This is a genomic window from Hymenobacter aerophilus DSM 13606, assembly GCF_000382225.1.
GTDB classification, from domain to species: Bacteria; Bacteroidota; Bacteroidia; order Cytophagales; family Hymenobacteraceae; genus Hymenobacter; species Hymenobacter aerophilus.
In genome coordinates, this window is record NZ_KB907811.1 from 56,399 (window position 1) to 112,998 (window position 56,600).

Annotated in this window: 49 protein-coding genes and 3 tRNA genes (1 of these 52 cut by a window edge); 25 read left to right on the forward strand and 27 right to left on the reverse strand. The window is 64.1% G+C overall.

The annotated features are described in order from the left end of the window. Together greA and H145_RS24950 are read left to right on the forward strand one after the other, a co-directional pair. Positions 1–425: the 3' portion of a transcription elongation factor GreA gene (gene greA, locus H145_RS0110530; RefSeq protein WP_019948114.1), read on the forward strand. Its footprint begins 49 nt before the window's first position; only the last 425 of its 474 coding nucleotides appear in the window; its start codon lies off the left edge, out of view; the stop codon is at positions 423–425. Between the two features lie 235 nt (positions 426–660). Further along, positions 661–1,572 carry a nuclease A inhibitor family protein gene (locus H145_RS24950; protein WP_019948115.1) on the forward strand — a complete coding sequence of 304 codons (912 nt, stop codon included), beginning with the start codon at positions 661–663 and terminating at the stop codon, positions 1,570–1,572. Positions 1,573–1,668: 96 nt separating this feature from the next. On the opposite strand, the gene H145_RS0110540 is transcribed toward H145_RS24950, so the two are convergent. Further along, the gene (locus H145_RS0110540) at positions 1,669–2,766 is read right to left on the reverse strand and encodes an AI-2E family transporter (RefSeq protein WP_019948116.1); all 1,098 of its coding nucleotides are present in this window, start codon (positions 2,764–2,766) and stop codon (positions 1,669–1,671) included. Positions 2,767–2,941: 175 nt separating this feature from the next. Further along, a complete protein-coding gene (locus H145_RS20870; RefSeq protein WP_019948117.1) occupies positions 2,942–4,399 on the reverse strand; it encodes a DNA/RNA non-specific endonuclease in 1,458 nt (485 codons plus the stop codon). Between the two features lie 148 nt (positions 4,400–4,547). On the opposite strand from H145_RS20870, the gene H145_RS20875 reads away from it, so the two are divergent. From H145_RS20875 to H145_RS0110560, 3 genes are all read left to right on the forward strand, one after another. Further along, positions 4,548–5,561, forward strand: a complete 1,014-nt coding sequence (locus tag H145_RS20875) for an endonuclease/exonuclease/phosphatase family protein (protein ID WP_019948118.1) — start codon at positions 4,548–4,550, stop codon at positions 5,559–5,561. A gap of 105 nt (positions 5,562–5,666) precedes the next feature. Further along, entirely contained in the window at positions 5,667–6,122 is a 456-nt protein-coding gene (locus H145_RS0110555) for a hypothetical protein (protein WP_019948119.1), read from the forward strand. Positions 6,123–6,179: 57 nt separating this feature from the next. After that, positions 6,180–6,626, forward strand: a complete 447-nt coding sequence (locus H145_RS0110560) for a hypothetical protein (protein WP_019948120.1) — start codon at positions 6,180–6,182, stop codon at positions 6,624–6,626. Between the two features lie 492 nt (positions 6,627–7,118). On the opposite strand, the gene H145_RS0110565 is transcribed toward H145_RS0110560, so the two are convergent. Beyond that, on the reverse strand, positions 7,119–7,595 hold the full coding sequence (locus H145_RS0110565; protein WP_019948121.1) for a hypothetical protein: 477 nt from the start codon (positions 7,593–7,595) through the stop codon (positions 7,119–7,121). Between the two features lie 346 nt (positions 7,596–7,941). Here H145_RS0110565 and H145_RS0110570 point away from each other — a divergent pair, with 346 nt between their 5' ends. Beyond that, complete coding sequence (locus tag H145_RS0110570; protein ID WP_019948122.1) at positions 7,942–9,723, forward strand: DUF885 domain-containing protein; 1,782 nt, start codon at positions 7,942–7,944, stop codon at positions 9,721–9,723. A gap of 161 nt (positions 9,724–9,884) precedes the next feature. Here the strand turns inward: H145_RS0110570 and H145_RS20880 are convergent, their stop codons facing one another. The 4 genes from H145_RS20880 to H145_RS0110590 all read right to left on the reverse strand — a co-directional run bounded on the left by H145_RS20880 (position 9,885) and on the right by H145_RS0110590 (position 14,772). Next, on the reverse strand, positions 9,885–11,306 hold the full coding sequence (locus tag H145_RS20880) for a toxin-antitoxin system YwqK family antitoxin (protein ID WP_019948123.1): 1,422 nt from the start codon (positions 11,304–11,306) through the stop codon (positions 9,885–9,887). 141 nt (positions 11,307–11,447) lie between these two features. Then, positions 11,448–12,629: an acetyl-CoA C-acyltransferase gene (locus tag H145_RS0110580; RefSeq protein ID WP_019948124.1), complete on the reverse strand. Its 1,182-nt coding sequence runs from the start codon at positions 12,627–12,629 to the stop codon at positions 11,448–11,450. A 164-nt stretch (positions 12,630–12,793) separates the two neighbouring features. Next, complete coding sequence (locus H145_RS0110585; protein WP_019948125.1) at positions 12,794–13,765, reverse strand: tetratricopeptide repeat protein; 972 nt, start codon at positions 13,763–13,765, stop codon at positions 12,794–12,796. Beyond that, positions 13,762–14,772: a VWA domain-containing protein gene (locus H145_RS0110590; RefSeq protein WP_157541451.1), complete on the reverse strand. Its 1,011-nt coding sequence runs from the start codon at positions 14,770–14,772 to the stop codon at positions 13,762–13,764. Before H145_RS0110590 ends, H145_RS0110585 begins: the two co-directional genes overlap by 4 nt. A 191-nt stretch (positions 14,773–14,963) precedes the next feature. Here H145_RS0110590 and H145_RS0110595 point away from each other — a divergent pair. From H145_RS0110595 to H145_RS0110615, 5 genes are all read left to right on the forward strand, one after another. Next, a tRNA-Ser gene (locus H145_RS0110595) sits at positions 14,964–15,051 on the forward strand. Positions 15,052–15,160: 109 nt separating this feature from the next. Next, positions 15,161–15,237: transfer RNA gene (locus H145_RS0110600), tRNA-Pro, on the forward strand. 99 nt (positions 15,238–15,336) lie between these two features. Then, a tRNA-Arg gene (locus H145_RS0110605) sits at positions 15,337–15,410 on the forward strand. A gap of 119 nt (positions 15,411–15,529) precedes the next feature. Continuing rightward, positions 15,530–15,823 carry a hypothetical protein gene (locus tag H145_RS20885; protein ID WP_019948127.1) on the forward strand — a complete coding sequence of 98 codons (294 nt, stop codon included), beginning with the start codon at positions 15,530–15,532 and terminating at the stop codon, positions 15,821–15,823. Positions 15,824–15,912: 89 nt separating this feature from the next. After that, a complete protein-coding gene (locus H145_RS0110615; protein WP_019948128.1) occupies positions 15,913–16,401 on the forward strand; it encodes a molybdopterin-dependent oxidoreductase in 489 nt (162 codons plus the stop codon). 69 nt (positions 16,402–16,470) lie between these two features. On the opposite strand, the gene H145_RS0110620 is transcribed toward H145_RS0110615, so the two are convergent. Next, positions 16,471–17,718, reverse strand: coding sequence for a gluzincin family metallopeptidase (locus H145_RS0110620; RefSeq protein WP_019948129.1), 1,248 nt, complete (start codon positions 17,716–17,718; stop codon positions 16,471–16,473). A 122-nt stretch (positions 17,719–17,840) separates the two neighbouring features. Between H145_RS0110620 and H145_RS0110625 the strand changes: the two genes are divergently transcribed. The 4 genes from H145_RS0110625 to H145_RS0110640 all read left to right on the forward strand — a co-directional run bounded on the left by H145_RS0110625 (position 17,841) and on the right by H145_RS0110640 (position 22,459). Beyond that, entirely contained in the window at positions 17,841–18,140 is a 300-nt protein-coding gene (locus tag H145_RS0110625; RefSeq protein WP_026351421.1) for a putative quinol monooxygenase, read from the forward strand. 264 nt (positions 18,141–18,404) lie between these two features. Beyond that, the gene (locus tag H145_RS0110630; protein WP_019948131.1) at positions 18,405–18,923 is read left to right on the forward strand and encodes a (2Fe-2S)-binding protein; all 519 of its coding nucleotides are present in this window, start codon (positions 18,405–18,407) and stop codon (positions 18,921–18,923) included. Positions 18,924–19,015: 92 nt separating this feature from the next. Next, positions 19,016–20,038, forward strand: coding sequence for an FAD binding domain-containing protein (locus tag H145_RS0110635; RefSeq protein ID WP_019948132.1), 1,023 nt, complete (start codon positions 19,016–19,018; stop codon positions 20,036–20,038). A gap of 189 nt (positions 20,039–20,227) precedes the next feature. Next, the gene (locus H145_RS0110640; RefSeq protein ID WP_019948133.1) at positions 20,228–22,459 is read left to right on the forward strand and encodes a xanthine dehydrogenase family protein molybdopterin-binding subunit; all 2,232 of its coding nucleotides are present in this window, start codon (positions 20,228–20,230) and stop codon (positions 22,457–22,459) included. Positions 22,460–22,601: 142 nt separating this feature from the next. Here the strand turns inward: H145_RS0110640 and H145_RS24145 are convergent, their stop codons facing one another. After that, positions 22,602–22,901, reverse strand: a complete 300-nt coding sequence (locus H145_RS24145) for a hypothetical protein (protein ID WP_157541453.1) — start codon at positions 22,899–22,901, stop codon at positions 22,602–22,604. Positions 22,902–22,922: 21 nt separating this feature from the next. After that, on the reverse strand, positions 22,923–23,060 hold the full coding sequence (locus H145_RS24725; protein ID WP_316929476.1) for a DUF433 domain-containing protein: 138 nt from the start codon (positions 23,058–23,060) through the stop codon (positions 22,923–22,925). Between the two features lie 238 nt (positions 23,061–23,298). Between H145_RS24725 and H145_RS0110655 the strand changes: the two genes are divergently transcribed. Then, positions 23,299–23,640 carry a hypothetical protein gene (locus tag H145_RS0110655; RefSeq protein WP_019948135.1) on the forward strand — a complete coding sequence of 114 codons (342 nt, stop codon included), beginning with the start codon at positions 23,299–23,301 and terminating at the stop codon, positions 23,638–23,640. A gap of 169 nt (positions 23,641–23,809) precedes the next feature. Here H145_RS0110655 and H145_RS24150 read toward each other — a convergent pair whose 3' ends face one another. The 5 genes from H145_RS24150 to H145_RS0110675 form a co-directional block, all read right to left on the reverse strand. After that, entirely contained in the window at positions 23,810–24,766 is a 957-nt protein-coding gene (locus H145_RS24150) for a hypothetical protein (protein WP_157541455.1), read from the reverse strand. 132 nt (positions 24,767–24,898) lie between these two features. After that, the gene (locus H145_RS0110660; RefSeq protein ID WP_019948136.1) at positions 24,899–26,116 is read right to left on the reverse strand and encodes an MFS transporter; all 1,218 of its coding nucleotides are present in this window, start codon (positions 26,114–26,116) and stop codon (positions 24,899–24,901) included. Between the two features lie 125 nt (positions 26,117–26,241). Then, on the reverse strand, positions 26,242–26,757 hold the full coding sequence (locus H145_RS24155) for a hypothetical protein (RefSeq protein WP_157541457.1): 516 nt from the start codon (positions 26,755–26,757) through the stop codon (positions 26,242–26,244). A gap of 185 nt (positions 26,758–26,942) precedes the next feature. Then, positions 26,943–27,548, reverse strand: a complete 606-nt coding sequence (locus tag H145_RS0110670; RefSeq protein WP_019948138.1) for a DUF6134 family protein — start codon at positions 27,546–27,548, stop codon at positions 26,943–26,945. Positions 27,549–27,670: 122 nt separating this feature from the next. Further along, positions 27,671–28,480 carry a DUF547 domain-containing protein gene (locus H145_RS0110675; protein ID WP_019948139.1) on the reverse strand — a complete coding sequence of 270 codons (810 nt, stop codon included), beginning with the start codon at positions 28,478–28,480 and terminating at the stop codon, positions 27,671–27,673. A gap of 230 nt (positions 28,481–28,710) precedes the next feature. Between H145_RS0110675 and H145_RS0110680 the strand changes: the two genes are divergently transcribed. From H145_RS0110680 to H145_RS0110690, 3 genes are all read left to right on the forward strand, one after another. Continuing rightward, complete coding sequence (locus H145_RS0110680) at positions 28,711–29,412, forward strand: TIGR04283 family arsenosugar biosynthesis glycosyltransferase (RefSeq protein ID WP_019948140.1); 702 nt, start codon at positions 28,711–28,713, stop codon at positions 29,410–29,412. 139 nt (positions 29,413–29,551) lie between these two features. Continuing rightward, positions 29,552–30,571: an NAD-dependent epimerase/dehydratase family protein gene (locus tag H145_RS0110685; protein WP_019948141.1), complete on the forward strand. Its 1,020-nt coding sequence runs from the start codon at positions 29,552–29,554 to the stop codon at positions 30,569–30,571. A 3-nt stretch (positions 30,572–30,574) separates the two neighbouring features. Beyond that, complete coding sequence (locus H145_RS0110690; RefSeq protein WP_019948142.1) at positions 30,575–31,564, forward strand: SDR family oxidoreductase; 990 nt, start codon at positions 30,575–30,577, stop codon at positions 31,562–31,564. Between the two features lie 117 nt (positions 31,565–31,681). Here H145_RS0110690 and H145_RS0110695 read toward each other — a convergent pair whose 3' ends face one another. Continuing rightward, positions 31,682–33,226: a SulP family inorganic anion transporter gene (locus H145_RS0110695; RefSeq protein ID WP_019948143.1), complete on the reverse strand. Its 1,545-nt coding sequence runs from the start codon at positions 33,224–33,226 to the stop codon at positions 31,682–31,684. 354 nt (positions 33,227–33,580) lie between these two features. Here H145_RS0110695 and H145_RS24625 point away from each other — a divergent pair, with 354 nt between their 5' ends. The 4 genes from H145_RS24625 to H145_RS0110710 all read left to right on the forward strand — a co-directional run bounded on the left by H145_RS24625 (position 33,581) and on the right by H145_RS0110710 (position 39,661). Then, positions 33,581–34,921 (forward strand): family 1 glycosylhydrolase, encoded by a 1,341-nt coding sequence (locus H145_RS24625; RefSeq protein ID WP_205619311.1) that lies wholly within the window; start codon positions 33,581–33,583, stop codon positions 34,919–34,921. Then, positions 34,921–35,850: an SDR family oxidoreductase gene (locus H145_RS24630; protein WP_033426123.1), complete on the forward strand. Its 930-nt coding sequence runs from the start codon at positions 34,921–34,923 to the stop codon at positions 35,848–35,850. The genes H145_RS24625 and H145_RS24630 overlap by 1 nt, the downstream gene beginning before the upstream one ends. Positions 35,851–35,988: 138 nt before the next feature. Then, the gene (locus H145_RS20900; RefSeq protein WP_071595167.1) at positions 35,989–36,864 is read left to right on the forward strand and encodes a sterol desaturase family protein; all 876 of its coding nucleotides are present in this window, start codon (positions 35,989–35,991) and stop codon (positions 36,862–36,864) included. A gap of 133 nt (positions 36,865–36,997) precedes the next feature. Then, complete coding sequence (locus H145_RS0110710; protein ID WP_019948145.1) at positions 36,998–39,661, forward strand: MGH1-like glycoside hydrolase domain-containing protein; 2,664 nt, start codon at positions 36,998–37,000, stop codon at positions 39,659–39,661. A 131-nt stretch (positions 39,662–39,792) separates the two neighbouring features. Here the strand turns inward: H145_RS0110710 and H145_RS20905 are convergent, their stop codons facing one another. The 6 genes from H145_RS20905 to H145_RS0110740 form a co-directional block, all read right to left on the reverse strand. Then, complete coding sequence (locus H145_RS20905; RefSeq protein ID WP_019948146.1) at positions 39,793–40,245, reverse strand: ankyrin repeat domain-containing protein; 453 nt, start codon at positions 40,243–40,245, stop codon at positions 39,793–39,795. Positions 40,246–40,372: 127 nt separating this feature from the next. Then, the gene (locus tag H145_RS0110720; protein ID WP_019948147.1) at positions 40,373–41,443 is read right to left on the reverse strand and encodes a bile acid:sodium symporter family protein; all 1,071 of its coding nucleotides are present in this window, start codon (positions 41,441–41,443) and stop codon (positions 40,373–40,375) included. Positions 41,444–41,533: 90 nt separating this feature from the next. Beyond that, the gene (locus tag H145_RS0110725; RefSeq protein WP_019948148.1) at positions 41,534–42,790 is read right to left on the reverse strand and encodes a PepSY-associated TM helix domain-containing protein; all 1,257 of its coding nucleotides are present in this window, start codon (positions 42,788–42,790) and stop codon (positions 41,534–41,536) included. Between the two features lie 145 nt (positions 42,791–42,935). After that, a complete protein-coding gene (locus tag H145_RS0110730; protein ID WP_019948149.1) occupies positions 42,936–45,431 on the reverse strand; it encodes a TonB-dependent receptor in 2,496 nt (831 codons plus the stop codon). Positions 45,432–45,705: 274 nt separating this feature from the next. Next, positions 45,706–46,761: an LLM class flavin-dependent oxidoreductase gene (locus tag H145_RS0110735; RefSeq protein ID WP_019948150.1), complete on the reverse strand. Its 1,056-nt coding sequence runs from the start codon at positions 46,759–46,761 to the stop codon at positions 45,706–45,708. 216 nt (positions 46,762–46,977) lie between these two features. Then, a complete protein-coding gene (locus H145_RS0110740; RefSeq protein ID WP_033426124.1) occupies positions 46,978–48,564 on the reverse strand; it encodes an MDR family MFS transporter in 1,587 nt (528 codons plus the stop codon). A gap of 234 nt (positions 48,565–48,798) precedes the next feature. On the opposite strand from H145_RS0110740, the gene H145_RS0110745 reads away from it, so the two are divergent. Beyond that, positions 48,799–49,572, forward strand: a complete 774-nt coding sequence (locus H145_RS0110745; protein WP_019948152.1) for a sulfite exporter TauE/SafE family protein — start codon at positions 48,799–48,801, stop codon at positions 49,570–49,572. Between the two features lie 144 nt (positions 49,573–49,716). On the opposite strand, the gene H145_RS20910 is transcribed toward H145_RS0110745, so the two are convergent. Continuing rightward, positions 49,717–50,193, reverse strand: a complete 477-nt coding sequence (locus H145_RS20910) for a hypothetical protein (RefSeq protein ID WP_019948153.1) — start codon at positions 50,191–50,193, stop codon at positions 49,717–49,719. A gap of 238 nt (positions 50,194–50,431) precedes the next feature. On the opposite strand from H145_RS20910, the gene H145_RS0110755 reads away from it, so the two are divergent. Beyond that, positions 50,432–51,466 (forward strand): SDR family NAD(P)-dependent oxidoreductase, encoded by a 1,035-nt coding sequence (locus tag H145_RS0110755; RefSeq protein WP_019948154.1) that lies wholly within the window; start codon positions 50,432–50,434, stop codon positions 51,464–51,466. 116 nt (positions 51,467–51,582) lie between these two features. On the opposite strand, the gene mutM is transcribed toward H145_RS0110755, so the two are convergent. The 4 genes from mutM to H145_RS0110775 form a co-directional block, all read right to left on the reverse strand. Continuing rightward, positions 51,583–52,407: a DNA-formamidopyrimidine glycosylase gene (gene mutM, locus H145_RS0110760; protein WP_019948155.1), complete on the reverse strand. Its 825-nt coding sequence runs from the start codon at positions 52,405–52,407 to the stop codon at positions 51,583–51,585. A 93-nt stretch (positions 52,408–52,500) separates the two neighbouring features. Beyond that, entirely contained in the window at positions 52,501–53,403 is a 903-nt protein-coding gene (locus tag H145_RS0110765; RefSeq protein ID WP_019948156.1) for a PhzF family phenazine biosynthesis protein, read from the reverse strand. 292 nt (positions 53,404–53,695) lie between these two features. Next, positions 53,696–54,583 carry a M48 family metalloprotease gene (locus H145_RS0110770; RefSeq protein WP_026351426.1) on the reverse strand — a complete coding sequence of 296 codons (888 nt, stop codon included), beginning with the start codon at positions 54,581–54,583 and terminating at the stop codon, positions 53,696–53,698. Between the two features lie 175 nt (positions 54,584–54,758). Further along, complete coding sequence (locus tag H145_RS0110775; protein ID WP_157541459.1) at positions 54,759–56,420, reverse strand: MFS transporter; 1,662 nt, start codon at positions 56,418–56,420, stop codon at positions 54,759–54,761. Between the last annotated feature and the right edge of the window lie 180 nt (positions 56,421–56,600).

Here is a 56,600-nt window from a genome sequence, read left to right on the forward strand (position 1 = left end):
CCGAGCTCCAGGACCTCAAAATCCGGGGTCGGGCCAAGGCCGCCGACGACCTGCGCGAAGCCCGCGACAAGGGCGACCTGAGCGAAAACGCCGAGTACGACGCCGCCAAGGACGCGCAGGGCCTGCTGGAGCTCAAAATTGCCAAGCTGGAAGAGGTGCTGGGCAACGCCCGCCTGCTCGACGAAACCAACCTCGACCTGAGCAAAGTGCTCATTATGAGCAAAGTGAAGCTCAAAAACCTCAAGAACAACATGGTGCTCGACTACACGCTGGTAGCCGAGGAGGAGGCCAACCTGGCCGCCGGCAAAATCTCCGTGAAGTCGCCCATCGGCAAAGGCCTGCTGGGTAAGTCGGTGGGCGAAACGGCCGAAATAACGGTGCCCGCCGGCAAGCTGCAGTTCCAGGTACTCGAAATCAGCCGTTAAAGTGAAATGGCGAGGTGGTGAAATGGTGAGTAACCGTTTCGGCACTTTGATTTATTTGAAAAGGGCGGGGCTGCGGCTTCGCCCTTTTGCGTTTGGGCCCGTACTTTGGAGCGGCTACCGGGGCTGCCCGGCGTTGGGCGCGGCGGCAGCGCATCGTTGTTTTGCCCGCCTCCAGCCGTGCCGTCAGGCCTTTTGAGCGTCAACTCACCATTTCACCACCTCACCATTTCACCTCATGGCTTCCATTTTCTCGCGCATTGTGGCCGGCGAGCTGCCCGCTTACAAGGTGGCCGAAGACGAGCACCACCTGGCTTTTCTTGACATTACGCCGCTCGTGGAGGGGCACACGCTGGTTATTCCGAAGCGCGAAGTCGATTATATTTTCGATTTGCCGCCCGCCGAGCTGGCGGCGCTGCACCTGTTTGCCCAGCGCGTGGCGGCCGGCGTGCGGGCCGCGGTGCCTTGCAAGCGCGTGGGCGTGGCCGTTATCGGGCTCGAAGTGCCGCACGCCCACATCCACCTGATTCCGATGACCAAGGTGGCCGACATGAACTTCGCCAACCCCAAAATCAAGGTGGATGAGCGGCGCATGAACGAGCTGGCCGCCGCCATCGGGGCCCAGGTGCCGGCCGTGGTAACCGGCACGCCCGAGCTGCCCGCCGACCCGCGCGACACCAAAGGCGGCCGCGAAACCGTGGAAGCCTCCGAGCCCGACGCCTTCCAGGCCCCCGCCCCCGATGGCGCTGCCGCCCCCGACGACGCCACCCTGGAGCCCCTGCGCGAGATGACCAAAGGCCTGAGCTACGTCAGCGAAGCCGATGCGCCGCTGGAGGCCGTGAGCTTCGCGGCCCCGGCCGGCGGCCTCACCGATGAGGCCCTAGCCAAGCTGGCCGGCGTACCGGCCGGCACGCCCGTCGAGCGGCAGGAGCTGACCTATTTCCTGCGTAACCACACCGCCGACCAGGGCGTGACCGGCAGTGCCGAAAGCGCCAACCGCTTCAAGCAGCTGCAACTATTTATGAAGCAGGAGCTAAGCGGCACCCAGGTGTACCGCTTCGGCCAGGGCCCGCAGGTGCCGGTGCTGGTGCTCGGCGAGGGCGAAGGCGGCCGGCTGCAGGGCTTCAAAACGGTGCTCACCGAAACCTAATCGGCAGACTGGCAAGAACTACAAACGGCCTGTGGGCCTGAGTTACGCTCAGGCTCACAGGCCGTTTGTATACAACACAAGCCTTGAGCGCCGACGTTATTGGGGTAGCGGCGGCAGCGGCCCGGCGGGGGGCACGAGGGGCGCGGTGGCGGGCAGCTGCGGCTCAGTCTGGAACCGCTTGAGCAGGCCGTTTTCGCGCTCGAACACTCCCACCAGCACAATCAGGTAGGAGAGCAGCAGCGGCCCCATCACCAGGCCCAGGATGCCGAACAGCTCGACGCCCAGCACCACGCCGGCCAGCGTGATGAGCGGGTGAATGTCGCCCATGCGCTTGGCCAGCACGATGCGCAGCAGGTTGTCGATGTTGATAATGACGATGACGCCCACCAGCAAAATGCCCACGCCCTGGCCCACGTGGCCCTGCGCCAGTTTGAAGATGGCCGCCGGGCCCCACACCAGTGGCGTGCCCAGCACCGGAATAAAGGCCGTGAAAAAGGCCAGCGTGCCCCAAAAAAGCGCGTCCTCGACCCCGAAAATCCAGAGGGTGAGGCCCGTGAAGGCGGCCTGCACCAGCGCAATGAGCGCCTGGCCAAGCACGTTGGCATTCACCGTGTTGCGCAGCGAGTCGCCCAGCTCCTGCAGCGTGGCTTCGCGGAAGGGCAGGTAGCGGCGCAGGCCCCGCAGAAACGTTTCTTCCTGCACAAACATGAAGTAGAGCGTGAACAGCATCAGGCCGATGATGACGATGAAGTGCAGCAGCCCGCTGGCCAGCGACGGAATGCGCGTGCTCAGCCAGCCCACCACCTGCTCAATCAGGCCGCGCACGTTGTTTTCGGTGGTGAACTGGTAGCCGGTTTTCTGCTCTACCAGATGCAGCACGGTCATAATCTGGCTGGTATCTTGGGCGTAGAGGCGGATGCGGTTGACGAGCATCAGCACCAGCCCGGTGAAGGGCATGATGATGACGACCACCGCAAACACCAGCAGCAGGGCCGTTACGAGCTGCCGGTTCCAGTGGCGGCGGTGCACCAGGGCCGTAAACCAGGGCCGCAGCACCACGTACAGCACGCCCGCCCCCAGAAACGCCGTGATGTAGGAGCCCAGCCCCAGCAGAATCAGCCCGGCCAGGCCCACGAGGCACACAATCAGCAGCACGTACTGCTGGCGGGGCGTGTAGATGTTTTCGACGGACACTTTTTGGGAAATTATGGATTATGAATTATAAATTTTGAATTAGGGGCGTTGAGCATGGTGAAGGCCGGTTGCTTCGCGCCTCCTTGCCACTCCGCTCTGCCCTGTTCTATGATACGCTAAGCAAGCGCTTCACGCCACATTCCGGCAGTCCAATCCATAATTCAAAATTCAAAATTTATAATTCCCCGTTGTCTACCTGCGCCTCCAGCCGCTCCTGGGCGGCCAGGGGCAGGGCCGAGAGCAGGTCGAGGCCGGTAGCCGTTTCCAGCGCGTCGATGCTGGTGCGGTACTGGCTCCAGTCGGGGTTCACCTGCTGGCCGTTGGGCGTGTCGATGGCCAGCAGGCGGGCCTGGCCGGCCGCGATGCGCTGCAGGTCGTTGTCGCCCTCGGGCAGCAGCACCAGCACCTTCCAGATGCGGGCCGGCACGGTTACGCGGCCTTCGTCAATCGTGGCCTGGAAGCCTTTAACGCCGGTGCCGCCCTGCCCGTAGCTGCCCATGATGACGTAGGCCTCCTGGCCGCGCTGCACCTGGGCGCGGGTCCACTCTTCGAGGCCCGCCCAGGTGCGCTGGTTGTTGTTGGCAGCCTGCGGAATCATGTTGGTCATCAGGAAAGTGGCCGAGTTGTCGTCGAGGGTGCGGCGACGGTCGGCGCTGGGGCAGTTGTGGCCCCGGTCGAAGCCCGAGCCCGAGTAGGAGCGGGGCGACACGGCGTAGAATTGCCGGGGCAGGGCCGGGTCGGGCCGGAAATCGTCCTGGCGGGGTGCCTGGCCCATATCGGCGGCGCTCAGGTGCCAGCTTACCCAGGTGGGCGTGCCGCGGCGGGCACTGTAGCCCACCGCGTATTGGAGGCGCGTGAGCAGGTAGTTGTTGGGTGTGCTCAGCGAGGCCGTAGCGCCGCTGGGGTTGCCCAGGGCCAGGTTGAGGTCGGAGGAGCTGGGGGCCGAAGTGGTTTGGGCGCCTGGAGCCGGTGGGTTGGTTTGGGCCGGCGCCGGACTGGGCTGGCCCGCTACCGTGCCCGGCTGGTCCGCTCCGCTATCCGTGCCGGCCCCGCCTGAGCCGGTTTCGAGGCGGATATCATCAATATTGAGTCGGCCCGAGCCCGTATCGGTTTTGCGGATTTCGAGGCGCAGCGGGCGGGTGCTGCCGCCCTCGAAGGTGGCCGTGCGCAGCTCCGGGCCCTGGGTGCGCACGGCCGCCCCGATGCGGCGGTAGCTGCGGCCGCCGTCCTGGCTGCCCCACAGCTCCCAGGTGCTGGCCGCATCCTGGCCGTAGGCGGCCGCGCTGATGCGGATGCGCTGCACGCCGGCGGGCGCGTCGAAGGTCATGCCCAGGCGGCCACCCAGGCGCAGGCGGGCGGCGCGGGCGCCGTGCTTGTGGTCCTGGTCCGACGTGCCGATGAGGGCTTCGGTGAGCTGCCAGGGGCCCGTTTCGAGCGTTTCGGGGGCGGGGGCGTAGCTGCCTTTGCTGCCCGTTTCGAAGGTTTCGAGCAGGCCGGCCGCGGCGGGGGCCGGGGCGCTGGCGGCAATGGCCGGCGGGCCGGTGGGAGCCGGTTGGCGCAGGGTTTCGGCGGGCTGCTGCGAGCAGGCGGCGCTCAGCAGCAGCGAGAGCAGGGCGGGGGCGAGGCGAATCATGGGGCAATTTAGGCACAACCGGCAAGCTATCAGCCGGAGCCGGGCCACGGTGGTCCGCCGAACGGGCCGGGGGCCGGAACTCCCGCCCCTCGCCCCCCGATGCCCGTACAAGAAGCCAGCTTTCCACTTAACCCGGCCACCCCCGCCCATGCCCCGCCTGCAACGCCTGCTGCTCAGTTTGCTGTTCATTGTTACTGTGCCCGCCGTGCTGGCAACGCTGCTTTCCCTGCTCACGGCCCAGGTGTGGTGGCTGAAGCTGCTCGATTTTCCGCGCTTCCAGCTGTTGCTGCTGCACCTGGGGCTACTGCTGGCGCTGGCCGGGCTGCTGGGGCTGGGGCGGCGGCAGCGGCAGGCGGCCCGGCGCTGGGTGCTGGGGCTCAACGTGCTCGGGGCGGCCGGGCAGCTTTCCTTGCTGTTGCCCTACGCGCCCTTCATGTTTCGGGTGCTGCCCGATGCTACCGAGGCCCAGCTGGCCGATACCGGCGCCCGCCTGCGGGTGCTGGAGGCCAACGTGCTGCAAAAAAACACCCGCGCCGACCTGCTGCTGGCCCGCGTGGCGCAGCAGCAGCCCGACCTGCTGCTGGCCCTCGAAACCAACCAGCGTTGGGTAGATGCCCTGCGCCCGCTCCGGCAGCAGTACCCCTACTTCATCGAGCTGCCCTGGCCCAACACCTACGGCATGGTGCTGTACTCGCGCCGGCCGCTGCTGCACCCGCGGGTATATGCGTTCCAGGAACCCCATGTGCCCACCATCATCACCGATGTGCAACTGCCCAACGGGCGCACCGTGCGCCTGTACGCCGTGCACCCCACGCCGCCGGTGCCCAGCCGCCACCCCACCAGCCTCAGCCAGCCCAACCGCACCCTGTTGCAGGTGGGCCGGCACATTCAGCAGCACGCCGGCCCGGCCCTGGTGCTGGGCGACTTCAACGACGTGTCGTGGTCGAGGGCGACGCGCCTGTTCGAGGCCAGCGGCGAGCTGTACAACGTGCGTCGGGGGCGGGGCATGTTCAGCACCTTTGATGCCAACAGCGGCCTGTGGCGCTGGCCGCTCGACCACCTGTTTGCCACCAAGGAATTCCGGCTGGCCCGGCTGGAGCGGCTGCCCGCCATCGGCTCCGACCACTTCCCGCTGCTGGCCGAGGTGGTGCTGAGCGAGTAGGGGTGAGGGCGGCTGGGCGGCTGGCAGCAGGCACCGGGCGGGTTCTGGCGGGTTTTTTGCGCAGCGTCGCCGAGTCAACCTATTACCCACTTTAAGTGCCTGTTTATGCTACGCTCTGTACTCCTGTTAGCTGTTGGGCTGCTGCTCGGCGGCGCCCCGGCCTTCGCCCAAACGGCCGGTCTGCGCACCCAGCCCATCGATTTCGACAACACGCTGGTCGTAACGCTGCCCGACGAGGGGCAGGTGGCCTGGCAGCGGGCCGGCCGGCTGCTGGCCCGGCGCGGCTACCTGGTGCGCTTTGCCAGCCCCGAGCTGCTCACCATCAGCACCGAGCCGGTAAACAACTTTGCGCAGCACCTGATGGGCGTGTATCTGGTGGTGGATGGGCACGAGCTGCAGCTGCAGGGCTACATCCCGGCCGGCGACAACACAATTAACTGGCTGCACGTCATCGAATACGACAATGGCAAGGGCGTGAGCGGCCGCCGCTGGCAGGAGCTGGAGGAAATAGCCCGCCTGCTGGGCGGCCCGGTGCGCTACGCCCGCACCCCCACCCACTAGCTGCCCGGCCCGGCCCCGTTGCGGGCCCCGGCTTCCTGCCTTTTAGCGTCTATTCTGATGAAAAAACTATTGCTGCCGCTGCTGCTGCTGGCCGTCGGGCCGGCCTTGGCCCAACTACCCGCCCTGCACGCCACGCCCGAAAAAAACGACGATACCATTGTGCTCACCCTCACCGACGAGCCCCGCGTGGCCTGGCAGCGGGCCGCCGGCGTGCTGGCCGCTCGGGGCTACACCTTCCGCTACTCCGACGCCGACCTGCTCGCCCTCAGCACCGATTTCATCGATCTGAAATCCACTTCCATCATCGCTATTTTCGTGCAGGTGCAGGACAACCAGCTGTTGCTGCGCGGCCGCTGGATTACGGGCAGCGACCTGACCACCAATAGCAGGGCGGTACGGCGGGGCGGTTTTCTGGGCGGCACCAGCAGCGAGTGGCCCGAGCTGGAAGCCATTGCCCACCAGCTGGGCAGCACGGCGGGCTACTACGAGTCGGAGGCCGAATAGGGCAGCGAAGGGCCGTTCTGGCGGGGCACCTCACCCGCTGGCCCCCCCTCCGAAAAGCAAGCGGAGCAACTAGCTTGGAGTTTGCTGGAACCAGAGCCGCTACCACCAGCCTAAAAAGCAGGATTTGGTTCTCCCGCGCCTTTTTCGGAGAGCGGGGCAGGAAGCGGGGCGCAACGCCTGGCCAATAGGCGCGTGGGGTGTTCGGCAACACCCGGCGGGGTGTTGCCGAACACCCCGGCCGGACCAAATTAGCCCGGCCAAGGGGTGAAATGGCCCGGCACCGGACCAGATTGGCCCGGCCGGGGGGCAAAATGGCCCGGCCAGGGGGTAAAAAGGCCCGGCGCCGGACCAACTTGGCCCGGCCGGGGGGTAAAAAGGCCCGGCCCCGAACCAAATTGGCTCGGGGCCGGGCCTTTTTACCCCCCGGCCGGGCCATTGCACCGCCAACGCCGGCCGGCGGGCGGGTGGGCCGGAAAGAGAAAGGGCGACGGGCTACTTGCGGCTGGCGCTACCGTTGGGGCCGGAGCGGCCGGGGAAGCGCTGCCGGAGGTCGTCGTAGGCGGTTTGGGCGCCGGGCTGCCTTTTTTCGGCCATGAACTTGATGTTCTGGTAAATGCTCAGGGCCGAGGCATAGGCTTCGGAGCCGGCCAGCATCATGGTGGAGTCGAGTAGCTCGGTGAGCTGGGCCAGCTGCTGGTGCAGGGGCGTGAGCTGCTGCACGCCCTGCAAATCCTGCTTCAGGTCGGGCAGGCTCACGAAACCTGGGGCGAAGGCGGGAGTGGTGGTGGCGTAGTCGGCGGTTTTTTGCACGAAGGCCACGGTTTTGTCGGCCATGCGCAGCATCGAGCGGCGCTCGTCGGGGGTGAGGGCGTGCAGGTACTGCTCGAGGGCGGTACGGAAGGCGTCGAGGGCGGCCTGGGCCTGCTGGAGGGCGGTGGCCGGAATGTCCTGCGAAAACTGGTTGGGCATGGGAGAGAGAGTGAGAGGATGGAAGAAGAAGTCCGCTGGCCCCCCGCTGCACTGGTACGGCCGGGCTTAGCGGCCATAAGGTGCAACGAAATAGCGACTTAGCCAAGCCCCCACCCCCGCTTGTTATGGTCCGCGTTTGGCCTTGTCGTGGTACTCCTCTACTTGTCATCCTGCGCGCAGCGAAGGACCTATACAGAGGCTATTATCAGATAGTACCTGCTGTATAGGTCCTTCGCTCCGCTCAGGATGACAGGGTGGGGGCCTCGGCCACCGCGGCGTTGCCCCGCGCAACGCCGCGGCCCGACTTCCGTCCTTGCCGCGTACCTTGCCCGCTTAACCCCCGCTCATGAAACACCGCTACTTCCTGCCCGCCGCCCTGCTGCTGGCCGGCGCCGGCCTGCTGTCCGCCTGCGACTCGGGCACCAAGCCCGCCACCGGCACCGATGCTACCGCCGACGCCACCTTCGACGACTATAAGGCCCGCTTCATCGACTCGCTCTGGTACTACAACCCCGAGTGGGCCAGCAGCGCCGGCTACCACCGCTACGACTCGGTGCTGGTGGTGCCCTCGGCCGCCCGCCGCCAGACCGAGGCCCAGGCCATTGCGCGCCGGGCCCGGGAGATGCAGACGTTCGAGCTGGGCAAGCTGTCGGTAAACAACCAGACCGACTTCCGGCTGATGCAGAACTACCTGGCCTCGGCCCGCTTCTACGCCGACACGCTGCGCAGCTGGCAGTGGAACCCGGCCAACTACAACGTGGGCGGCGCGGTGGCCGAGCTGCTCAACGGCCGCTACGCCCCCCTCGACCGGCGTTTGCGCGCCATCAGCCACAAGCTTATCCAGAGCACCGACTACTACGAGGCCGCCAAGCAGAGCATCAGGCAGCCTACCCGCGAGCACACCAACCTGGCCATCCGCCAGAACCAGGGCGGCCTGAGCGTGTTTGGCCCCGCGCTGCTCGATTCGGTGGCTAAATCGGGGCTGAGCGAGGCCGAAAAGCAGGAGCTGCGCGGCCGCATCGGCACCACCAAGCTGGCCATGGAAGGCTACATCCGCTTTCTGCAAACCGAGGTGCTGCCGGCGAACAACTTCCGCAGCTTCCGCATCGGGCCCGAGCTGTTTGCCCGCAAGTTTGCCCTCGACATTCAGAGCAGCTACTCGGCCGATGAGGTGTACCAGAAGGCCCTCACGCACCGCCAGGAGCTGCTGGCCGACATGAAGGCCCGGGCCCTGCGCATCTACCCCAAGTACGTGCAGTACCAGGCCGTGCCGCAGGACACGCTGGCCATCGTGCGCGACGTGGTGGCGGCCCTCTCGCGCGAGCACGCTACGCCCCAGCGCTTCGTGGATGCCGTGCGCGAGCAGATGCCCGAGCTGGTGCGCTGGGTGAACGAGCACGATTTGCTGACCCAGGACCCCACCCAGCCGCTGGTGGTGCGCGAAACCCCGCTCTACATGCGCGGCAGCGGCGCCGGCGCCAGCGTATCGGCCCCCGGCCCCTACGACAAGGGCGCCGACACCTACTACAACGTGGACCCGATTGTGGGCTTGCCGGCCCCCCAGGCCGAAAGCTACCTGCGCGAGTACAACACCTACACGCTCCAGATTCTCAACATCCACGAGGCCATTCCGGGCCACTACACCCAGCTCGTGTACGCCAACCGCAGCCCCTCGCTCATCAAGTCCATTCTGGGCAACGGGGCCATGATTGAGGGCTGGGCCGTGTACGCCGAACGCATGATGCTGGAAAGCGGCTACGGTGGCAACACCGACGAGTTCTGGCTGATGTGGGACAAGTGGAACATGCGCGTGACCCTGAACGCCATCCTCGACCACGAGGTGCAGGCCGGCAGCATCACCGAAACCCAGGCCGTGGAAATGCTGCGCCGCGACGGGTTCCAGGAAGAAGCCGAAGCCCGCAACAAGTGGCTGCGCGCCACCCTGAGCCAGGTGCAGCTCAGCTCCTACTTCACCGGCTACACCGAAATCTACGACCTGCGCGAGGAGCTGAAGCAGAAAGAAGGCAAGGATTTCAACCTCAAAGCCTTCCACGAGCAGTTCCTCAGCTACGGCAGCGCCCCGGTCAAATACATCCGCGAGATGATGCTGGCCAAGGAAAAGAAGTAGGTAAGAGAGTAAAAAGAACGGTCATTCTGAGCGAAGGCGCAGCCGAAGTCGAAGAATCTCGCGTGCAGTGGTAACTCCTGACGACAGGGTTAGCATTGAGGTAGAGATTCTTCGACTTCGGCTGCGCCTTCGCTCAGAATGACATTCTTATACTTAACAACCTACCGTTTCTTCACTGGCGCGGCGCTGCCGGGGGCTACCACCTGCCCGTTCCTAAAGGTTTTGCGCTCCTTGACCGTCGTGCCGTCGGGCCCGAAGTAGAGCCAAAGGCCGGTTTCCTTGCCGTTGCGGAAGGCGCCGGTCATTTCGGGCGTGCCGTCTTCGCGCAGCAGGCGGTAGGGGCCGGTTTTGAGGCCGCGCACGTAGGTGGTTTCGGCCTGCAGCTTGCCCGAGGGGTAGAACGACTGGGCCAGGCCGGCGGCCTTGCCGTTCTCGTTCAGCAGCTTGCTTTGCAGCGTGCCGGTGGGGTAGTAGGTCAGTTGCTCGCCCCCGAGGCGGCCGTTCTGGTAGCTCTCCACCTGTTGCACCTGCTTGCCGCCGGGAAAGTACGTGCGCCACTGGCCCGCGGGCAGGTTGTTCTTGAACTGCTGCTCGCGCTGCAGGCTGCCGTCCTCGAAGTAGCCCGTGATTTTCCGGTCGCGGGCCTGGTTGCCGTATTCGGTCTTCTGCTTCAGTTTGCCCGACTCGTAGAAATCCTGCTGCGTGCCCACCAGCGTGCCCTGGCGGTAGGTCATGGTGGTTTTCACGGCGCCGTTTTCGTAGTAGGCTTTAGCGGGGCCGTCGAGGTTGTTGGTGCCGCCGGCCAGGGCGCGGGCCTGCTTGGTGAGGTCGTCGCCGAGCGGGTTTTTCACGGCCCGGCCCAGCAGCGGCGCGGCCACGTAGGTGCCCTCGGTCTGGAGCTGGCCCGAGCGGTAGTAGCTGCGGTAGCGGCCCCGGCCGGTCTGGTCGGCCAGCACTTCGCTTTCGAGCTGGCCGTTGTCGTAGTACGTTTTGTAGGGGCCGGCCAGCAGCCCGCGGCGGTAGGTGCCCTCGCTCTGGAGCTGGCCGTTTTCGTAGAAGGTGCGCACCGGTCCGTTGGCCTGCCCGTCGGCAAACGTAATTTCGGCCTTAGGCTTGCCCGAGTCGTACAGCTCGCGCACCAGGCCGCTGGGCTGGCCCTTGGTCAGCGTCGTTTCCAGCTTGATTTTGCCGTCGGGAAAGAAGTAGCGCAGCTCGCCGCTGGGCTCATCGTCGGCAAAGCTGCCTTCCTGGGCCAGCTTGCCGGTGTCGTAGTACGTTTTGAACGGGCCCTGGCGCACGCCGTCCTGGTAAGTTACCTCCAGCCGCCGCCCGCCGTTGGGGTGGAACTCCACGTAGGCCGAGTCGCGCTTGCCGGCCGTGTAGCGGGTCTGAGCTTCCAGCTTGCCGTTGTAGTAAAACCGCTTGTACGGCCCCTGCATCACGGTATCGGCCCCTACCAGCGCCGCAAACTTCTCCCTGGGGTGCACCCGTGTCGAGTCGAAGTAGGTAGTGAGCCGCCGCAGCTGCTGGGCCTGGGCGGCGGTGGCAGTGAACAGGACAAGGGTGGCAAACAGGATTCTCATAGCGACAAGAACGGGGGAAATGGCGAAGTAGTGCCTGACGGACCGCCGGGCAATCAAAAGCCCTGCCGCAAAACAAGCGGCAGGGCTCTCAACATCAGAACAAAGCTGACAGCTAGCAGCTAAAGGCTAACAGCTCAACAACTAGGCTTTCTCCAGCACGATGCTGCTGGCGCCGCCGCCGCCGTTGCAGATGCCGGTGACGCCGATTTTGCCGCCCTCGTTCTCCATTACAGCCAGTAGCGTCGTCACGATACGGGCGCCGGAAGCCCCCAGCGGGTGGCCCAGGCTCACGGCCCCGCCGTACACGTTCACCTTGTCGCCTTCCAGCTCCAGCAGCTTGTTGTTGGCCAGCGAAACCACCGAGAAAGCCTCGTTGATTTCGTAGAAATCCACATCCGAAGCAGCCAGACCAGCGTTTTTCAGCGCCTTCGGAATAGCCAGCGCGGGCGTGGTGGTGAACCACTCGGGGGCCTGCTCGGCATCGGCGAAGCCGCGCACAATGGCCAGCGGCTTGATGCCCAACTCGTCGGCCTTCTCGCGGCTCATCAGCAGCACGGCGGCGGCCCCGTCGTTGAGCGTCGAGGCGTTGGCGGCCGTTACGGTGCCTTCCTTGGTGAAGGCGGCCCGCAGCCCGGAGAACTTGGCGAAATCAGCCTTCAGGTACTCCTCGTCGTCGCTGATAACGGTTTCCTTGCCGCGCACGGTGATGGTGACGGGCACAATTTCGTCCTTCTTCTTGCCGGCCTTGGCGGCAGCGGCGCTGCGCTCGTAGCTCTGCTGGGCAAAGGCGTCCTGCTCCTCCCGCGTGATGCCGTAGTGAGCGGCCGTGGCGTCGGCGGCGTTGCCCATGGCGTAATCGTGGTAGGGGTCCCAGAGGCCGTCCTTCATCAGGCCGTCAATCATCTGGCCGTTGCCGTATTTGGCGCCGAAGCGGGCTTTGTCGAGGTAGTAGGGCACGTTGCTCATGCTTTCCATGCCGCCGGCCATCACCACGTCGGCCTGGCCCAGCATAATGGCCTGGGCGCCGTACATGATGGCCTTCGAACCCGAGGCGCACACCTTGTTCACGGTCGTGCACTCCACGGTGTCGGGCAGACCGGCCTTCTTGGCGGCCTGGCGGGCAGGCGCCTGGCCCAGGTTGGCCGAAATCACGTTGCCCATAATCACCTGCTGCACTTCTTTGCCATCCACGCCGGCCTTTTCCAGCGCGCCTTTAATGGCAATTGCGCCCAACTCCACGGCCGAAAGCGAGGCCAGGCTGCCGCCAAACGAGCCAATAGGAGTCCGCACGGCGGCTACGATTACTACTTCCTTGATTTGCATAAGTTGAATTAGGTGGGGTGAGATTAGAGCCTAAAGGTACGAAAGGCGATTTGGTGATTTGGCGGTTTGGTGAGTTTGACGTTCAGGCGGGCCCAACTACGCAACTGGGCCGTCAGGGCCCCGAAACGTCAAACTCACCATCTCACTATCTCACTATTTCACCACTACCACGCCGGCTTGGTTTTGTCGCGGGGGGTAGTGGCTTTGCGGGGGAGCTGCTGCAGGTACTGCTGCTCGGCGGTGCGGAGCGCCTCCAGCAGCTGGCGGGCCTGGCCGGGACTCAGGTTCATCTGCTGGAGGCGGGCGCGCTGGGTTTGCAGGTTGGCCTCGTCGGCGGCCGCGGCTTCGGTGCCGCCGCGCCGACTGGTGCCGCCGGGGGCTGCGGGGCCATTTGCCTCGTCGCTGAGGCCGCGTACGGTGCCGGGCTGGCTGCCGCGGGCCACGTCGCGCTCGGGCCCGCTGCCGGGCCGGAAGCCACCGCCGGCTGCCCCGCCCGCCGAAGCCGAAGGCTGGGACGGGTCGGATTGGCCGTCGGCATCGGGCTTGCGCTGCGGGGGGCTGCTCGGGTCGTTGGGCTGCGTGGGGTCGGGGCGCTGACCGGGGCTGTTGGGGCCGACCTGGGGCTTTGGCTGCTGCTCGCGCGGGCCCGCCTGCTGCTTCCGGGGGCTGCCGTCGGGGTTGGGCGGGGGCGGCGGGGCCGAGGTGCGGTCGGCCAGGAAACGGCGCAGCACCTCGTAGTTGTAGCGGGCGCCCGCGTTGCCGGCATCGGCCAGCAGCGCCTGCCGCAGCAGAGCCACGGCCGGCGCGTACTCGCCCCGGTCGGCGGCCAGCTCGGCCAGCTGCTGCAGGGCCACACTCCGGATTTTCTGGTCGGAGTTGGCCAGCAGATGGCCGTAGTAGGAGCGGGCCTCAGCCGGCCGGCCGGCCCGCAGCGTGGCGTGGCCCAGGTTCAGCCACAGCGCATCGTCGGTGCCGCCCAGCTCGATGGCGGCTTCGCGGTAGGCCAGGGCAGCCTCGGCATACTGGCGGTTGGCGTAGGCCCGGGCGCCCCGCTGCACGGCCGCATTCCGGTCGTGGATGCGGGTGAGGCTGCCCCAGAAACCGAGCAGCAGCAGGGTGGTCAGCAGCGTTTTCATGTCCGGATAACTTTCACGGTCAGCAGAATATCGAGCCCAATGAGCAGTAGGGCCAGGGCCAGCGGGTAGCGGTAGCGGTTGTCGGCCACGGCCACGGTGCGCACCTGCTGGGCCTGCCCCTCCAGCTGGTTGAGGGCCGAGAGCAGCTGCGGAAACTCGTTGCGCTGGTCGGTCAGCTCGAAATACTGGCCGCCGGTTTGCTCGGTCAGCCGGCGCAGCGGGGCCGGCACCAGCCGCGTTACGGCGTCGCGGCCGCGGGCGTCGCGCACGTAGCCCGGCCGGCCGTCGGCGCGCGGAATGCGGCTGCCCTCGGTGGTGCCCACGCCCACTGTGAACACGCGGGCGCCGGAGCGGGCCAGCACCCGCACCGTGCCTTCGAGGTTGTCGCCAAAATCTTCGCCGTCGGTGGCCAGCACCACGGCCGTAGCGCGGGGCGGCACGGGCGGCACGCCGGCCGAAGGGGCGCTGACTGGCGCGGCGGCCGGGGTCAGGCGGGCCAGTACCAGCTTAAGCGGGGGCACCAGGTCGGTGGTGCCCACCGGCAGCAGGTTGGTTTGCAGCGTGCTCAGAAAAAGCTGCAGCGCGTCTTGGTCGTAGGTGAGCGGGCACTGCACGTAGGCTTCGCCGGCAAACACGATGAGGCCCAGGCGGTCGGCGGGGAAGCGGCGCACGAGCGAGGCCAGTTCGGCCTGCAGCTTCTGGAGGCGCGAGGGGGCCACGTCGGGCGCGTTCATCGAGCGCGAAAGGTCGACGAGCAGCCACACGTCTTTGCCGGCCGTGCGCACCGGGTGCTGCGTGAGGCCGTAAGCGGGACCGAGCAAAGCGGCGCCCAACAGGCCGCCGTACAGCAGGCGCAGGGTTAGTTTCCAGCCCAGCCGGCCGCCGTGCTGGCCCAGCGGCGCGGCCAGCCGGCGGGTGCGGAGGGCGTAGCCGAGGTAAAAAATAAAAAAAAACACGGCCGCGGCCACCTCCGGCCAGCCCGGCAGATAGGCCCAGTTCAACGCCACGGTAACGGGTTCATGTTCACAATACAACCAGCCAAAAAAGGGCGGCACGGCGGCGGGCAAAAAGCGCCAAATAGCGGCCCGCACGCCCCAAACGCAGAGGCAAGATGGAAGTTATTTTTCGGAACAGGGTTTGAATCTCCATCCGGCTCGTATATTTGCACCACCTTTCAACCGGAAAGGACAACCCTTCGGGAGAGATGGGTGAGTGGCTGAAACCAGTAGTTTGCTAAACTGCCGTAGCTCTAAAGGCTACCGGGGGTTCGAATCCCCCTCTCTCCGCTTTGTTTGAATTAGTAATTGACAATTAGTAATTAATAAGTGCCCGAGCTGCCAACCGGTTTACGGGCACTCATTCTTAATTACTAATTATCAATTACTAATTATTTTTCGGGGTGTAGCGTAGCCCGGTATCGCGCCTGCTTTGGGAGCAGGAGGCCGCAGGTTCGAATCCTGCCACCCCGACCATCAATTAGCCGTCAGCCCGCCTCTGGGGCGGGCGGCTTTTTGTTTTTTAGCACCCGCAACTTAGCGCAACCCTCGTTTTTAAGTTACCTCAGACAACCTGCCTCGTTAGCTCAGCTGGATAGAGCACCTGCCTTCTAAGCAGGCGGTCACACGTTCGAATCGTGTACGGGGTACAGTGAGAAAAACCACTTAGCAGCTGTACTAAGTGGTTTTTTTTGTGACCCGCTTAGCCGCTTTGTAAGAAGTGCGACCAACGCAGCTGCTGCCCGGCTGCTCCTTACCTTTGCCCTCTATGAAACCGCCCCTTTTCCACCCCGGCCAGGAAGTTATCTGCACCAACGACGACTTTACCATGCTGCTGGTGCAGAATCCCAACATCCAGACGCCCAAGCGCGGGCCCATCTACACCGTGCGCGACATCTACGACACGCACAAGGGCTACGGCATTACGTTGCACGAAATCAACAACGCGGGCGTGGCGCCGGGCTTTCCGGAGGCCAACTTCCACGAGTCGCGCTTTGCCCCGGTGCCGCCGCTGGAGGAAGTTGATATTTCCGCCGCCATCGAGGAAACCGTAACGGCCTGATTTCGGGCCTGACTACCAGTTGCCGCCAACTGCCGCTGCGCTGGCCCGGCAACTGCGCCCATCCAATCATCTTTGCCCATCGCCTTTCTATGCTGACTCGCCGCCTGCTGCCGCTTTTTGCCTTTGGTGTGCTGACTTCGCTGAGCCTTTCGGCCCAAAACCTGACACTGGCCGGCCCGGGCGCGGCCACCCGCACCCTCACGGCCGCCGAGTGGGCCGCGCTGCCCCGGGTTACGCAAACGGCCAAGGACAAAACCGGCAAAAGCCACCGCTACGAAGGCGTGCCGCTGCCCGCGCTGCTTCAGCTGCTGCAGGCGCCCCAGGGCAAGGCCCTGCATGGCCCCGCCCTCAGCCAGGCCCTGCTGGTAACGGCCGCCGACGATTACCGCGTGGTAGTGGCCCTGCCCGAGCTCGACCCTACCTTCAACGACCAGACGGTGCTGCTGGCCGACCGTTGCGACGGCAAAGCCCTGCCCTCGGAAAGCGGGCCGTACCAGCTCATCATACCCCGCGAAAAGCGCCCGGCCCGCTGGGTGAAGCAGGTGCGCGAGCTGCGCGTAGTGGAAGTGAAGCCGTAAAAGCGTTTGCTCCTTCAACGGAGCCGGGCCAGCAACTCCTTGCTGGCTGTTCTCAGAATTGACCGCGCATCACCGCTTCAGCTCGGCCAGCAGCCAGGACCCGGTTTCCGGTCCGGCCACTTGCTCCACGAGTTGCACAAACCCTGGATTGGTGCTGGTTTTTTGGGCCGCAGTCGTAGCCAGAATGTTCAGGAATTGCTCGGTACCCACGCGGGTGCGCAACGCGTGCAGGATGCCGGTGCCCTTGTTGTACATCACGCGGCGGTGCATAGTAAACTCATATTTATAGCGGTCAAACCCCCAAATTGGTGGTTTATCAGTGGTAGTTTGCGCCAAACGGGCAAGTTCCTTTTGATAGCCTGCTTCGTCGCCGCTGGCCTCTAAGTAGAGTAGGCTGGAGTAAGTGGCAAAGGCCTCGTTGAGCCAGTCGGTTTCGTCGTGAAACGAGCCGTAGGCCCACCATCTATGGCTGATTTCGTGGGCTAGAATTAGCAGTTCATCTGTTTGCGCTACATCAAAATCGGAATAAGTGATGACGGTAGCGTCATCCAGGAGCCCGTAGGCCCCGCTATTATTGCCAGGAAGGAGTACGGTGAACTTATTAATCGGGGCCAGCCGCCCAATGGTACGGTTGTAAAAGGCCGTAATAACTTCCGCCTGCCGGAGGTTAACTGAATCGGTATGAGTCAGCGGGGCACCGGTCTTAACGAACGTGATGGGCGGCCCAGCGGCGGATACGGCTTGATAGAATTGTTGGGCTACGAGGACCGTGAGGTCGATGACGCTGGTGGTGCCTTTAAACGTGTAACGGCAGGGCTGCTGCCGGCTGGGTGGGCGGGTGCCGCGCACCTGATAGCCGGGCGGCACCTGCACCGTCAGTTGGTAGGGCAATATTTCGTACTCCTGATAGGGGCGAAAGGGTATCCATTCGCTTCGGGAGCTGAAAAGGACTGCCTGGTCGGTATAGTTACTCTGGCCGATTTCGCCGGTATACACCAACTCGATGTAGCGGCTGCGGCGTTGGTTTGGCGCATAGCGAACCTGAATCTGCTGGACAGAATCACGCACATATAGCACCGACGCAACGCGCTGCTGCACCGCCCGCGGAGCCTGCACCTGTTGCAGCTTATAGCGGCGGTTCAGGTTCAGCAGTACCACCGAGGTTGTGTCGGAAGCCGGCAAAGTGAAGCGGTAGCGGCAGGTGAAGGTGTGCGCTTCCGGCGCAACCTGGAGGGTAACCCGCACGCTGGGCGTGGCCAGAGCAGGGGAGGAGGCCGAAAGAGCCGTTAATAGCAGGAACAGCAGGAGGTATTTCACGGGATGGGGCGGAGGAGTTAGCATGGATTAGCCGAGAATTATAAGCAGGGGTGAAGATGCATGCGCCAAACATTTTTTCGTCGAGCCGGTTCTACAAGCCTACCCATTTAACCCCCATTCTCATGGTAAAAGTAGGATTGTTTGTACGTCTGGAAGCCAAGCCCGGCAAGGAGCAGGAAGTAGCTGATTTCCTGCGAGGGGGCCTAGCCCTGGTGGAGCAGGAGCCGGAAACTGCTACCTGGTACGGGGTGCAGATGGGCCCGACGACGTTCGGGATTTTCGACACGTTTGCCGAGGAAGCCGGCCGTAAAGCGCATTTGGGCGGCAAGGTTGCCGAAGCCCTGTTCGCCCAGGCCCCCGAGCTGTTCGCCTCCGCGCCAGCCGTGGAAATGCTTGATATCCTGGCTTCGAAAGGCGCCTAACCGCCCTTACGACTGCCGACGCTGCTGCCGCCTTCCGGTGCTGCTGCCCTCTGGGGCGGGCAGCCCGGAAGGCGGCTTTTTTTGATGCGGTACCGGCGGGCTGCGGGGGGCTGATGGTAGTTCAGAGGACCAGCCAGGGAGCCGGCCTTGGTAAAAGCGGCAAAATGCGGCCCCGAAGTATAACGCGCGGGCCGTTGCGGGCGTACAGCAAAAGCACGTGCCGGCCTTGTGCCGTCGCTTCCTTCACCACTTCTGCTCTTGTTTATGTCGCAACTACTTACCAGCACCCCGCACCGTGGCGGCCTGCCGGCTCCGGTGCCCACCGGCCCGGTGCGCCTGCACATCAACGGCCAGACCCAAACCCTGCAGCTCGCGCCCTGGACCAGCCTGCTCGACGCCCTGCGCGAGTACGCCCACCTCACGGGCACCAAAAAAGGCTGCGACCATGGCCAGTGCGGCGCCTGCACGGTGCTCGTCAACGGCCGCCGCATTAATAGCTGCCTCACGCTGGCCGTGATGCACGAAGACGACGACATCACGACCATCGAGGGCCTGGGCACGCCCGACCACCTCAGCCCGCTGCAGCAGGCCTTCGTCGACCACGACGCTTTCCAGTGCGGCTACTGCACGCCCGGCCAGATTTGCTCGGCCCAGGGCCTGCTCAACGAGTGCCGCGCCCACTCCGAAGCCGAAATCAAGGAGCTGATGAGCGGCAACCTTTGCCGCTGCGGCGCCTACACGGGCATCCTGAACGCGGTAAAGGAAGTCGTGGACAAACAGTAGTGAGTATCAGGTATTGAGTAGTGAGACAAAAGCATGCCTCACTACTCAAGAAACATACTCAGTACAAAATACTCACTACTTAATACTAAGAAATGTATCCCTTCACCTACTCCCGCGCTACTGATGTGGCCGATGCGGTGCGCGACAAGGCCGGCCACGGGGCCTCGGCCTATCTGGGCGGCGGCACCAACCTCATCGATTTGATGAAGTACAACGTCGAGCAGCCCGCGCATCTGGTTAATGTGGCCAAGCTGCCGCTTTCCAAAATCGAAGACCTGCCCGACGGCGGCCTGCGCCTCGGGGCCACGGCTACCAACGCCGATACGGCCTGGAACGAGCAGGTTAAGCAGCGCTACCCGATGCTGAACCAGGCGATTCTGGCGGGCGCCTCGCCCCAGTTGCGCAACGCGGCCACCAACGGCGGCAACCTCATGCAGCGCACCCGCTGCTACTATTTCTACGACATCGAAACGCCCTGCAACAAGCGGGAGCCGGGCTCGGGCTGCTCGGCCATCGGGGGCTACAACCGCATCCATGCCATTCTGGGGGCCAGCGAGGCCTGCATTGCCACCCACCCCTCGGATATGTGCGTGGCCCTGGCGGCGCTGGCGCCCACTGTGCGCGTGAGCGGGCCCAACGGCGAGCGGAGTATTGCTTTCGAGGACTTCCACCGCCTGCCCGGGGAGCTGCCCCAGTACGACAACACCCTGACTGAGGGGGAATTGGTTTTGTCGCTCGACCTACCCGAGAAAGGGTTTGCCAAGAACTTCACCTACCTCAAGCTCCGCGACCGGCACTCCTATGCCTTCGCCCTGGTAAGCGTGGCCGTGGGCCTGGAGCTGGACGGCGACACCATCACCGATGCCCGCCTGGCCTTGGGCGGCGTGGCCCACAAGCCTTGGCGCGACAAGTCGGCCGAGGAAATGCTGAAGGGCCAGCCCGCCACCGCCGAAACCTTCGGCCGCGTGGCCGCCCATGTGGTGGCCAACGCCGTGGGCCAGGGCTCCAACGATTTCAAGATTGAGCTGGCCCGCCGTGCCATCGTGCGGGCATTGCAGCAGGCCACCGAAGGCAAGCAGCAGGCGTCGGATGCTTTCTTGAATTCGAATCCGTAAGGCAGTAGCGCGAAGCTTCCACTTCGCGCGTCGTTGCTGAATTTCAAACGACCCCGTTCAACGATACGCGAAGCGGAAGCTTCGCGCTACATGCCCACGGCCCTTGTTGCCGCCGTGTTATCATACTACCAATCAGCCGAAAAGCTAACAGCAAGCAGCTACTAGCTAACAGCTCCAAAAATATATCCCATGACCCAGACCAACCATATCGGCAAGGGCGCCAACCGCGTCGACGGGCCGCTGAAAGTATCGGGCACGGCGCACTACGCGGGCGAATTCAACGTGCCCAACCTGGCCTACGGCTACGTGGTAAACAGCCCGATTGCCAAGGGCAAAGTGACCCGGGTGCACGCCGAAGAGGTGCTGGGCCTGCCGGGCGTGCTGGCCGTGTACTCGCACGAAAACGTGCCCCATCTGGCCTGGTTCGACCGCAGCTACAAGGACCTGCTGGCCCCCGGCGGCTCGCCCTTTCGGCCCCTGCACACGCCCGATATCACCTTCAACCAGCAGCCGGTGGCCCTGGTAGTGGCCGAAACCTTCGAGCTGGCCCGCTACGCCGCCGCCCTGCTGCGGGTGGACTACGAGCAGGAGCCGCACGAAACCAACCTCGGAACCAAGCGCACCGAGGGCTACCTGCCCGGCGGCGGCAAGCTGGGCTACGCGCCGCCACCCCCGCCGCGCGGCAACCCCGAAAAAGCCTGGAAAAACGCCACCCACAGCATCGAGGCCGAGTACGCCCACGGCGCCCAGCACCACAACCCCATGGAGCTGTTTGCCGCCACCGTGGAGTGGCTGGCCGACGACAAAATAACGGTCTACGACAAAACCCAGGGCGTTTTCAACGTGCAGCGCTACCTCACCGGCGTGTTCGGGCTCAGCAAGGACAACTGCCGGGTGGTGAACCAGTTTATGGGCGGCGGCTTCGGCTCAGGGCTGCGGCCCCAGTACTCGGTGTTTATGGCTACGCTGGCGGCGCTGGAGCTGAAACGCTCGGTGCGCGTCACGCTCACGCGCCAGCAGATGTTCAGCATCGGCCACCGGCCCAACACGCTGCAGCTGCTCAAGTTGGGCACCAACCCCGATGGCTCGCTGGCCGCCCTGCAACACCACGCCCTGCACGAAACTTCGCTGTTTGAGGATTACACCGAGAACGTGGTGAACTGGTCGGGCATGCAGTATAAGTGCGACAACGTGAAGCTGGGCTACCAGCTGGCCCAGCTCGACGTGTACTCGCCCCAGGATATGCGGGCGCCCGGCGCGGCCACCGGTAACGTGGGCATCGAGGTGGCCATGGACGAAATGGCCTACGCCGCCGGCCTCGACCCGCTCGAATTCCGCCTGCGCAACTACGCCGAGCGTGACCAGAACGTGGACAAGCCCTTTTCGAGCAAGAAGCTGCGCGAATGTTATCATGAGGGCGCCGCCAAATTCGGCTGGGACAAGCGGCCGCTGGAGCCGCGCTCCATGCGCAACGGCCACCTGCTCACCGGCTGGGGCATGGCCGGCGGCGTCTGGGACGCCATGCAGATGCCCTCGCGCGCCAGCGCCCGCCTCACGGCCGACGGCCGCCTGCTGGTACTCAGCGGCGCGGGCGAAAACGGGGCCGGCACCTACACCATCATGACCCAGATTGCGGCCGAAACCCTGGGCCTGCCCCTGGAAGCCGTGACCTTCGAGCTTGGCGACACCGACCAGCCCCAGGCCCCGCTGCAGGGCGGCTCCTGGACCGCCGCCTCGGTGGGCACGGCCGTGAAAAACGCCTGCGACGCGCTGGGCCAAAAGCTGCTCAAGCTGGCTCAAAAACAGAAAGACTCGCCCCTGCAAGGCGCCGACTACGACGAAGTAGAATTCGTGAACGGCCAACTGCGCCTGCGCCGCGACCCCGACCAGGCCGTAGTGCTGCGCGACGTGCTGCAGGCCAGCGGCGAAACCGAGGTGGAAGCCGACAGCACGGCCCTGCCCAACATGCTCAAGCAGAACGGCTACTCGCTGCACTCGCACAACGCGGTATTTGCCGAGGTGCAGGTGGATGAGGACCTGGGCACGGTGCGCGTGACGCGGGTGGTAAATGCCGTAGCCGCCGGCCGCATCCTCAACCGCAAAACCGCCCGCTCGCAGGTGCTGGGTGGGGTAGTCTGGGGCCTGGGCATGGCCCTGATGGAAGAGACCATCATGGACCACAAGTTCGGCCGCTACGTCAACCACAACTACGCCGAATACCACATCCCCGTCAACGCCGACATGCCCGATATCGACGTGCTCTTCATCCACGAGGAGGACGACATCGTGAACCCGCTGGGCGTGAAGGGCATCGGCGAAGTGGGCATGCTCGGCGTCACGGCCGCCATTGCCAACGCCGTCTTCCACGCCACCGGCAAGCGCGTCCGCGACCTGCCCATTATGCTCGACAAGCTGCTGTAACTTGAGCCGCTGATGTAACGCAAAACGCCCCGCAACTGGAAAGTCGCGGGGCTTTTTTGTGTAGGGTTGAGGGGCGACAAAAGAACGTCATGCTGACGCAGGAAGCATCTCGCGCGCTGACGTTGTTAGGTACAGCGCTTGGTTAGTCCTGATAGTCGATAATGGTGTATTGAATTTGTTCTTCCTGTAGATACAGTTTGAGTTCTTCAATGTCTTGCCACATATATGATGAGCCATGTTGACAAATATAGATGCCATCATCTTCAGTAATTATAGATAGATTAGGCATGACACCCGTGTTTTCTGCTGTTCTAAACTCTGTAAATTCTTTGTCATAAGCTAAACGGTTTCTATCAAAGTATTTATGCTTCTGTAAGAAGTTTCTGATATTACTCAGTTGTTCTGCTGTGCAAAAGGTCGATATTTTGTATTCAAAACCCATATAGCGCACTTGTAAAGTGACTCATTGTAAAATAATGTTTGATTTCCCCAACTTAAGCGCAGCTACCGCCTGCTCCCGACTTACCGTTGGAAAGTCGTCTAAAAACTCATCCAGCGGTACTCCAACCTCCAAATGGTCGAACAAGAATTCCACGGGCACCCAAGTACCGGCGAATACCGGCTGCCTGCTCAGGATGTCGGGGGTCAATGGTGATGAGGTCTTTGATGTCCATGAAGGGAAGATACGGAACTATGCCTGCAATGAGTCCGCAGCCTGCCCATCCTACCCGACAAGCTGCGGTAACCTGAGCCACCAAGGGGCAACGATTGGCCCTGCCTAACCTTTGCGGGTCGGCAGCAGTAAACCCAATACCCACTTTTCACCAAGCTAATATACTATGTCCGATTCCACTTCCTACGCCGCGGGCGAGGCGCTCAACGATGCCATCCAAGCCGTTACCGGCGACCTTACCGCCGCCCCGGCCACGGACCAGATTGACAGCTGGATTGGCCAGCTTAGCCTCAATGGCCCAGGTGCCCAGGGCAAAATTGCCCTGGAGCTACAGAACCTGAAAGACTACCTCAGCACCAACGACAGCGCTAACATCGCCCACACGCTCGACGCCCTGGGCCAGCTCACCACCAAAGCCGCCGACGAAGACGTGGACGAGGATATCAGCGGCAAACTGCGCCAGCTCGGCGCGGCCCTCACGGCCGCCAGCACCTCGCTACCCCGCTAACCCGGCGCTACGGCAGCGGCTGGTAATTTCCCCCGCTGCCCATCCTGCCCGAAAGCTGCTGTAACTTGAGCTGCTGAAGTAACGCAAAATGCCCCGCAACTGGAAAGTCGCGGGGCGGTTTTGTGTGGCTGAACGAGGGGAAAGAACGTTTTGATGACAACTTGCTGTATTAATCTGCATACATCAAGAAGTACCCCGTTCTTTCAAAGCTTTCGTACCATTTAAGTATCTGATTGATGCTTTTATCTGAAAGTAGTTCAGAAATAGGAGTTTCGTAGACCTTATAAGACCCAGCATTGCCACAGGTTTTGACTCTTAATTTGCTGTCGCGTAAATTGTGAATGCTAATCCATTCATCTTTTGATAAAATATTGTAATTCAGAATAGATATAGAATCTGAGAGTGTCTTAATGTGATTAATCAATTGTGTGTCTTTATTTTCACGTCGGGATAGTGTATTTTTGCTTTTGCGTATGTTTTTATTTAACTGACTGATTATATGATTTGATTTACTGCTACTGTATATCATTGCGTCGATTGCATACATTCTTGTTTGAATATTTGGATGCTTCATAAGATTTCTAATTAAGTCTATACGTTGGTGTTGTAAAAGTGTAATGACAGCCCCTCTTCTAATTGGTGGCATGCCTACTGTTGAATACTCACAAATGAATCCATATTCGTCGCCTGAGTCCACACCTACAAGCTTGTAATAAGCTCTTAAAATATTGTTGGGTTCATTCATGCTAAGTTTAAATTCATCCGGCAGAGATGGTAAGATGTCATTTGTGTAATTAAGCCATATCTTTTTATTAAAATATAAAATTTTATTCATAGGATATGCACTGCTGGAATCAGCGTAGTATTTTAGTATTACTCCTCTATAGCTTGTGATTCTGAATGAGGCGCCCTTTGTTCGGTCTGAATATTCATATATTATAAATAAATTATCACTAATTTCAGAAGCGCGGTGGTTATCAGTATAGATACTATACCTCTTAATAGACTCCCAATCAAGTTTGTCAAGTAGCACCGATGTGGATAGAGCGGTCGTGTCGTCGGTAGTATTCGGAAACTTGCTAAAGTCAACAAGTGCCTGAGAATAGGCAGGTGCAGAGAGAAGCATTGTAAGAAATAAAGATAAGAGCCGTTTCATATTTCGTTTAGGATTTTTATTGTTGGTCCTGTCGCAATATAGATAGTAGGACTAACCCGCCCACAGTAAGCCTCTTAAATGTTACCATTGGTCTGAATTTTGCTATCGTTCTTCGGTCCCAAGAATAACATCCCGCCCCCGCCCCAACAACCCCCACAGCCCCAGCAGCGGCCCCAGGGCCAGCGGGGCCAGCAGGTAGCGCGGGTCGAGCAGCGGAACCAGCCGGCTCGTGAGCTGGATGCTGGCGATGGTGAGGGCGAAACCCAGGCAGGTAACCAGCGTGAGGGCCGTGGCGCGGGTGGGGGCCGGGGCGCGGCTGGCTACCAGCGTCGAGAGCAGCGGCGAGTCGGCCACCACCACCAGCCCCCAGAACCCCAGAAACGCCAGCAGCAGCCCCGACGAGTCGCTGCCCAGCACCAGCGGCGACACCAGGCAACATGCGCCCGACAGCGCCAGGGCCCCGGCCGCCACCGGCCGCGGCCCGCGCCGCTGGGCCAGCAGCCCCGCGCCCACGCACCCCAGGCTGCCCACCCCAATAATGCCAAACGCCGCCAGCGGCCCACTGAAGCTGGCCGCCGCCGGGTGAGCCGCCCGCCAAGCCGTCAGCACCACCGGCACGAAGGCCCAGAACGTGTACAGCTCCCACATGTGCCCAAAGTAGCCCAGCGCCGCCGCCCGAAACTGCGGCTCGCGGAACCCCGCCAGCAGCGCCCCCGGCCGCAACCGCTGCCCGGCCCGGCGGAAGGGGCCATCGGGCACCAGCAGTACCAGCGCCAGTCCGCCCAGCGCCGCCAGCGCCGAGGTGCCAATGGTTACGGCCTGCCAGGGCAGCGGCCCCCCCGCGCCGCCGGTGCCGCCCAACTCGTTCAGGCCGCGCAACAGGTGCGGAAACGCCGTGCCCAGCACCAGCGCCCCCACCAGAAACCCCAGCGAGCGGCCCAGCCTGGCCTCGTAGTAGTCGGCGGCCAGCTTCATGCCCACCGGATAGATGCCGGCCAGGAAAAACCCGGTGAGCACCCGGGCCGCCAGCAGCCCTTCGGCCCCCAGGCCCGGCAGGTTGAGGGCCAAGTTGCAGCCCGCCGCCAGCAGCGCACTAATAAAAAACACCCGCGAGGGCGAAAATCGGTCGGCCACGGCCAGCAGCGCGAATACCAGCGTGCCGGCAATAAAGCCCAGCTGCACGGCGCTGGTCAGGGCCGCCCCGAAGCTGGCCGGCTGGCCCACGCGGGCCGCCAGCTCGGGGGCCACGGCGTTGCCGGCAAACCACAGCGAAGTGCAGCAGAACTGCGCCAGCACGATGGTGGGAAGAATACGGGACATGAGGGGCGGGAAACGGGTAGGGGGGGAGCCTGCAAAGTAGCCGTTTCGGCCGGGGTTTGCGAGAACGGGTAGGGGCGGGGCCCAGCCCCGCACCTTACGTCGTGACCAGCATAATTAGTCCGGGGCTACTGCTTCACCAGGGTGATATACTTATCGGGGCAGTCGGCGAAAACGGTGTAAGAGTTCATCGAGTTGCCGTAGTTCTGCAGGCTGATAGTGTCATTCTGCCAACTCGCCCCCACGCCCTCGGGCACGACCTCGCCGGGCTGCTGGGCCTCCCCTTCGTCGTTCAGGGGCCCATCGTAGCTAGCCCACTTGATGCCTTCCAGCGTGAGGTACACGGTGGGCGCTCCGGCAGTTAGCTCCACCGTAAGCTGGCCGCGCCTGGTTTTCTGGCCGATGGTCAGGGCATAAGTATACGCCTCGGGTTGGCCGGCAACGGTGAGCTGCATAGAGCACTCGGTGTTGCCGTCGGCCCGGTAAGTACCGTTGATCTGGTCGGCGGTAGGGGGAGCATCCAGAGGGGGCGGCGGTGGTGGGGGTGTTTCATCCGGGGTTGCTGGGGCAGTGGGTGCTGAAGTGCCAGCCTGGGGCTGAGATTCGCAGGCCGTCAGCAGCAGCGCCAGGGAGAAAATAGGCAATAAGCAGGCAAAGCGCATGGGAGGAAGCCGAAAAATGACAGTAAAGCAGCACCGGATGAGAGGAGTTCCGGCTACCGGAGTGTTGGGGCCGGGCAGTGGTTTGCTGGGGCGGCCGGAAGCTTGGGGCACGAATTACTCGTCAAGCCCCGCACCTCACCCGTTCAACGAGTGAAGCGGTAGGTATTCTACAGCAGCCGAATTACAAAATTCTTCAGCGGATTCTTCTTAATCAACGTTATCAGCTGCCCGTTCTGGTACTGATACTCATCCTCGCGGCCGGCGCGGGTGGCCTGGTAGCGGCCGGGCTTGCCGGGCTTCACCCCAAAAAAGTCGCCGAAGTACTCGGCAAAAGCCCGGGACTGGCCGGCCGGGGGCTCCGCGAAAAACATATCGGTGACGGTGTAGCGGATGGGCCGGGTTTCGGTGGCCCGGTAGCGGTGCTTGTACTGGTCGGCCACGATGTCGTAGTGGTCCTGCTTCCACTCGGTGCGCGAGCTGAAATTGCCCTGGTTGGTGCGCGCCTGCACCGTGGAGAGGCGCAACTGGCCGTCGGCGCGCACGTAGTTCGTTACCTTATAATAGATGACGAGGTGGTAGAACAGAAAATCCACCTGCACGTCGCTAATGAGGGTACTGATGGTTTCGGGACTCGCCGGTGTGGGCAGCTGGCGGGTGGCCGTCATGGTGCCCACCCGCAGGCCGGCCACCTCAATGGCGTAGCGCCGCGTTTCGGGCGTTTGGGCTTGGGTGAAGACGGGAAGGAGCAGGAGTAGCGAGAGGAATAGCTTCATGCAGACGCTGAAAAACGACTGTCATCCGGAGCTTGCGAAGGACTTTATCCCTTTTGGCTGGCTGTTTTCTCAAACCAGACGGGATAAGGTCCTTCGCAAGCTCAGGATGACAGGTGCTTGAATTACTGCTCGTTCAGGTTCCAGTTGTAGTCCAGGTAGCCAATCCTGGTGTTGTCGGAAATCTTGGTTTTGGCGTACTTGTTCACCCACTTCACCACCGACAGGCCGTTCTTGTTCCAGTCTTCCTTGTACCAGTTGAAGTAGTTGGAAAGCTGGGCGCTCTGGGGATTGATTTTGTTCTTGGTCGGGTCGTTGAGGAAGGCGCGGCCCTGCGCGTCGAGCTGCTGGCTGAGGCGGGCCGCGGTGTAGGCCTCGGGGCGCAGCGCCGGGCACGAGATGGAGGCGCACACCAGCGCAAAGTGAATCCGCGGGTCGTCGAACTTCTTGCGCAGGATGCCGTGCTCGATGTCGTCGAGGCTCATTTTGGTGCCGCCGATACTGAAAAACATCTTTTTCCACGGCTCCCCGATATCCTTGATGCTCTTCAGCGGGTAGTTATTCAGGATGAGCTTGATGGTGTAGGCGTTGTAGGCGTTGATCCAGAACGCCATCTGCTCGGCCTGCGGGTCAGCCGGTTTGGGCGGGTTCTGGCTGAGGCGGGCCAGGTAGGCGTCGAAGGCCTTTTCCTCGCTCTTGAAACCCTTGTAGTTCACGCGGCCCTGCGGGTTGACGTACTTTTTCAGCAGCCGGTCGAAGGCGCTGTGGTCGAAGCCCGCGGCTACGGCCGGGGCGGCTGGAGTGGCCGGGGCGGCAGCCAGCGCGGCCGGGGGCGCCGGGGTTTCGGGCGCCGAAGCGGCCGGGCCGTTGCAGGCCGTAGCCGCGAGGGTGGAGGCGCTGAGGGCCGTCAGGAGCAGGGTGCGGTAGAAAAGCATGCGGGAAATCAAGAGAGGAAAAGATGGGGCGCCGGGCGCGGGCCCTAAGCAGTTGAGGCATACGGACAAAAGCCCGACCGTGGCGACGCCCGGTGCAATAAACGCGCCGTACGGGCCGCCGGATTGCCCGCCCGCGCAAACTAACCGGCCCCGGTGCTACGTATCTGCCGGGCCAGCGTCCTTTCAGGGCCGCCGGAAATTCCGCACCTTGCGCCTCTGTTCAGCCTGCCATGCCCCCCGAGCTTAGCGTCATCATTCCCACCTACAACGAGGCTGCCCACATTGCCGGGCTGGTGCAGCAGCTGCGCCGGCACGCACCGTCGGCCGAGGCCGTGGAAATTCTGGTGGTGGATGCCGCCAGCCCCGATGGTACGGCGGCGCTGGCCGAGGCGGCCGGGGCCACCGTGCTGCCGGCCCCGCGCCCCGGCCGCGCCGCCCAGATGAACCACGGCGCCGCCCACGCCACCGGCCGCATCCTATACTTCGTGCACGCCGATGTCGGCATCTGCCCCGATTTCGTAGCCACCATCAGCCGGGCCGTAGCCGCGGGCCACCCGGCCGGCTGCTACCGCTTCCGCTTCGATTCCAGCCACCCGCTGCTGCGCCTCAACAGCTACGGCACCCGTTTCAAGGGCCTCATGAGCCGCGGCGGCGACCAGACGCTGTTCATCACCCGCGAGCTGTTCAGCCAGCTGGGCGGCTTCAACGAGCGGTTTGTGGTGATGGAGGACTTCGAAATCATCCAGCGCATCCGGCAGGTCGCCTCCTTCCACATCGTACCCGAAAGCGTGCTGGTGTCGGCCCGCAAGTACGAAGACAACGGCTGGCTGCGCGTGCAGCTGGCCAACCTCACGGCCTTCGCGCTCTACTTTCTGAAAGTGGAACCCGCCCGCATCTGCCGCACCTACAAAGCGCTGATAAACCACCGGTAGGGAAGGGTGAGGTAGATAAAAACGTCATTCAGAGCGCAGCGAAGAATCTTGCGGGCTGATGTGAAGCTAGCATTATAATGTCAGCCCGCGAGATTCTTCGCTGCGCTCTGAATGACGTTCTGTTATTTTACAACTACCCGTGCCCGATAGCCAAAAACCCTCAACCATAAACCGGCAACCAACCCTCGTCACCGGGGCCAATGGCTTCCTGGGGCGGCACCTGGTGGCCGAGCTACACCGCCGGGGCCAGCCGGTGCGGGCGCTGGTGCGGCCCGGCACCGCGCCGCCTTTCCCGGCCGGGTGGGGCGTGGGTTATGTGGAAGCCGACCTGAGCCAGCCCGCCACGCTGGCCGGGGCGGCCGCGGGCTGCGGGGCCATCATCCATGCGGCCGCGCTGGCCAGCGTGAACCCGGCCCGCAACCCGGCTTTGTGGGCTGTGAACGTGGAAGGCACCCGCGCCGTGCTGGCCGAGGCCCGCCGCGCCGACGTGGCGCGGCTGGTATACGTGGGCACGGCTAACGTTTTCGGCTTCGGAACACGGGAGAATCCAGGCGACGAAACCCGGCCCTACGCCGGCGCCCGCTACGGCCTCGACTACATGGACAGCAAGCGCGCCGCCACCGACCTCGTGCTGCAAGCCGTGGCCGACGAGCAGCTACCGGCCGTGCTGGTGCACCCCACCTTCATGCTAGGCCCCAACGATGCCAAACCCACCTCGGGCGCTTTGCTGCTGGAAATTGTCCGCGGCAAAGTGCCCGGCTACCCGCCCGGCGGCAAAAACTACGTGCACGTGCGCGACGTGGCCCAGGCCACCGTGAACGCGCTGAATCTAGGCAGGGTAGGAGAGTCGTACATCTTGGGCAACGAAAACCTGAGCTACCACGAAGCCTTTACCCTAATGGCCGATTTGCTGAACGTATCCGCCCCGCGCTGGCCCCTGCCGGCCGGCCTGGCCCAGCTCTACGGTCGGCTCTGCGACCTGCAAACCCGCCTCACCGGCCGGCCCGCTCGCCTGAACGCCGCCATGACGGCCGTGGCCAACGACGGCCACTACTTTGCGGTCGACAAAGCCCGGCGCGAGCTGGCCCTGCCCCAAACGCCGGTAGCGCAGGCCATTACGGAGGCCTTCGCCTGGTTTCAGGCTGAACAGTATATTTGACTTATGTGGAAAGAAAGTCCGGCCCCGGCCGTTTTTGTGCCTGCCCCCGCCGAACCGTCTTCCGCGCCCGTTTTGGTGGTGCCCGCGGCTAAAGGAGCCGCCGTAACCGAAGCCCAACCGGCCGATGAGCCAAACACCACGACTGCCGCCGCTCCAGGCCGCGTCCGGGCGCTGCCCACGGCCGGGCCGCTGGCCGGTAAGGTGGCCATCGTCACGGGCTCCGAGTCGGGTATCGGGCGCGAAACGGCGCGGGCGTTGGGAGCGGCCGGGGCCGCCGTGGTGCTCAACGGCCTGCGCCCCGAGCGCTTGGAGGCCACCCGCCGGCAGCTCGAAGCCGCCGGTGCCACCGTGGCCATCTGCCGGGCCGATATCACCGACTATGCCGCCTGCGAGGCACTGGTAGCCACGGCCGTGCAGGAGTTCGGCCGGCTTGATATTCTGGTCGCCAACGCCAGCATTTCGCAGCGCGCCTACTTCCTCGATATGGCCCCCGAAGTGTTCCGGCGGGTACTCGACAGCAACGTGTACGGGGCCGTGTTTCCGCTGAAAGCCGCCCTGCCGCACCTGCTCGAAAGCCATGGCAGCATCACGTTTATTTCCTCTATTTCGGCCCTGAACGGGATGCCCAGCGGCTCGGCCTACTGCGCCGGCAAGGCGGCCCTCACCAACCTGGCCCACACCCTGCGCCTGGAGCTCGATGGCACCGGCGTGCACTTCGGGGTGGTGCACATCGGCTTCACCGAAAACGACGACGACAAGCGCGTGCTCGACGCCGATGGCCAGCCCGTGCCCATTGCCTACCGCAAGCCCCGCTGGCAGAAAACCCAGGCCGAAGTGGCCGCCATCATCGTGCGCCACATCCGGCGGCGGCGGCAGCGCACCGTTATTTCGGCCTTGGGCTGGCTCATTGCCATCGTGCACACCAACTTCCCCCGCCTCGGCGACTGGGTGGTGCTGACCAGCATGCGCCGGCTGCGCAAGTTTTACGAGTGAGGTTAAACAGGACTTACGCAGCCGGGCAGTAGCGCGAAGCTTCCGCTTCGCGTGTCGTTGAACGACGTCCGTCATCAGTCAGCAACGACACGCGAAGCGGGAGCTTCGCGCTACTGCCTAATACCGCAAATCGGCGCCCGAGACGTGGTAGATAGGGTCTTCCAGAATGTTGACGTCGATGAGGGCGTCGGCGCGCCGAAGCAGGTGGCGGCAGTCGGGGCTGAGGTGGCGCAGATGCACAGTTTTGCCCAGGCGGTGGTAGCGTTCGGTAAGCTTGTTGAGGGCTTCGATGGCCGACATATCGGCCACCCGGCTCTCGGCGAAGTCGATGATGACCTGCTGCGGGTCGTCGGCCACGTCGAACTTCTCGCCAAAGGCCTGCACCGAGCCGAAAAACAGCGGGCCGAAGATTTCGTAGTGCTTCACGCCAGCCTCGTCGAGGTGCTTGCGGGCCCGGATGCGGCGGGCATTCTCCCAGGCAAACACCAGCGCCGCGATAATCACGCCGATGAGCACGGCCAGCGCCAGGTTGTGCAGCACCACCGTTACCAGCGTCACGGTCAGCATCACCACCAAATCGGCGACGGGCATGCGGCCGAAAGTGCGTAGCGAGGCCCACTCAAACGTGCCCACCGACACCATAATCATCAGCCCGGTGAGGGCGGCCATCGGCACGCGCTCAATCAGCGAAGCGCCAAACATGATGAACACCAGCAGCATCACGGCCGCCACCACGCCCGACAGCCGCGCCCGGGCCCCCGACGAAATATTGATGAGGCTCTGGCCAATCATGGCGCAGCCGCCCATACCCGAAAACAGGCCCGAGAGCATGTTGGCCGCGCCCTGGGCCACGCACTCCTTGTTGCCCCGGCCGCGGGTTTCGGTGATTTCGTCAATCAGGTTCAGCGTCAGCAAACTTTCAATCAAACCCACCCCGGCCACGATGGCGGCATAAGGGAAAATGAGGCCCAGCGTGGCGAAGGTGAACGGCACGGCCGGGATGTGGAACGGCGGGAAGCCGCCCTGAATCGAGGCAATGTCGCCCACGGTTTTGGTATTGATGCCCAGCCCGATAACCAGCGCCGACACCACCAGCAGGGCCGTGAGCGAGGCCGGCACCACCTTGGTGAGGCGCGGCAGCCCCACAATAATGGCAATGGTGAGGCCCACCAACCCCAGCATGGTGTAGAGCGCCGGCCCCGTCAGCCAGTGCAGCCCCCCATCGGCCCCGACGGCCTGAAACTGCACCAGCTGCGAGAGAAAGATGATGATGGCCAGCCCGTTGACAAAGCCGAACATCACCGACTGCGGCACCAGCCGGATAAACTTGCCCAGCTTCAGCACGCCCGCCAGCACCTGAATAGCGCCCGCCAGGATAACGGTGGCGAAAATGTACTCGACGCCGTGGGTTTTGGCCAGCGCCACCAGCACCACGGCCACGGCCCCGGTCGCCCCCGAAATCATGCCCGGCCGGCCGCCCAGCACCGACGTCACGAGGCCCATCACGAAGGCGGCGTACAGGCCCACCAGCGGCGGCACCCCGGCAATAATCGAAAACGCCACGGCCTCCGGAATCAGGGCCAGCGCCACCGTCAGGCCCGAGAGGATTTCGTTTTTGTAGTTGACTTTGTACTGCGTAAAGTAGTGCAGAACCTGTTGCATCGGCGGAAAGTGGGAGAGGAGCGGGGCCAAAAAGAAAAGCCGCCCACCCGGTTACGGAGCAGCGCGGCGGCAAATAAACAGCCCGGCGAAAAGTGAGAATCCGGCGGAAGTCCCGCCCGGGCAAAGGTAGGCATTGACGCCTGCTCCGCCGCCCCCGTTTTGGCCGGGTGCCCACCGCCTGTCGGCGCCGTTGCGGCAAGTCCGGAGGTCGGCAGGCGGGAAAACCGGGGTAAATACCCACGCGTTCTGTGGTTAATACGGCATCCCGGAGCTTGAAATGCGGGTATAAAAGAAGCGCCCTCCTCGGCCCGGTGCGGGCGGCAGGATGCGCTTTCAGTCACGAAATCAGCCTGAATGGAGAACGTAGACCTTTGGGGCGGCGTGGAATGCACCTGCCGACGCGTGGGCGACGCCTATTCCGACCAGCTGGCGCGCAGCGGCCACCGCCACCGCCTCGCCGACCTCGACCGTTTCGCCGAACTGGGCCTGCGCACGCTGCGCTACCCGGTGCTGTGGGAGCACGTGGCCCCCGACAGCCTGGAGCAGCCCGACTGGCGCTGGCCCGATGAGCGGCTGGCCCGCCTGCGCGAGCTGGGCATCGAGCCCATCGTGGGGCTGGTGCACCACGGCAGCGGCCCGCGCTACACGGCCCTCGACCAACCCAATTTCGCCCCCGAGCTGGCCCGCTACGCCGGGTTGGTGGCCGCGCGCTACCCCTGGGTGCGCTACTATACCCCCGTCAACGAACCCCTGACCACGGCCCGCTTCAGTGGCCTCTACGGCTTGTGGTACCCCCACGCCACCGCCGACGCGGCCTTCGTGCGCATGCTCTACAACCAAGTGCTGGCCACCCGGCAGGCCATGCAGGCCATCCGGCGCGTGAACCCGGCCGCCCAACTCGTGCAGACCGAGGACCTGGGCCAGGCGCATTGTACGCCCGCGCTGGCAGCCCGGGCCGAGTTTGAAAACCACCGGCGCTGGCTGACCTTCGATTTGCTGAACGGCACCGTAACGCCCGCCCACCCCCTGTGGAACTACCTGCGCGAGCACGGCCTGAGTGAAGCCGAGCTGACCGATTTGCAGGAAACCCCCTGCCCGCCCGATATTCTGGGCATCAACTACTACCTCACCAGCGAGCGGTTTTTAGATGACCGCCTGGCCCTGTACCCCGGCCTGGGCGCGGCCCCGGCTACGCCCGACCGGCCGGCCTACGTGAACGTGGAAGCCGTGCGCGTGCCCGACGCCCAGGCGGTAGGGCTGGCGGGGGTGCTGCAGGCGGCCTGGGCCCGCTACCGGCGGCCGCTGGCCGTAACCGAGCTGCACCTCAACTGCACCCGTGAGGAGCAAATGCGCTGGCTGCACCAGGGCTGGCAAACCGTCAATCGGCTGCGCGCCGCCGGCGTGGAGGTGCGCGGCTTCACGGTGTGGTCGTTGCTGGGGGCCTACGATTGGGACAACCTGCTGACCCAGGACGGGGCTTCTTACGAAAGCGGCGTGTTCGACCTACGCGGTGGGGCGCCCCGGCCCACCGCGCTGGCCCGCATGGTGCAGGGGCTCATCCGCCACGGCCACTACCAGCACCCGGTGCTGGCCGGGCGCGGCTGGTGGCAGCGGCCCCTGCGCTTTTATCCTGCCCATCAGCCGCCCGTACGGCAATCTGTTTCTGAGCCTGTTTCCGAGCCTGCTTTGGTATGATGAAACCAAACTCAACTACCACTGCCGCCCTGCCCGCCGATGTTCCGCCGCTACTCGTGGCGGGGGCCGCGGGCACGCTGGGCCGGGCGTTCCGGCTCGTGTGCCGGATTCGGGGCCTGCGAACCGTGTGCCTTGGCCGGGATGAGCTGGACATTACCAGCGCCGACTCCATTGGCCAGGCGTTGCGCCGCTACCAGCCCTGGGCCCTGGTGAATGCCGCCGGCTACGTGCGGGTAGATGCCGCCGAAACCGATGCGGCCCGCTGCTTCCGCGAAAACACGCTGGGCCCGCTGCTGCTGGCCCGCGCCTGCGCCGCCCAAAACCTGCCGCTGCTCACGTTTTCCTCCGATTTGGTATTCGACGGCCGGCAAACCCACCCTTACCTGGAAACCGACCCGGCCCGGCCGCTGAACGTATATGGCCACAGCAAGCTCCAGGCCGAGCAGGCCGTGCTCAGCCGGCACCCGCAGGCGCTGGTGGTGCGCACCAGTGCCTTTTTCGGGGCCTGGGACGAGCACAACTTCGTGCACCACGCCCTGAGTGCGGCCCGCCAGAACCGGCCCTTCGCCGCGGCCGACGACCTGCGGGTGTCGCCCACCTACGTGCCCGACCTCGTAAACACCGCCCTCGATTTGCTGCTCGATGCGGAACACGGCCGCTGGCACCTGGCCAACGCGGGCGCCTGCACTTGGGCCGAGCTGGCCCAGCAGGCCCTGCGCACCGCCGGCCTCGACCCCGCCCTGGTGCAGCCCCAACCCGCAGCCTCGTTTGGCTGGCCCGCCGCCCGGCCCAGCTTCAGCGTACTGGGCAGCCTGCGCGGCCAGCTGCTGCCCAGCCTCGAAAGCGGCCTGCACCGCTACCTGGCCGATGAACAGCTGCTGCATTCCGAGCCCCCGCCCGCGTACCTGCACGAAGCGCACGACGCGTAGGCAGAAAGTACGGCGTAGTCTGGGAAGAAGTCGGCTGCAATGGGTTATTTGCGGGGAGTTCGCGCTGGCGTTACCGTTTCAGGCCAGCCAAGCCGATTCCTCCGGCAAACCGCCTCCCGATCCTCTTTAGCCCTCAATATGTCCCTGCTGCCCGTTTCTCACCCCTTGCTCAAGCGTTTCGATAAGTATGCCACACCCGTGCTGGCCGTGCTGGGGCTGGGCCTGCTGCTGCTCGAAACCCGCAAGCCGCTGCGCCGCCGCACCCGGCCCCGTACCGAGCGGTGGGTGCGCAACGTGGTGCTGGCCGCCCCCTCGATGCCGGCCATGCGCCTCACGCTGCTGCCCGCCATGGTGGGCCTGGGCCAGCTGATGGCCCCCTACCGCCCGCCGCTTTCGCGCCTGCCCGAGCCCGCCCGGCTGCTGGCCGAAGTGCTGCTGCTCGATTACCTGGGCTACTCCTGGCACCGGCTGCTGCACTCGCCGCTGCTCTGGCGCCTGCACCGCGTCCACCACTCCGACCTCGACATGGACCTGACCACCGGCTGGCGCTTCCACTTCGGCGAGATGCTGGCCAGCATTCCGTACCGGGCCGGTATTGCGGCCCTGCTGGGCGTGCGCGGCTCCACGGCCCTGGGCTTCGAGGTGGTGTTTGAGGCCTGCACCGCTTTCCACCACAGCAACTGGGAGCTGCCCTACGAAGTGGAGCGCCGTTTGGCCCCGGTCATGGTCACGCCCCGCGCCCACGGCATCCACCACTCCATGGTCGACCGCGAAACGCAGAGCAACTTCGGCGTCGTGCTCACGCTCTGGGACCGGCTGCACCGCACGCTGCGCCTCAACGTACCCCAGCAGCAAATCACCATCGGCGTGCCCGCCTTCGCCGACCCCGCCGGCCAGACTGTAGCCCGCCTGCTGGCCATGCCCCTGGAGCCGCTTGATGAATGGGCATTACCGAACGGTGAGGTGCCCGAACACCCCGCGTACGCCGGGCCGCTTACGGCGCTGGCGAAGTAGGTTTCGGTGTCTGGTTACCAGATTTCAGGCTCCTCAGTGGCCGGCAACTGGTAACCCAGTACCTTTACCGGCGTAACAGGGCCTGATTTTTGGTATCCTGAACCGGCGGCCCCTGGCCGGCCCGATTCTATTTATGACGCACGAACAAACGCGGCTGGCCGACGCCAACGCCCTGACCGCTCCCTGGAAGAAATTCGGCCCCTACCTTGCCGAGCGGCAGTGGGGCACGGTCCGCGAAGATTACAGCCCCGACGGGCAGGCCTGGAGCTTTCTGCCCCACGACGAGGCCCGGAGCACCGCCTACCGCTGGGGCGAGGACGGCCTGGGCGGCCTCTCCGACGACGAGCAGCGCCTGTGCCTGGCCGTGGGCCTCTGGAATGGGCAGGACGAGCTGCTGAAAGAGCGCCTGTTCGGCCTCACGAACCCCGAGGGCAACCACGGCGAGGACGTGAAGGAGTTGTACTACTACCTCGACAGCACGCCCACGCACTCTTACATGCGGATGCTCTACAAGTATCCGCAGGCCGAATTCCCGTACGAGCAGCTGCGGCGCGAAAGTGCCGCCCGCACCCGCCAGGACCCCGAATTTGAGCTGCTTGATACCGGCGTGTTCGACCAGCAGCGCTACTTCGACGTGTTCATCGAGTACGCCAAAGCCGGGCCCGACGACGTGCTGCTGCGCATTACGGCCCACAACCGCGGCCCCGAAGCGGCGCCGCTGCACGTGCTGCCCCAGCTGTGGTTTCGCAACACCTGGAGCTGGGGCTACCCCGGCCAGGAGGCGCGGCCGGTGCTGGCCGCCCACGCCCCCGGCACCGCGCTGGCCGCCCACCCCACCATGGGCCAGTACTTCTGCTACTGCGACCAGCCCGAAGCGGAGCTGCTGTTCTGCGACAACGACACCAACTACCACCGCACCGGCAGCCTGGCCGACTACCACAACCCCGGCCGCTACTTCAAAGACGGCATCAACGATTACGTGGTAGGCGGCGACCCTACGGCCGTGAATCCGGCCCGCCGGGGCACCAAAATGGCCGCCCATTACCAGTTCGAGGTGCAGGCCGGCGAGTCGGTTACCGTGCAGGTGCGCCTGTCGCAGAAGGAGCTGGCCCAGCCATTTGCCGATTTCGGGGCCCTGGTGGAGGCCCGGCGGCAGGAGGCCGATGCGTTCTACGCCGAAATTCAGCAGGACCTGCCCGACAACCCCGACGCCCGCAACGTGCAGCGCCAGGCCTTCGCGGGCATGCTCTGGAGCAAGCAGTTCTACTACTACGACGTGGCCCAGTGGCTCGATGGCGACCCGGCCCTGCCGCGGCCGCCGGCTACCCGCCGCAACAAGGGCCGCAACCACAACTGGCGCCACCTGCGCAACCACGACGTCATTTCGATGCCCGATACCTGGGAATACCCCTGGTATGCGGCCTGGGATTTGGCCTTCCACTGCATTCCGCTGGCCATGGTGGACAGCGAATTCGCTAAAAACCAGCTCCGGCTGCTGTGCCGCGACTGGTACATGCACCCCAACGGCCAGCTGCCGGCCTACGAGTGGCACCTGTCGGACGTGAACCCGCCGGTGCACGCCTGGGCCACCTGGCGGGTGTACCAGATGGACAAAAAGCGCAACGGCCACGGCGACCCGGCTTTTCTGGAAGCCATGTTCCACAAGCTGGTGCTCAACTTTACCTGGTGGGTGAACCGCAAGGATAAAAGCGAGCGGAACGTGTTCGAGGGCGGTTTTCTGGGCCTCGACAACATCGGCGTGTTCGATAGGAGCGCCCCGCTGCCCACCGGCGGCCACATCGAGCAGTCGGACGGCACGAGCTGGATGGCCATGTTCGCGCTCAACCTCATGCGCATTGCCATGGAACTGGCCCGCACCAACTCGGTGTACCAGGAAATGGCGGGCAAATTCTTCGAGCACTTCCTTTATATCGCCGACGCCATGACCCGCGGCGGCGACGGCCAGTTCAATCTCTGGGACGAGGAAGACCAGTTTTACTACGACGTGCTGCACACGCCCGATGGCGCCCGCACCATGCTCAAGGTGCGCTCCATCGTGGGCTTGATTCCACTGTTTGCCGTGGAAGTTATTGACGAGCAGCTACTCAGCAACCTGCCTGATTTCACGGAGCGGGCCCGCTGGCTGCTCGAAAACCGCCCTCACCTGGCCCTGCTCGTGTCGCGCTGGCGCGAGAAGGGCCCCGGCACGGGCCAGGGCGCCCGGCACCTACTGAGTTTGCTGCGCCGCTCGCGCCTGCGGGCCCTGCTGCACCGCATGCTCGACGAAACCGAGTTCCTCTCCGACTACGGCATCCGATCCTTATCGCGCGACCATCTGGCCAACCCCTACGTGTACCACACGCCCGAAACCGACTTCACGGTGCAGTACGTGCCCGGCGAGGCCGAAAGCAGCATGTTCGGGGGCAACAGCAACTGGCGCGGCCCCATCTGGTTTCCCATCAACTACCTCATCATCGAGTCGTTGCAGCGTTTTTACGCCTACTACGGCGACGCCTTCCAGGTCGAGTACCCAACGGGCTCGGGCAATATGCACACGCTCCAGCAGATTGCCGAGGCCCTGTCGGAGCGCCTGACGCGGCTGTTTCTGCGCAACGAGCACGGCCTGCGCCCGGCCTTCAACGGCGACGAGTTGCTCCAGACCGACCCGCACTTCAAAGACCACCTGCTCTTCCACGAGTACTTCCACGGCGACACCGGCCGCGGCCTCGGCGCCAGCCACCAAACCGGCTGGACCGGCCTCGTCGTGCGCCTGCTGCGCTACCAGGGGTATGAGTAGGGTGGGTTAAGGGAAGAACATCTGTCATCCTGAGCAGCGCGAAGGACCTATACAGAAGGCAACATCAGACGTTAGCCTCTGTATAGGTCCTTCGCGCTGCTCAGGATGACAGATGTGCTGGTTTCAGCAGCTTAAATCCGACTCTTTATCAGCTTGACCACCTGCTCGTTTTCGCCTTCTTTGGCGGCGGCCAGCACATCTTTGCCGTCTTTATCCTTGGCTTTAGGGTTGGCGCCGTTGGCCAGCAGGAATTCTACCACGTCGAGGCTGCCGTTGGCGGCGGCGGCCATCAGCGGGGTCATCTGGAAGGAGTCGGTTTTATCCACCTGCGCCTTGTTTTTGAGCAGCGCCTTCACCACGTCGAGGTGGCCGTTGCCGGCGGCAATTACCAGAAAGGTAGTGGGGAAGCCGGGCATCATTTCCACCGGCGCATTGGGGTCGGTGCCGGTGGCCAGCAGGGCGTCCACCTCGGCCGGATTATTTTTGACTACGGCGGCGTACACCTTCTGGGGCGGGGCGCTCTGGGCCCGGGCCAGCAAAGTAGTAGTCAGAAATAGCGTAAAAACGAGAAGAAGTTTTTTCATTCCGGAAAGGTGGGTGAAGTGGAAGAAAACGAGCCGGAAGATACGGTTTTGGCTGAAAAATCCGCGCACTTGCCATTTGCCGGCTGCGGCCGGTTCTGGCCGTCATCCGCTTAAAATTCAATTCCGGCTACACCACCGTGGCCGCATCGGCCGCGGGTTCGGCGTGGGCGGCGGCCCGCCCGAATTGCTGGGCCATGATGCTGGCCAGCACGATTTGCAGGGCGTGGTAGAGCATGAGCGGCAGTAGCAGCGCCCCGGTGGCAGCCGTGCCCGGAAACAGCAGGCTGGCAAACACGCTGCCGTGCACCAGGCTTTTCTTGGAGCCGCAGAAAATGGCCGTGGTGCGGTCGGGGGCCGGGAAGCCCAGCAGGCGGCTGGCGCCGGCCACCAGCCCGAACACCGCGAAATACAGCCCCACCATGCCCACGCCCAGCAGCGCCACCGTGGCCGGCGCGTAGCTACGGAACACGCCCCCGGCAAACGACTCGCAGAACGAGGTAAACACGATGCTCAGGATAACTACCTGGTCGAGCACCCGCAAACGGGCCTTTTGGCGCCCGGCCCACTCGCCGAACCGCGGGTTGAGCAGCATGCCGGCGCCCACGGGCAGCACCACCTGCCAGGCGAGGCTCAGCACCAGTCCGGCCAGGCCCGCGGTGCCCTCGCCGCCGGGGTGCAGCACGGCCCGCACCCACAGCGGCGTCAGGGCAATGCCCAGCAGGGCGCTCAGGCTGGCGTTGAAAATGGCAGCCGGCACGTTGCCGCGGCCCATGCTCACCATCACCACCGACGTGGAAACCGTGCTCGGCAGCACGCACAGAAAGAAAATGCTCGGCCATAGCAGCTGCCCCTGTGCGCCGCCAAACAACGGCCGTACCGCCAGCGCCAGCAGCGGAAACAGCAGAAACGTGGTGGCCTGCACCACCAAATGCAGCCGCCAGTTGCGGGTACCATTGCGCAGGCTGCTCAGGCTCAGCTTGAGTCCGTACAGAAAGAAAACCAGCGCCACGCCCCCGGTATTGAGTGCGTCCCAGGGCAGGGGGCTGGCCGGGCTGCCCAGTTCGGGCACCACATAAGCCAGGCCCACAACGGCCGCCAGCGCCGGCAGAAACCAGTCGAGCAGGCCGGCGCGGCGCAGGAAGGCTACCAGGCGGTTTTCGGCAGGGGGCGGGGGAGGAGTGGTGGTAGTAGTTGGCATAACAGCCGCAAAGCTAGCCGTGCCGGCCTGAATTGGGGTGGCAGAAAGTAATTGTAGCGCGAAACGGATTTTCGCGCTACCACGGCACCGCTACGCTACCAGCTGCTTCGCCTGTTTTTTGCGGGCCTTTTTCAGGCGGTTGAGCCACAGAATGGTACCGGTGATGGGGAAGGTGAAGCCCAGCAGGCAGGCCACGAGGCTGACGACTTTGCCCGGCCAGTCCCAGATGGCGCCCGTGTGCACCGGCTTGAACAGGCCCCGCGCCCGTTGGCCCAGGCTGCGCTGCTCGTAGGTTTGGGCGCCCACCACCTGGCCGCTGTATTGGTCGAGGTAGGTTTCGTCGGTGGCGTTTTCGTAGGAGGCGCCGGGCCGCAGGGTGGCCAGCTTTAGGCTGGCCGTCGAGTCCTTGGGCAGTTGCAGGGTGTAGAAGGCCGACTGCGGGGCCAGTTCGCGGGCGCGCATCAGGGCCGCATCGGCCGAGAAGCCGACGGTGCCCGGTGCGGCGATTGGGGCTACTGAAACCGGCGGCTCGGGGCGCTCCATGCTGGAGTTGGTCACGGCGTAGATACCCTTGTTAAACCACTCGAACGACCACGCCAGGCCCGTAAAGGCAAATACGAACAGCAGCAGCGAGGCATAGAAGCCCAGCACGATGTGCAAATCGTGGTTGAGGCGCTTCCAGCTGCCGTCCCACTTCACGTTCAGGCGCTGGCGCACGGCCTGGCGCGAGACCGGCCACCACAGCACCAGCCCGGTGCCGATGATAAGCAGGAACATAATGGTGCTCACGCCTACCACCAGCTTGCCAATCTCGCCGCCTACCATGCCGCGGTGCAGGGCCATCATGGTATAGAAGAAGGTGTCGCGGTAGTTCAGCTCGCCCGTAACGGCCGCCGTGTAGGGGTTCACGAATACCGTGGGGCCGCGGCCGCCCCCTTTTCCTTCTTTGCCACCCTTCTTCTCACCGCCTTTGCCGCCCTTTTTCTCGCCGCCTTTCGCTGCTTTCCCCTCAGCTGGCTGAGCAGTTTTGGCGGCTGCCTGCTTGCCGCCCTCGGGGCTGCCGGCCAGGCTGAACTCCACGGTGCGGGTGGGGTCGGCGTACACTTTCAGGCCGGTGATGCGGGCGCCGGGCTTGGCAGCCTGCACGGCGGCCGTCAGCTGGCTCAAGGGCTGGCGAACGGCTGCATCGGCAGCGGGGGGCGGCGTCACGAAGTAGCGCTCTGGGTGCCAGGCCTGCTCCAGTTCCTTTTCAAATACCAGCACGCCGCCCGTAAAGCACACGATGGCAATAACCAGCCCCGACGCCAGGCTCAGGTACAGATGAATGTTGCGGAAAAAGATTTTCATCGAAGTCAAAACAAGAAGGGGACAACAGCTAACCGGGCTGGAAGGGCCGAAAACCCGGAAGGCCGCCGGTTGCAGCCAGCGTCTTCCGGGTTTCAGTATCCACATTTATTCACTCACTCACTTATTCACTGAGTCACTTCTTGGCCTACAGCCGGTAGCTGATCGTGGTCAGGAACTGGCGGGGGGCAATGGGGTTCACGCTGTTGTCGTCGTGCACGTTGTAGCTGAGCTGGTTGAGCAGGTTCGAGAGCTTGACCCGCAGCGAGAGGCGGTCGAGCGAGTAACCCACCGAGGCGTCGAGCTGGGCGTAATCGGGCAGCTCAATCAGGCGGTACTGGTCGTTTACTACGTTGTTACGGGCGCTGCGGCCGGCCTGCCGCTCGCCGATGTAGAGGGCGGTCAGGCCCGCGTTCAGGCCCCGCAGCGGGCCCTGCTCGAAGGTGTAGAAGGCCGTAGCGTTGGCCGTGTGGTTGGGGTTGTAGCGCAGCAGGCTACCCACGGTGTACACGTTGCTTTTCGTGTAGGTGGTGCGGTTGTAGCTGTAGCCGGCCAGCACCGTCCAGCCGTTCAGGGGCTTGCTCTGCACATCCAGCTCGATGCCCCGGCTGGTTACCTCGCCGGCCAGCTCCTTGGCCGCCGGGAAGGCGGAATTGTAGTTGGCGGCATCGGCCAGAATCGTCTGGGCCAGGTTACCGTTCACAATCTGATAAGCCGTCAGGTTGGCCGACAGCCGGCCGTCGAGCAGCTCCTTTTTCACGCCCAGCTCATACTGGTCGACGAGGGTGGGAACCAAGGCTTTGCCGGTGTTATCGGTGCCCGTATTCAGGTTGAAGGAATTGGAATAAGAAGCAAACAGCGCCATGGTTTTCAGCGGCTGATACACCAGGCCCACGCGGGGCGAGAAGGCGTCGTCGCTGCTTTTGGTCAGCTCCCCGAGCTTGCCATCCTTGTAGGTGAGCTGCTGGCTGCCGGTTTCCTGGTAGCTGTAGCGCACGCCGGCCAGCAGTTTCAGGTTATCAGTAATGCTGATCAGATCCTGCACGTACACGCCAACCCGGCGGATGGGCGAGAAGGTGCGGGTGTTGCGGCTGAAATCGGGCTGGCTGGTACGGGCATTGAAGCGGCCGGGCTCGAACACGTTGATGGAGTCGTAGTTGGCTACGCGGTTATAGGCCACGTTCACCGTGTTGTACTTGTCGGCATCGGCCCCCACCAGCAGCGTGTGGCGCAGTAAACCGGTGCGGAACTGGCCCGTGACGTCGAGCTGGCCCAGGAAGTAATCTTCGCTGATATCGGTGGCCTGCAGGCTGCGCACCAGGTTGCCGTAGAGGGCGGGGCTGCCGGTCAGGATTTTGTTGGGCTCGCCTTTCTTGTTCAGGCCGGCGAACACGTCCACGCTGTCGCGGATGGTGGTGGGGCGGGCGGCCGAGCGCAGGTTGCTGCTGAAGCCCTGGTAGGCGGCCACGCCGCGCAGCTGCCAGTTCTCGGTCAGGCGGTGCGTGAGGGTGGCGGTGGCCGATTTCTGCTGGGTGCCGATGTTGGCCCAGTTGGTGTTCAGCGTGCGGCTGCGGGGCACATCGGCAATGCGGTAGTTGATGGCGCCGAGGCCGAAATCGGGCGTGCGGTTGTCGTTGAGGTAGTCGCCTTCGAGCAGGAAATCAGTTTTGGCACCCACTTTGAAGAGCAGCGAGGGGTTCACGTAAAACCGCTCCCCCTTCACCCCGTCGCGGAAGCTGCGGCTGTTTTCGTAGGTCGTGTTCACCCGGAAGGCCACGTGCTCGCTGCCATTCACGGCCCCGTACACATCAAGCATGGGCTTGTAGAAATCGTAGCTGCCCGCGCGCAGGCCCACCGAGCCGCCCGACTCGAAGCGGGGCTTTTTGGTGACCAGGTTCAGCACGCCGCCGGCCGCCACGTTGCCGTAGAGGATGGCCGTGCTGCCCTTGAGCACCTCCAGCCGCTCCAGCGAGCTGGTTTCGGGCAGAATGCTGTTGTTGTAGCGCACCCCGTTCTTAAAGGTGTTGCTGCTGCCGAACGAGAAGCCGCGACCCGAAATTTCCTGCTGGTAACCGCCCGTGTTGCCCGACACGTACACGCCGCTCACGTTGGCCAGCGCGTCGCTCAGGCGGACCACCTGCTGCTGCTCCAGCACCTGGCGCTCCACCGTAAACGTGCTCTGGGGCAAATCGAGCGGGGCAATGGGCATCTTGCCCACGGCCACCGGCCGCTCGTTCAGGCTGCGGCTGCCGTTGATGGTCACTTCCTGCAGGGCCTGGCTGCCGGCTACCAGCGTGAAGGCGGGCAGCGTAGTGGTCTGGCCGGCCGTAACGTGCACTGCCAGCTCCTGCAACTCGTAGCCCAGGCTGCTGACGGCCAGCTGGTAGTCGCCCTCGGGGGCCGTCAGCCGGAACCGGCCGCTGGCATCGGTGGCCGTGCCATGGTAGGTGCCCTTCAGCGCCACCGAAACGCCTTCCACCGGCCGGCCCTGCTCGTCGCGCACCTGCCCGTTCAGCCGGCCTTTCTGGGCCGTGTCATCCTCGGGGCCGTTGGTGGCTACCGGCCGATAGGCGGGCGCAACAGCGGCATTGACGGTAAGGGCGGGCAGGCTTAGCAGCAACAGCAGCGGTAGGGAGCGGGACATTTAGCGAAAAGCAGTGTGCTTGTTTAGATTGATTTAAAACAATGCAAAGCTCCGCTCTATCTGGAAGAAATCAAAATAGGTCTTTAGAAAAAATCTAAGCTATCTGTATAGGTCTGGTAGTAAGACGATTAAAAGTGAAGTCTGGATTAGCTTCGGATACATCTCTACAGCCTGGCAGGCAATCAAAAGTTGCTACGGCTATCTGGTAACCCCGTGAAACTAAGAAAGCCCGGCTTAGCCGGGCTTTCTATTGAGATGAAAACGGAGCTTGTAACTACGCCGTAGCCAGGGCCGGCCGGGTGGCGCCAGCTGATGCGGGCAGCGCGAAGGCGTCGGCCAGCAGCTCGTAGGAGCGGAGCCGGTCGTCGTAGTCGTGGGTGATGGTGACGGCCACCACTTCGTTCACGCCGTAGCTGGCGGCCAAGGCTTCAATTTCGGCCTTCACCTTGTCGGGTGTGCCGCTGATGATGCGCTGGTGGTGGTAGGCCAGCCGCGCCTGCATGTCGGGCGAGAGGGCGGCCACATTCACCGTTTCGGCCGCTTCGATGGGCGTAAACTGGCCGGTTTCGAGTTTGAGCATTTGCAGCGCCAGGTTGTCGGCCAGCAGTTGGGCGCGGCCGGCCGTATCGGCACACACCACAAAAATGGCCACGTTGGCCTGGGGCGCGGCCAGCTCGGGCGAGGGCCGGAACCGCTCCCGGTACATCTCCACCATCTTCGGGCCGCCGTTGGGGTTGATGAAGTGGGCAAAGCTGAAGGCCGCCCCAACGTGGGCCGCGAACAGGCCACTCTGGCCGCTGGAGCTCAGCAGCCACATTTCGGGCACCGTATCGGCGAAAGGCGCGGCTTTTACCTTGGCATGGATGGTATCAGCCACTACGTCATCGCGCAGGAAAGCGCGCAAATCCATCAACTGCTCGGCAAAGTCCTGGTCGGAGAACGTGTTGTGGGGGTTGAGGGCGTGGGCCGTAATGCGGTCGGTGCCAGGGGCGCGGCCGATGCCCAAATCGATGCGGCCGGGGTACAGGGTTTCGAGCAGGCGGAAGTTTTCGGCCACTTTCAGGGCCGAATAGTGGGGCAGCATCACGCCGCCCGAACCCAGGCGGATGCGGCTGGTTTCGGCCCCCAACCGGCCTAGCAGCACCTCGGGCGCCGAGCCGGCCAGCGTGCGGGTGTTGTGGTGCTCGCTCACCCAGAAGCGGGTGAAGCCCAGCCGGTCGGTGAGGCGGGCCAGCTCCACGGTGTGCTGCAGCGCCTCGCGCGGCGTGCGCCCCGCCGGTACCGGCGACTGGTCGAGGACGCTGAGCTGGATGTTATTTTCGGTATGCATAAGTAGTAGCAGTCAGTGATGAAGCTACTATAACAGCGGTTGGCGGCAAGTAGTTTGGGGACATAAGAACTGGGGTGACCACCTGTCATCCTGAGCATAGCGAAGGACCTTATTACGTTGGAACGAGCCGTTATTACGACCGTGCAAACGTGATAAGGTCCTTCGCTACGCTCAGCATGGCAGGTGGTCACCCCAGTCCCTGAGTCCCCAGGTCCCTTACTCTACCATCGGCGGCCCTTCTTCGTTGGTTTTGCGCAGCGGCAACTCGGGCACGAACAGCGTCATCACGAAGCCGGCCGCCACCAGCAGCAGCGTAACCAGGTACACGTGCGAAATGGCGCTCGAAAAAGCCGCTTTCAGCTCGGGCGAGGCCGCCATACCATCGGGCACCGCCACCGGCGACTCGCTCACGGGCGCCGCCTGCGACTGGGCCGCCGTGGTGGCCACGCCGCCGGCCGGACCGGCCGCGGGCAGCACGCTACTCAAACCCAGGCTCAGAATCACGCCCAGCACCGAGGCGGCAATGGCCCCGCCAATCTGCCGGAAAAACTGACTGGCCGAGGTGGCCTGCCCAATGAACTGCGGCTCGACGGCGTTCTGAATGGCCAACGTATAGAGCGGCATGCTCGGGCCCAGGCCCACGCCGCAAATCAGCAGGTACAGCAGCACCTGGCGGTAGCTGACGGTAGGCGGCATGGTGGCCAGCAGCAGCAGGCCGCCCATCAGCACCACCAGCCCGGCCAGCATCCAGCGCTTGTAGTGGCCGTAGCGCGACACCATCTGCCCGGCCAGCAACGAGCCCGTCACCACGCCCATCGACAGCGGAATCAGGCTGACGCCGGCGCTGGTGGCCGATTCGCCCAGCACGTTCACCATAAACAGCGGCTCGAAAATAATCAGGCCCAGAAAGGCCCCGCCCAACAGAAACAGGGCCGCGTTGGCCGTGCGGAACACCGGATTTTTGAACAGGCTGAACGCCAGAATGGGGTTGGGATGACTGAGGCTTCGGCGCACGAACAGCAGCAGCATCAGCACTGCGAAGCCCAGCAGACCGAGCGTAACGGGGTCGGTCCAGCCGTACTCGTTCTTGTTGAGCTGCAGGCCAATCACCAGCGGCCCGAGGCCCATAATCAGCAGCAGCATCGAGAGGTAGTCGAGCGGCTTGGGCTCGGTGCGGGGGCGCAGCGGCGGCATCTGGGTCAGGATAAACCACAGCGCCAGCGCGCCCAGCGGCAGGTTCACGTAGAACACCAGCCGCCAGCCCGCCACGCCCGGAATCAGGCCGGTGCCGTTGTCGGTGAGGAAGCCGCCTAGAAACGGCCCCAGCACCGAGGAGGTGCCGAACACGGCCCCCACGAAGCCCTGGTAGCGCCCACGTTCGGCGGGCGGAAACAGGTCGGCAATTACAATGAAGGCCATGGCAAACAGCCCCGCGCCGCCCAGCCCCTGAATGGCCCGGAACACGATAAGCTGCGTCATGCCGTCGCCGAGCAGGGGCAGCGTGCCGAACTCGCCGGCCAGCCCGCACAGCATCGAACCTATCAAAAACACGCTGACGGCCACAATTTCGATGGTGCGCCGCGAGTACGTGTCGGCCAGCTTGCCGTAGATGGGCACCAGCGCCGTGCTGGCCACCAGGTACGAAGTGGCCACCCAGGTAAACCGGTCGAGGCCGTTCAAATCCTGCACAATGCGCGGCAGGGCCGTGCTGACGATGGTTTGGTCGAGGGCGCCCAGGAACATGGCCAGCAGCACGCCGCCAAACGTGAGCATTTTCTGCCGTTGGGTAAGTTGTTCGGTCATAGCCCAACCTGTACGGCCTGGGCAGTTGTCAGTTGCCAGTGATGAGTTGTCAGTTGTCAGGGGTGAGTTGAAAAGAACTGTCATTCTGAGCGGAGCGAAGAATCTCGCGTGCCATGGTAACCCTGTCGTCGGGAATTACTGTGGCACGCGAGATTCTTCGTCCTTGCTCTAAGCGCAACATGCTCAGAATGACAGTTCTCTCAACTGGCAACTCATAAGTACCTTCGCGGCCCTATGCTGACTGCTACCACGCTTGCCCTGCTGTGTTTGTTCGCCTTTCTGGCCGGATTGATTGATGCCGTAGTGGGCGGGGGTGGACTGATTCAGCTGCCGGCGCTGCTGGTGCTGCTGCCGGGCGTGCCGGTTCCTACACTGCTGGGTACGGGCAAAGTATCGTCGCTGCTGGGCACGGTGGCGGCGCTGCGGCGCTATGCGGGGCAGGTGCCGCTGCGGTGGCGGGCGGTGGGTACGGCGGCGGCCGTGGCGGGCGTATTCTCGTTTCTGGGGGCGCGGGTCGTGAGTAAACTGCCCCAGGAGCTGCTGCCGCCGCTGGTGCTGGGTTTACTGGTGCTTATTGCCGCCTACACCTTCTGGCGCAAAGATTTTGGCAGCATCCACGCGCCCCGGCTGCCGGCCAGCCGCGAGCCGTACTACGGGGCCGCGCTGGGGCTGGTGCTGGGTTTTTACGACGGATTTTTCGGCCCCGGCATGGGTTCGTTTTTGCTGTTTGCCTTCGTGGGGTTGTTTGGCTACGATTTCCTCACGGCCTCGGCCTCGGCCAAACTCGTCAACGCCGTCACCAACCTCACGGCCTTGGGGTACTTCGGCTACACCGGCCAAATTCTGTGGATGGCCGCCCTGCCGATGGCCGCCAGCAACATCGTGGGCTCCACGCTCGGCGCCCACCTGGCCCTGCGCCACGGCACCGGCTTCGTGCGGGTGCTGTTCCTGCTGATGGTCAGCGCCTTTATTCTGAAGCTGGGCTGGCAGGTGTTTTTTGGCGGGTAGAGAAAAGAACGTCATTCAGAGCGAAGCGAAGAATCTCGCGTGCCAAAGTAGCCCCATGGTCAGGGTTTACTTTGGCACGCGAGATTCTTCGCTTCGCTCTGAATGACGTTCTTTCCCTAATCCCTAATCCCTAATCCCTAATCCCTAATCCTGCCCCGGCATCCCCGGTACCGGGTTGCCCTGATTGCCCTGGGAGCTGGGGATGCCCATCTTTTCCTCGCGCTTGCGCTGGTACTTATCGAATTGGGCGGGGCTGAGCACGGCTTTGAGTTGCGAAAGCCGGGCCTGGCCGATGTCCTCGATGACGCCGCCCATTTTGCGCACGTCCTGGCGGTAGGTGTGGCGGGCCGTTTCCACGCCGCGCACACTAATCAGGTTAATCTGGCCCACCTTGGCCATTTGCTGCGGGTTGAGGCCCAGCGCTTTCTGCATGTTGGCCGTGAGGGCCGTGGCGCGCTCGGCAATTTTGGCTTCGTCGAGCTGCGGGGCCGGAGTGGGCGCAGGCGCGGCCGCCGCGGGGCGAGGTTTAGCCGTGGGGGCTTTGGGGCGGGCCGCCGTTTGGGCCAGCAGGGTGGGGGCGGCCGTAAGGGTAAGCAGGCCGATGAGCAAAGAAGCTTTCATGCAAAAAGAAAATCGGGGCGAAAAGCAGCCGGCAGAAGGCGCCGGGCCGCAACTAGTAGTAAAGATGGTGCCAGTTTCGGCAAGCCGCTGCCTATAACGCCGGCCGGCGCGCTTATATTCCTCGGGGCAGCGCTAAAGATGCCGGCCTAAAAAAGCAACAGTCAGGTAATCCAGAACCGTAACCTTTCGGTTCCGAAATCCATACAGCCAAGGAGTCTTCTCTCCAATAGGCACTTCTATGAAAGCTGATACCCGAAACTCGCTGCTCGTGGCCGCCGCCGGTGCCGCCGGCCTGCTGGCCGCTACTTTTTACGCCAACCGCCGCGGCAATTTCGAGCTGGCCGGCCGCACCGTGCTGATTACCGGGGGCTCCAGGGGCCTGGGCCTCATTCTGGCCCGCCAGGCCGTGGCCGAAGGCGCCCGCGTAGCCATCTGCGCCCGCGACGCCGAGGAGCTCGAAGCCGCTCGCCGCGAGCTGGAAGCCGCCGGCTCCGAGCCAGTGCGCGCCTTCGTCTGCGACCTCACCCAGCCCGACGAAGTGCGCCAGCTGGTGGCCGACGTGGAGCAGCAGCTGGGCCCGATTGAGGTGCTGGTCAACAACGCCGGCATCATCACGGCCGGCCCGCTCGACAACATGGACGTGCGCGAGTTCGCGGACTCGATGGATACGCACTTCTGGGCGCCGCTGCACGCCATGCAGGCCGTGCTGCCCAGCATGCGCGACCGGGGCGAGGGCCGTATCCTCAACATCGCCTCGGTGGGTGGCAAAGTGGCCGTGCCGCACCTGGCGCCCTACTGCGCCAGCAAGTTCGCGCTGGTGGGCCTCTCGGAAAGCTTCCGGGCCGAGCTGTTGCAATATGGCGTACGCGTAACCACCGTGTGCCCCGGCCTGCTGCGCACCGGCAGCGCCCGCCACGCCATCGTGAAAGGCCGGCACCGCAAGGAATACGCCTGGTTTACGGTGGCCGACTCGCTGCCGGCCCTCTCTATGAACGCCGACAACGCCGCCCGCCGCATCTGGAACGCCTGCCGCCGCGGCGACGCCGAAATCATCCTCAGCCTGCCCGCCAAGCTGCTTTCGGGCCTGCACGGCCTGCTACCCGGCACCACCGCCAACCTGCTCGCCTGGGTCAACCAGGCCCTGCCCGCCCCCGAAACCAACCGCGGCGACGCCCGCCGCTTCGGCTACGAAAGCGAGTCGCCCATCACCCGCTCCTGGCTCACCACCCTCAATCAGAAAGCGGAAAAGAAGAACAACGAGGAGTTTGAGTAGAGGAGCTATTTGTCATCCTGAGCGCAGCGAAGGACCTATACAGAAGCCAATCAATGGATGTAGCTTCTGTATAGGTCCTTCGCTGCGCTCAGGATGACAGGCGGGTTCACAGCCGTTTACAAACTCGGCTCGGGCTGACACTTGGTGCAGAAGTAAGTAGCCCGGCCGCCCACGTATTTCTTCTCGATGCGGGTGCGCGGGTGGCGGGGGCAGAACTGGTGGGCATCGGTGCCGGGCGTGGCCGAGTCGTCCCACTCGCGGGCGTGGATGAGGAAGTTGGCCGGGAAGTTCCGGTAGTTGGCCTCGGCGGCAATGGCCGTGGTGAGTACCAGCTGGATGGCCGCGTGCAGACGTTTCACCTCGGCCGCCGTTACGGTATTGGCTACGCGCTCGGGGTGAATTTTGGCCTGAAATAGCACCTCATCCACAATCCAGTTGCCAAGGCCGGCCGTCAGGCGCTGGTCGAGCAGCAGGGGCTTGAGTAGTGTTTTGCGTTTGGCCAGCTTCTCGGTCAACTCGGCCACGGTCAGCTCCAGCGCATCGGGCCCCAGCATTTTGGCCTGTTGATATGCTGCAATGCTTTCGGCCAGCCGGATGCGGCCGAACTTGCGCGGGTCGATGAAGGCGGCGCGCAGGCCCGACTCCAGGTGCAGAGCCACGCGGGTGAAGCGGGGCGCATCGGGCGCATCGCGGTAGGCGCCCACGTCGCCGCTCATACCGAAGTGCAGCACCAGCACCCGGCCGTCGTCGAGTTGCAGAAAGCAGTTTTTGCCCAGCCGGCTGGTGCCCGTGATGGTGCGGCCCACCAGGGCCGGCCGCAGGGAATCTTCGGGCGTGCCCAGCACGTGGGCATCGAGCACTTCGAAAGCGGTAATCGTCTGGCCCACCACCAGCTCATCCAGGAAGCGGCGGTAGGTTTCAACCTCAGGTAATTCGGGCATTCGGCGGAGTTGCTAAGTTTATAATTTTGACTGGTTATAGGGACGGCGGCAAGCCATTTGTCTACAACCGAACAGCGCCCTTAACTTCCCAAGTCACAGCCGCAGTTCGCCCTCGACCACCACCACGCCCTGACCGCTGATGTGCACGGCTTCGATGGCTTCGGGCGGGCCCTGCACCGCCACGTGCACCGTGCCGGGGCGGCCCATCCAGTGGCCCTGCTCGGCAATAAAAGCGGGAGTGGCCAGGTGGCCATAGTGCCAGAGGTAGGCCGCCATGCCGCCGGTAGCCGAGCCAGTTACGGGGTCTTCTGGTAAGTCGGGCGGGGTGCAGAAGTGGCGGGCGAAGGTGGTGCCGGCGGGTGTGGCCCCTTCGAGGCAGAACAGGTGGGAGCTGAAGAAACCACTGGCTCGGCGGTAGGCATCCAGCGCCGCCGGGTCGGGCAGGTGGGCCCGCCGCAGGGTGGCCGCGTCGCGCAGCGGCACCATCAGCTGGGGCGTGCCGGTGCTCACGGTTTGCACTACGGCGCCGGGCAGCAGGTCGGCGGGCGTGAGGCCGAACAGGGGCAGCACCTCGGCCGGCGCGTGCAGCGGCCCAAATTCGGGCCGGCGCTGGGTCATGCGGATGAAGTGGGGCTGGCCGGCTTCGGCGGGCGAAACGCGAATGGCGACGGGGCCGTGCAGCAGCTCCAGGTGCAAATCGTGGGGCCGGCCGCCGGTGGGGCGGGGCAAGCGGCCGGTGTGCAGCAGGGCCGTGAGGGTGGCAATGGTGGGGTGGCCGGCCAGCGGAATTTCTTCGCCCGGTGTGAAGTAGCGCACCCCAAACTCGGCCACCGCCGAGCGGCGCACAAAGGCCGTTTCCGACTGGTTGAACTCGCGCGCCAGCCGCTGCATCTGCCCGACCGTCAGGTCGTCGGCATCGAGCACCACGGCGCAGGGGTTGCCGCCCAGGGCCACGTCGGTAAAGGCATCAACCAGCAGAAAGGGGTAAACCGGCATTAAATAGAGCGTTGAGTGAGTCCCAAAGATAAACGGCCGGCCTCCCGTCTGGGAAACCGGCCGTTTACTCTTGAAGGGGAATAATGGATAGGAAACAACAATGAAGAACGTCATTCAGAGTGCCGCGAAGAATCCCGCGGGCAATGGCAACCCTGTCGTCAGGAATTACTTTGGCCCGCGAGATTCTTCGCGGCGCTCTGAATGACGTTCCTTTTATCTCGTGGGTTCCGTACCGTTTCTCACTTCTCACTTCTCACTTCTCACTTCTCACTTCTCACTTCTCACTTCTCACCTACGACGGGTCGGTCAGCAACGCTACCTGGCGGCCGTTGGGGTCGTAGATTTCGCCCATCCGGCTGATGTAGAGGCGGCGCTGCTGGCCGTCGATGAGCACGTAGGGGTAGCTGAGGCTTTCGGAGCGGGTGAGGCGGCCCACCACTTCGGCCGTCTGGCCGGCACGGTCGAGGCGCACCACGCTCAGGCGGTTGGTTACGTAGAAATCAACCTCAGGCTTGGCCCGGAACGTGATTTTACCCAGCACACTCAGCGGCGCGGCGGTGCGGGCCGCCACCTGCCGCACGGGGGCCGGCTGGACGGAGGCCAGCATTGCCGGCTCGGCCGAAGGGGCGGCGCCGCGGGTGCTGGCCGCAATCTGCTGGCTGGCGCGCTGCCAGCCCTGGCCAATGGCCGTGAGGCGCGACTGGCGGCCGGGGTGGGTGCGGGAGGCCTGCTCGTCCGACACCACGGCCATGCCGGCCTGGGCCTGGGCGAGGCTGGCGCCCATCTTGCGCAGCACGAAGCCCGAAAACTCGTCGGCTTCCAGTTCATCGGTGGGGTTCGAGCCGCCGGCGCGCAGGGTGTGGCCGTTGAGGTGGTGACCCATTTCGTGGGCCAGAATGCTGATGCCGGCCCAGTCGGTGCGGCCAGCGCGGTTGACGGCGGCCACGAATTGGGGATTGTAGAGCAGGTAGCGCTGCCCGCCGTACACCACGGCAGCCGCGTTCTGCACCTCGGTAGTCGCCCGCAGCTGGAAGCGGGGCTTCAGGCCCACTACGTCGGTGATTTCGCGCAGCACGTCGCGCTGGCCACCGCTGCTTTGGGCCGAAACCGTACCGGCCAGCAGCAGGCCCCCGGTCAGCAAACCGACAAATCGGCGGAAAATACGAGAGGAAATAGTCATGAATAAGTCGGATAAAGTGCGTCGAAAACAATGCAACTACCTTGCCGGAACAGTGCTGGTAAGATGTTCTGGCAGCGCCGGCCGGTTGTCAGTAGAACGGCACCAGCCCCGAATTTATTCCGCTTTAAACCGAAAAAATGGGTGGAGCGGTATGTCTTATACGACTCCCATCAACTCAGGTGGCCTCGCCGGCGGTGCTGGCTATCAGGCGGGTGCTGCCGGGGGGCATGGGCGGGTGGCCGGCCACCGGGTGGTAGTGCTGGGCCAGCAGGTGCGACACATGCGGCAACTCGGGACCCTCGTGCAGCTGGCGCAAACTCACTTTGAGCTCGGCTTCCTCGCGGCCCACCCCGCGCTGGTGCTGGCGCAGATATTCCTCCCACGACTCCGACAGGAAGTACTCCATCAGCCGGTTAGGGTCGGCCAAATCGGCATACAGGCCCCAGCCGATAGCACCCTCGCGGCGGCGGATGCGGCCCAGCTGCTCCATGTAGTAGGTGAAAGCCTGCCGGTTTTCGGGGGCCACGCGGTAGGTGGTCGTGGTAATGACCGGGCCCTCGGCGGGGGCGGGCTCCTCGGCCAGCACGGGCTCGGGGCGCTGGCGGGTGGGGGTGTGGTCGAGGGCTTCGGGGGATGTCTGGAGCGAGTAGCGGCGGGCCAGCAGCAAGCTCAGCAGCAGCCAGCCCGCCGCGCCGGCCAGCGCCAGCGGCAAGCCCGCCCGCTCGGCCGCCGCGCCCCAGGCCACGCTGCCCAGGGCCATGCCGCCCTGAATGGTGAGCAGGTACAGGCTGATGGTGCGCGCCTGCACCCAGCGCGGCACCACCGTCTGCACGCCCACGCTGAACGAGTTGAGCACCAGCATCCAAGCCATGCCCACCAGCACCAGCGCCCCGTACAGCAGCCAGGGCGCATTCACGTAACCCAGGCCAAGCAGGCCGGCGGCAAACACGGTGGTAGCCAGCGCCACCCGGCCATCGATGCTCAGGCGGCGGTTGAGGCGCGGCAGCAGCACGGCCGCCAGCACTGCGCCCAGGCCCATGCAGGTGAGCAGCAGCGAGTAGAACGAGGTGGGCCGCATTAGCCGCTGGGCCACCACGGCTGGCATGAGCGCAAACAACGCGCTACCCCCGAACGTGAAAGCGGCCCCGCGCAGCAGAATCCGCTGGACCGGGGGCGCGAAGCGGGCGTAGCGCAGGCCGCCGCGCATGGCCATCACCAGCCGCTCGGCGGCCAGCGTGCTCACGGGCTGGGGCTCGCGCCGCCAGCTATACACCATATAGATAGTGCCCAGAAACGATAAGCCGTTGAGCAGAAACGCCGCCCCGGCCGAGAAATAGCCGATAACCAGCCCGCCCAGCGCCGGCCCCAACGCGCGCGCCAGGTTGAAGCTGACGCTGTTCAGGGCAATGGCCTGGGGCAAATCGGCGGGCGGCACTACCTCGGGCGTTACCGACTGCCACACCGGGTTATTGAGCGCCCCGCCCAACCCCAGCAGAAACGTGAGGCTCAGCAGCAGCCACGGCGACGAGAAGCCCCCGAAGGCCATGCCCGCCAGCAGCAGCGCCACTGCCGCCATCCAGGTTTGGGTGAGGATGAGCAGCTTGCGCCGGTCGAGCAAATCGGCCAGGGCCCCGGCGGGCAGGCTCAGCAGAAACACGGGCAGCGCCGAGGCCGTCTGGAGCAGGGCCACCAGCACGGGCGAGGTCGTCAGCTCGGTCATCAGCCCCACGGCGCCCACGTTCTGCATCCAGGTGCCCACGTTCGACACGAACGAAGCAATCCAGAGCATCCGGAAAATCGGAGTCTTCAGCGGCGTGAAAGGCGACGAGGAAGCCAAGCGGGGAAGTGGTGAGTGGTGAGGTGGTGAAATGGTGAGTTGATGGGCCGGGGGCCTGTCATGCTGAGCGGAGCCGGAGCCGAAGCATCTCTACTGCAATAAGGGCCCAAACGTTTGGTTACTATTGCCCGCGAGATGCTTCGACTTCGCTCAGTATGACCCGTTCTTATTGTCCGGCCG

What these genes read in the sequence shown, in the direction of transcription:
- H145_RS24950 (WP_019948115.1), top strand. Translation starts at nt 661, where the DNA reads ATGGCTTCCATTTTCTCGCGCATTGTGGCCGGCGAGCTGCCCGCTTAC.
- H145_RS20870 (WP_019948117.1), bottom strand. Translation starts at nt 4,399, where the DNA reads ATGATTCGCCTCGCCCCCGCCCTGCTCTCGCTGCTGCTGAGCGCCGCC.
- H145_RS20875 (WP_019948118.1), top strand. Translation starts at nt 4,548, where the DNA reads ATGCCCCGCCTGCAACGCCTGCTGCTCAGTTTGCTGTTCATTGTTACT.
- H145_RS0110555 (WP_019948119.1), top strand. Translation starts at nt 5,667, where the DNA reads ATGCTACGCTCTGTACTCCTGTTAGCTGTTGGGCTGCTGCTCGGCGGC.
- H145_RS0110560 (WP_019948120.1), top strand. Translation starts at nt 6,180, where the DNA reads ATGAAAAAACTATTGCTGCCGCTGCTGCTGCTGGCCGTCGGGCCGGCC.
- H145_RS0110565 (WP_019948121.1), bottom strand. Translation starts at nt 7,595, where the DNA reads ATGCCCAACCAGTTTTCGCAGGACATTCCGGCCACCGCCCTCCAGCAG.
- H145_RS0110570 (WP_019948122.1), top strand. Translation starts at nt 7,942, where the DNA reads ATGAAACACCGCTACTTCCTGCCCGCCGCCCTGCTGCTGGCCGGCGCC.
- H145_RS20880 (WP_019948123.1), bottom strand. Translation starts at nt 11,306, where the DNA reads ATGAGAATCCTGTTTGCCACCCTTGTCCTGTTCACTGCCACCGCCGCC.
- H145_RS0110580 (WP_019948124.1), bottom strand. Translation starts at nt 12,629, where the DNA reads ATGCAAATCAAGGAAGTAGTAATCGTAGCCGCCGTGCGGACTCCTATT.
- H145_RS0110585 (WP_019948125.1), bottom strand. Translation starts at nt 13,765, where the DNA reads ATGAAAACGCTGCTGACCACCCTGCTGCTGCTCGGTTTCTGGGGCAGC.
- H145_RS20885 (WP_019948127.1), top strand. Translation starts at nt 15,530, where the DNA reads ATGAAACCGCCCCTTTTCCACCCCGGCCAGGAAGTTATCTGCACCAAC.
- H145_RS0110615 (WP_019948128.1), top strand. Translation starts at nt 15,913, where the DNA reads ATGCTGACTCGCCGCCTGCTGCCGCTTTTTGCCTTTGGTGTGCTGACT.
- H145_RS0110625 (WP_026351421.1), top strand. Translation starts at nt 17,841, where the DNA reads ATGGTAAAAGTAGGATTGTTTGTACGTCTGGAAGCCAAGCCCGGCAAG.
- H145_RS0110630 (WP_019948131.1), top strand. Translation starts at nt 18,405, where the DNA reads ATGTCGCAACTACTTACCAGCACCCCGCACCGTGGCGGCCTGCCGGCT.
- H145_RS0110635 (WP_019948132.1), top strand. Translation starts at nt 19,016, where the DNA reads ATGTATCCCTTCACCTACTCCCGCGCTACTGATGTGGCCGATGCGGTG.
- H145_RS0110640 (WP_019948133.1), top strand. Translation starts at nt 20,228, where the DNA reads ATGACCCAGACCAACCATATCGGCAAGGGCGCCAACCGCGTCGACGGG.
- H145_RS24145 (WP_157541453.1), bottom strand. Translation starts at nt 22,901, where the DNA reads ATGGGTTTTGAATACAAAATATCGACCTTTTGCACAGCAGAACAACTG.
- H145_RS0110655 (WP_019948135.1), top strand. Translation starts at nt 23,299, where the DNA reads ATGTCCGATTCCACTTCCTACGCCGCGGGCGAGGCGCTCAACGATGCC.
- H145_RS24150 (WP_157541455.1), bottom strand. Translation starts at nt 24,766, where the DNA reads ATGCTTCTCTCTGCACCTGCCTATTCTCAGGCACTTGTTGACTTTAGC.
- H145_RS0110660 (WP_019948136.1), bottom strand. Translation starts at nt 26,116, where the DNA reads ATGTCCCGTATTCTTCCCACCATCGTGCTGGCGCAGTTCTGCTGCACT.
- H145_RS0110670 (WP_019948138.1), bottom strand. Translation starts at nt 27,548, where the DNA reads ATGAAGCTATTCCTCTCGCTACTCCTGCTCCTTCCCGTCTTCACCCAA.
- H145_RS0110675 (WP_019948139.1), bottom strand. Translation starts at nt 28,480, where the DNA reads ATGCTTTTCTACCGCACCCTGCTCCTGACGGCCCTCAGCGCCTCCACC.
- H145_RS0110680 (WP_019948140.1), top strand. Translation starts at nt 28,711, where the DNA reads ATGCCCCCCGAGCTTAGCGTCATCATTCCCACCTACAACGAGGCTGCC.
- H145_RS0110690 (WP_019948142.1), top strand. Translation starts at nt 30,575, where the DNA reads ATGTGGAAAGAAAGTCCGGCCCCGGCCGTTTTTGTGCCTGCCCCCGCC.
- H145_RS0110695 (WP_019948143.1), bottom strand. Translation starts at nt 33,226, where the DNA reads ATGCAACAGGTTCTGCACTACTTTACGCAGTACAAAGTCAACTACAAA.
- H145_RS24625 (WP_205619311.1), top strand. Translation starts at nt 33,581, where the DNA reads ATGGAGAACGTAGACCTTTGGGGCGGCGTGGAATGCACCTGCCGACGC.
- H145_RS24630 (WP_033426123.1), top strand. Translation starts at nt 34,921, where the DNA reads ATGAAACCAAACTCAACTACCACTGCCGCCCTGCCCGCCGATGTTCCG.
- H145_RS20900 (WP_071595167.1), top strand. Translation starts at nt 35,989, where the DNA reads ATGTCCCTGCTGCCCGTTTCTCACCCCTTGCTCAAGCGTTTCGATAAG.
- H145_RS0110710 (WP_019948145.1), top strand. Translation starts at nt 36,998, where the DNA reads ATGACGCACGAACAAACGCGGCTGGCCGACGCCAACGCCCTGACCGCT.
- H145_RS20905 (WP_019948146.1), bottom strand. Translation starts at nt 40,245, where the DNA reads ATGAAAAAACTTCTTCTCGTTTTTACGCTATTTCTGACTACTACTTTG.
- H145_RS0110720 (WP_019948147.1), bottom strand. Translation starts at nt 41,443, where the DNA reads ATGCCAACTACTACCACCACTCCTCCCCCGCCCCCTGCCGAAAACCGC.
- H145_RS0110725 (WP_019948148.1), bottom strand. Translation starts at nt 42,790, where the DNA reads ATGAAAATCTTTTTCCGCAACATTCATCTGTACCTGAGCCTGGCGTCG.
- H145_RS0110730 (WP_019948149.1), bottom strand. Translation starts at nt 45,431, where the DNA reads ATGTCCCGCTCCCTACCGCTGCTGTTGCTGCTAAGCCTGCCCGCCCTT.
- H145_RS0110735 (WP_019948150.1), bottom strand. Translation starts at nt 46,761, where the DNA reads ATGCATACCGAAAATAACATCCAGCTCAGCGTCCTCGACCAGTCGCCG.
- H145_RS0110740 (WP_033426124.1), bottom strand. Translation starts at nt 48,564, where the DNA reads ATGACCGAACAACTTACCCAACGGCAGAAAATGCTCACGTTTGGCGGC.
- H145_RS0110745 (WP_019948152.1), top strand. Translation starts at nt 48,799, where the DNA reads ATGCTGACTGCTACCACGCTTGCCCTGCTGTGTTTGTTCGCCTTTCTG.
- H145_RS20910 (WP_019948153.1), bottom strand. Translation starts at nt 50,193, where the DNA reads ATGAAAGCTTCTTTGCTCATCGGCCTGCTTACCCTTACGGCCGCCCCC.
- H145_RS0110755 (WP_019948154.1), top strand. Translation starts at nt 50,432, where the DNA reads ATGAAAGCTGATACCCGAAACTCGCTGCTCGTGGCCGCCGCCGGTGCC.
- mutM (WP_019948155.1), bottom strand. Translation starts at nt 52,407, where the DNA reads ATGCCCGAATTACCTGAGGTTGAAACCTACCGCCGCTTCCTGGATGAG.
- H145_RS0110765 (WP_019948156.1), bottom strand. Translation starts at nt 53,403, where the DNA reads ATGCCGGTTTACCCCTTTCTGCTGGTTGATGCCTTTACCGACGTGGCC.
- H145_RS0110770 (WP_026351426.1), bottom strand. Translation starts at nt 54,583, where the DNA reads ATGACTATTTCCTCTCGTATTTTCCGCCGATTTGTCGGTTTGCTGACC.